At 70.2% G+C, this 57289-nt stretch carries 48 protein-coding genes and 1 pseudogene (1 of these 49 cut by a window edge); 26 read left to right on the forward strand and 23 right to left on the reverse strand.

Translation table 11 applies throughout. From position 1 onward, the window contains the following. Positions 1 to 76 precede the first annotated feature (76 nt). Together ACFT7S_RS21525 and ACFT7S_RS21530 are read left to right on the forward strand one after the other, a co-directional pair. A complete protein-coding gene (locus ACFT7S_RS21525; RefSeq protein WP_382734279.1) occupies positions 77 to 1048 on the forward strand; it encodes a helix-turn-helix transcriptional regulator in 972 nt (323 codons plus the stop codon). Between the two features lie 62 nt (positions 1049 to 1110). Further along, positions 1111 to 1632 (forward strand): DUF4240 domain-containing protein, encoded by a 522-nt coding sequence (locus tag ACFT7S_RS21530; RefSeq protein WP_382734534.1) that lies wholly within the window; start codon positions 1111 to 1113, stop codon positions 1630 to 1632. A gap of 26 nt (positions 1633 to 1658) precedes the next feature. Here ACFT7S_RS21530 and ACFT7S_RS21535 read toward each other — a convergent pair whose 3' ends face one another. After that, the gene (locus ACFT7S_RS21535; RefSeq protein ID WP_382734282.1) at positions 1659 to 2429 is read right to left on the reverse strand and encodes an SDR family NAD(P)-dependent oxidoreductase; all 771 of its coding nucleotides are present in this window, start codon (positions 2427 to 2429) and stop codon (positions 1659 to 1661) included. A 140-nt stretch (positions 2430 to 2569) separates the two neighbouring features. Between ACFT7S_RS21535 and ACFT7S_RS21540 the strand changes: the two genes are divergently transcribed. Next, positions 2570 to 3199, forward strand: coding sequence for a TetR family transcriptional regulator (locus ACFT7S_RS21540; RefSeq protein WP_382734284.1), 630 nt, complete (start codon positions 2570 to 2572; stop codon positions 3197 to 3199). On the opposite strand, the gene ACFT7S_RS21545 is transcribed toward ACFT7S_RS21540, so the two are convergent. Next, the gene (locus ACFT7S_RS21545; RefSeq protein WP_382734287.1) at positions 3189 to 3707 is read right to left on the reverse strand and encodes a GNAT family N-acetyltransferase; all 519 of its coding nucleotides are present in this window, start codon (positions 3705 to 3707) and stop codon (positions 3189 to 3191) included. The two genes, ACFT7S_RS21540 and ACFT7S_RS21545, sit on opposite strands and share 11 nt — an antisense overlap. Before the next feature lie 118 nt (positions 3708 to 3825). Here ACFT7S_RS21545 and ACFT7S_RS21550 point away from each other — a divergent pair, with 118 nt between their 5' ends. From ACFT7S_RS21550 to ACFT7S_RS21565, 4 genes are all read left to right on the forward strand, one after another. After that, positions 3826 to 4725: a TIGR01777 family oxidoreductase gene (locus ACFT7S_RS21550; protein WP_382734289.1), complete on the forward strand. Its 900-nt coding sequence runs from the start codon at positions 3826 to 3828 to the stop codon at positions 4723 to 4725. A gap of 152 nt (positions 4726 to 4877) precedes the next feature. Then, positions 4878 to 6185 (forward strand): NAD(P)/FAD-dependent oxidoreductase, encoded by a 1308-nt coding sequence (locus tag ACFT7S_RS21555; protein ID WP_382734292.1) that lies wholly within the window; start codon positions 4878 to 4880, stop codon positions 6183 to 6185. Between the two features lie 183 nt (positions 6186 to 6368). Continuing rightward, positions 6369 to 8543, forward strand: coding sequence for a family 20 glycosylhydrolase (locus ACFT7S_RS21560; RefSeq protein ID WP_382734294.1), 2175 nt, complete (start codon positions 6369 to 6371; stop codon positions 8541 to 8543). Then, positions 8540 to 10789: an alpha-L-fucosidase gene (locus ACFT7S_RS21565; protein WP_382734296.1), complete on the forward strand. Its 2250-nt coding sequence runs from the start codon at positions 8540 to 8542 to the stop codon at positions 10787 to 10789. Before ACFT7S_RS21560 ends, ACFT7S_RS21565 begins: the two co-directional genes overlap by 4 nt. Positions 10790 to 10818: 29 nt before the next feature. On the opposite strand, the gene ACFT7S_RS21570 is transcribed toward ACFT7S_RS21565, so the two are convergent. Next, positions 10819 to 12555 carry a regulator gene (locus ACFT7S_RS21570; protein ID WP_382734299.1) on the reverse strand — a complete coding sequence of 579 codons (1737 nt, stop codon included), beginning with the start codon at positions 12553 to 12555 and terminating at the stop codon, positions 10819 to 10821. Between the two features lie 269 nt (positions 12556 to 12824). On the opposite strand from ACFT7S_RS21570, the gene lipB reads away from it, so the two are divergent. The 4 genes from lipB (at position 12825) to ACFT7S_RS21590 (ending at position 15951) form a co-directional block, all read left to right on the forward strand. After that, the gene (lipB, locus tag ACFT7S_RS21575; RefSeq protein WP_382734302.1) at positions 12825 to 13652 is read left to right on the forward strand and encodes a lipoyl(octanoyl) transferase LipB; all 828 of its coding nucleotides are present in this window, start codon (positions 12825 to 12827) and stop codon (positions 13650 to 13652) included. A gap of 118 nt (positions 13653 to 13770) precedes the next feature. Continuing rightward, positions 13771 to 14751, forward strand: coding sequence for a lipoyl synthase (gene lipA, locus ACFT7S_RS21580; RefSeq protein ID WP_382734305.1), 981 nt, complete (start codon positions 13771 to 13773; stop codon positions 14749 to 14751). A 272-nt stretch (positions 14752 to 15023) separates the two neighbouring features. Further along, positions 15024 to 15224: a hypothetical protein gene (locus ACFT7S_RS21585; RefSeq protein ID WP_362843091.1), complete on the forward strand. Its 201-nt coding sequence runs from the start codon at positions 15024 to 15026 to the stop codon at positions 15222 to 15224. A 19-nt stretch (positions 15225 to 15243) separates the two neighbouring features. Beyond that, positions 15244 to 15951, forward strand: a complete 708-nt coding sequence (locus ACFT7S_RS21590; RefSeq protein WP_382734308.1) for a DUF4191 domain-containing protein — start codon at positions 15244 to 15246, stop codon at positions 15949 to 15951. Positions 15952 to 16058: 107 nt separating this feature from the next. Here ACFT7S_RS21590 and ACFT7S_RS21595 read toward each other — a convergent pair whose 3' ends face one another. Further along, positions 16059 to 16526 carry an RDD family protein gene (locus ACFT7S_RS21595; protein ID WP_382734311.1) on the reverse strand — a complete coding sequence of 156 codons (468 nt, stop codon included), beginning with the start codon at positions 16524 to 16526 and terminating at the stop codon, positions 16059 to 16061. 222 nt (positions 16527 to 16748) lie between these two features. Here ACFT7S_RS21595 and glnA point away from each other — a divergent pair, with 222 nt between their 5' ends. Then, positions 16749 to 18158, forward strand: coding sequence for a type I glutamate--ammonia ligase (glnA, locus tag ACFT7S_RS21600; protein ID WP_382734313.1), 1410 nt, complete (start codon positions 16749 to 16751; stop codon positions 18156 to 18158). Positions 18159 to 18359: 201 nt separating this feature from the next. After that, complete coding sequence (locus ACFT7S_RS21605) at positions 18360 to 18545, forward strand: hypothetical protein (RefSeq protein ID WP_382734315.1); 186 nt, start codon at positions 18360 to 18362, stop codon at positions 18543 to 18545. Positions 18546 to 18703: 158 nt separating this feature from the next. Here ACFT7S_RS21605 and ACFT7S_RS21610 read toward each other — a convergent pair whose 3' ends face one another. The 4 genes from ACFT7S_RS21610 to ACFT7S_RS21625 form a co-directional block, all read right to left on the reverse strand. After that, the gene (locus tag ACFT7S_RS21610) at positions 18704 to 20512 is read right to left on the reverse strand and encodes a choline/carnitine O-acyltransferase (protein WP_382734317.1); all 1809 of its coding nucleotides are present in this window, start codon (positions 20510 to 20512) and stop codon (positions 18704 to 18706) included. A gap of 40 nt (positions 20513 to 20552) precedes the next feature. Continuing rightward, on the reverse strand, positions 20553 to 21353 hold the full coding sequence (locus ACFT7S_RS21615) for a class I SAM-dependent methyltransferase (RefSeq protein WP_382734319.1): 801 nt from the start codon (positions 21351 to 21353) through the stop codon (positions 20553 to 20555). 59 nt (positions 21354 to 21412) lie between these two features. Continuing rightward, complete coding sequence (locus tag ACFT7S_RS21620) at positions 21413 to 22276, reverse strand: arpA protein (RefSeq protein WP_382734322.1); 864 nt, start codon at positions 22274 to 22276, stop codon at positions 21413 to 21415. A gap of 287 nt (positions 22277 to 22563) precedes the next feature. Continuing rightward, positions 22564 to 22845, reverse strand: coding sequence for a hypothetical protein (locus tag ACFT7S_RS21625; RefSeq protein WP_382734325.1), 282 nt, complete (start codon positions 22843 to 22845; stop codon positions 22564 to 22566). 119 nt (positions 22846 to 22964) lie between these two features. Here ACFT7S_RS21625 and ACFT7S_RS21630 point away from each other — a divergent pair, with 119 nt between their 5' ends. Beyond that, a complete protein-coding gene (locus tag ACFT7S_RS21630; RefSeq protein ID WP_382734328.1) occupies positions 22965 to 23324 on the forward strand; it encodes an arsenate reductase family protein in 360 nt (119 codons plus the stop codon). Positions 23325 to 23415: 91 nt separating this feature from the next. On the opposite strand, the gene ACFT7S_RS21635 is transcribed toward ACFT7S_RS21630, so the two are convergent. Continuing rightward, a complete protein-coding gene (locus ACFT7S_RS21635) occupies positions 23416 to 23913 on the reverse strand; it encodes a carboxymuconolactone decarboxylase family protein (protein WP_382734331.1) in 498 nt (165 codons plus the stop codon). 47 nt (positions 23914 to 23960) lie between these two features. Between ACFT7S_RS21635 and ACFT7S_RS21640 the strand changes: the two genes are divergently transcribed. Further along, positions 23961 to 25364 (forward strand): PLP-dependent aminotransferase family protein, encoded by a 1404-nt coding sequence (locus tag ACFT7S_RS21640; protein ID WP_382734334.1) that lies wholly within the window; start codon positions 23961 to 23963, stop codon positions 25362 to 25364. Between the two features lie 146 nt (positions 25365 to 25510). Beyond that, positions 25511 to 26206, forward strand: coding sequence for a hypothetical protein (locus ACFT7S_RS21645; RefSeq protein ID WP_382734336.1), 696 nt, complete (start codon positions 25511 to 25513; stop codon positions 26204 to 26206). Positions 26207 to 26274: 68 nt separating this feature from the next. Here ACFT7S_RS21645 and ACFT7S_RS21650 read toward each other — a convergent pair whose 3' ends face one another. Then, positions 26275 to 27204 (reverse strand): Gfo/Idh/MocA family protein, encoded by a 930-nt coding sequence (locus tag ACFT7S_RS21650; RefSeq protein WP_382734339.1) that lies wholly within the window; start codon positions 27202 to 27204, stop codon positions 26275 to 26277. 275 nt (positions 27205 to 27479) lie between these two features. On the opposite strand from ACFT7S_RS21650, the gene ACFT7S_RS21655 reads away from it, so the two are divergent. The 4 genes from ACFT7S_RS21655 (at position 27480) to ACFT7S_RS21670 (ending at position 32167) form a co-directional block, all read left to right on the forward strand. Next, positions 27480 to 28955, forward strand: coding sequence for a hypothetical protein (locus tag ACFT7S_RS21655; RefSeq protein ID WP_382734341.1), 1476 nt, complete (start codon positions 27480 to 27482; stop codon positions 28953 to 28955). Continuing rightward, entirely contained in the window at positions 28952 to 30070 is a 1119-nt protein-coding gene (locus tag ACFT7S_RS21660) for a hypothetical protein (protein ID WP_382734343.1), read from the forward strand. Before ACFT7S_RS21655 ends, ACFT7S_RS21660 begins: the two co-directional genes overlap by 4 nt. A gap of 142 nt (positions 30071 to 30212) precedes the next feature. Then, positions 30213 to 31247 (forward strand): glutamine synthetase, encoded by a 1035-nt coding sequence (gene glnII / locus ACFT7S_RS21665; protein ID WP_382734345.1) that lies wholly within the window; start codon positions 30213 to 30215, stop codon positions 31245 to 31247. A 347-nt stretch (positions 31248 to 31594) separates the two neighbouring features. After that, positions 31595 to 32167 (forward strand): winged helix-turn-helix domain-containing protein, encoded by a 573-nt coding sequence (locus ACFT7S_RS21670; RefSeq protein ID WP_382734347.1) that lies wholly within the window; start codon positions 31595 to 31597, stop codon positions 32165 to 32167. 58 nt (positions 32168 to 32225) lie between these two features. On the opposite strand, the gene ACFT7S_RS21675 is transcribed toward ACFT7S_RS21670, so the two are convergent. From ACFT7S_RS21675 to ACFT7S_RS21685, 3 genes and pseudogenes are all read right to left on the reverse strand, one after another. Next, the gene (locus ACFT7S_RS21675) at positions 32226 to 33641 is read right to left on the reverse strand and encodes a PepSY-associated TM helix domain-containing protein (protein ID WP_382734348.1); all 1416 of its coding nucleotides are present in this window, start codon (positions 33639 to 33641) and stop codon (positions 32226 to 32228) included. Positions 33642 to 33686: 45 nt separating this feature from the next. Continuing rightward, a complete protein-coding gene (locus ACFT7S_RS21680; RefSeq protein WP_382734350.1) occupies positions 33687 to 34328 on the reverse strand; it encodes a hypothetical protein in 642 nt (213 codons plus the stop codon). A 158-nt stretch (positions 34329 to 34486) separates the two neighbouring features. Continuing rightward, positions 34487 to 34967: pseudogene (locus tag ACFT7S_RS21685) on the reverse strand (MarR family winged helix-turn-helix transcriptional regulator). Between the two features lie 61 nt (positions 34968 to 35028). On the opposite strand from ACFT7S_RS21685, the gene ACFT7S_RS21690 reads away from it, so the two are divergent. After that, complete coding sequence (locus ACFT7S_RS21690) at positions 35029 to 35589, forward strand: carboxymuconolactone decarboxylase family protein (RefSeq protein WP_382734352.1); 561 nt, start codon at positions 35029 to 35031, stop codon at positions 35587 to 35589. A gap of 121 nt (positions 35590 to 35710) precedes the next feature. Further along, the gene (locus ACFT7S_RS21695) at positions 35711 to 37234 is read left to right on the forward strand and encodes a DUF1996 domain-containing protein (protein ID WP_382734354.1); all 1524 of its coding nucleotides are present in this window, start codon (positions 35711 to 35713) and stop codon (positions 37232 to 37234) included. A 32-nt stretch (positions 37235 to 37266) separates the two neighbouring features. On the opposite strand, the gene ACFT7S_RS21700 is transcribed toward ACFT7S_RS21695, so the two are convergent. Continuing rightward, positions 37267 to 37746 (reverse strand): hypothetical protein, encoded by a 480-nt coding sequence (locus ACFT7S_RS21700; RefSeq protein ID WP_382734356.1) that lies wholly within the window; start codon positions 37744 to 37746, stop codon positions 37267 to 37269. A 52-nt stretch (positions 37747 to 37798) separates the two neighbouring features. After that, the gene (locus ACFT7S_RS21705; protein ID WP_382734358.1) at positions 37799 to 38545 is read right to left on the reverse strand and encodes a class I SAM-dependent methyltransferase; all 747 of its coding nucleotides are present in this window, start codon (positions 38543 to 38545) and stop codon (positions 37799 to 37801) included. 121 nt (positions 38546 to 38666) lie between these two features. Between ACFT7S_RS21705 and ACFT7S_RS21710 the strand changes: the two genes are divergently transcribed. From ACFT7S_RS21710 to ACFT7S_RS21725, 4 genes are all read left to right on the forward strand, one after another. Beyond that, entirely contained in the window at positions 38667 to 40628 is a 1962-nt protein-coding gene (locus ACFT7S_RS21710) for a hypothetical protein (protein ID WP_382734360.1), read from the forward strand. A 76-nt stretch (positions 40629 to 40704) separates the two neighbouring features. Next, entirely contained in the window at positions 40705 to 41610 is a 906-nt protein-coding gene (locus ACFT7S_RS21715) for a metal-dependent hydrolase (protein ID WP_382734361.1), read from the forward strand. Positions 41611 to 41613: 3 nt separating this feature from the next. After that, positions 41614 to 42699, forward strand: a complete 1086-nt coding sequence (locus ACFT7S_RS21720) for a PDR/VanB family oxidoreductase (RefSeq protein ID WP_382734363.1) — start codon at positions 41614 to 41616, stop codon at positions 42697 to 42699. Between the two features lie 35 nt (positions 42700 to 42734). Continuing rightward, a complete protein-coding gene (locus ACFT7S_RS21725; protein ID WP_382734365.1) occupies positions 42735 to 43457 on the forward strand; it encodes a TetR/AcrR family transcriptional regulator in 723 nt (240 codons plus the stop codon). Positions 43458 to 43470: 13 nt separating this feature from the next. Here ACFT7S_RS21725 and ACFT7S_RS21730 read toward each other — a convergent pair whose 3' ends face one another. The 8 genes from ACFT7S_RS21730 to ACFT7S_RS21765 all read right to left on the reverse strand — a co-directional run. Continuing rightward, positions 43471 to 43821: a 5-carboxymethyl-2-hydroxymuconate Delta-isomerase gene (locus tag ACFT7S_RS21730; RefSeq protein WP_382734367.1), complete on the reverse strand. Its 351-nt coding sequence runs from the start codon at positions 43819 to 43821 to the stop codon at positions 43471 to 43473. 137 nt (positions 43822 to 43958) lie between these two features. Beyond that, the gene (gene pulA, locus ACFT7S_RS21735; RefSeq protein ID WP_382734536.1) at positions 43959 to 49217 is read right to left on the reverse strand and encodes a pullulanase-type alpha-1,6-glucosidase; all 5259 of its coding nucleotides are present in this window, start codon (positions 49215 to 49217) and stop codon (positions 43959 to 43961) included. 438 nt (positions 49218 to 49655) lie between these two features. Further along, positions 49656 to 51374 (reverse strand): carbohydrate-binding module family 20 domain-containing protein, encoded by a 1719-nt coding sequence (locus ACFT7S_RS21740; protein WP_382734369.1) that lies wholly within the window; start codon positions 51372 to 51374, stop codon positions 49656 to 49658. Between the two features lie 421 nt (positions 51375 to 51795). Beyond that, positions 51796 to 52854, reverse strand: coding sequence for a LacI family DNA-binding transcriptional regulator (locus tag ACFT7S_RS21745; protein WP_382734371.1), 1059 nt, complete (start codon positions 52852 to 52854; stop codon positions 51796 to 51798). Then, on the reverse strand, positions 52839 to 54515 hold the full coding sequence (locus ACFT7S_RS21750) for a glycoside hydrolase family 13 protein (RefSeq protein WP_382734373.1): 1677 nt from the start codon (positions 54513 to 54515) through the stop codon (positions 52839 to 52841). Before ACFT7S_RS21750 ends, ACFT7S_RS21745 begins: the two co-directional genes overlap by 16 nt. Positions 54516 to 54620: 105 nt before the next feature. Beyond that, on the reverse strand, positions 54621 to 55499 hold the full coding sequence (locus ACFT7S_RS21755) for a sugar ABC transporter permease (protein WP_382734375.1): 879 nt from the start codon (positions 55497 to 55499) through the stop codon (positions 54621 to 54623). Then, the gene (locus tag ACFT7S_RS21760) at positions 55496 to 56515 is read right to left on the reverse strand and encodes a carbohydrate ABC transporter permease (protein ID WP_382734377.1); all 1020 of its coding nucleotides are present in this window, start codon (positions 56513 to 56515) and stop codon (positions 55496 to 55498) included. The genes ACFT7S_RS21755 and ACFT7S_RS21760 overlap by 4 nt, the downstream gene beginning before the upstream one ends. A gap of 21 nt (positions 56516 to 56536) precedes the next feature. Next, positions 56537 to 57289, reverse strand: the 3' portion of a protein-coding gene (locus tag ACFT7S_RS21765; protein ID WP_382734379.1) for an extracellular solute-binding protein. 519 nt of this gene lie beyond the right edge of the window; 753 of the gene's 1272 nt are visible here — the last part of the coding sequence; the start codon falls outside the window, past its right edge; the stop codon is at positions 56537 to 56539.

The raw sequence follows: 57289 nt of genomic DNA on the forward strand, positions 1-57289 counted from the left end.
GTGTATAAGAGACAGTGATTTTCGAGCCCGCCCGGCGATTGAGGGCATCGTTCACACCCGCCCTCACAATGGCCCCATGCGCGCTGCCCGTCTCATCAAAATGGTGCTGCTCCTTCAGGCCCGGCCCTCCATGACCGCCGCACAACTGGCCCAGGAGCTGGAGGTGTCGGAGCGGACCGTTACCCGGGATGCCCAGGCGCTGTCCGAGGCGGGGGTGCCCGTGTACGCGGAGCGGGGGCGGGCCGGCGGGTACCGGCTGGTCGGGGGGTACCGCACCCGGCTCACCGGGCTCGCCCGCCACGAGGCCGAGGCGCTCTTCCTCTCCGGACTGCCGTCCGCCCTGCGTGAGATGGGGCTCGACGACGCCGCGTCCGCCGCCCGGCTCAAGGTGTCGGCGGCCCTGCTCCCTTCGCTGCGGGACGCCTCCGCCACCGCCGCTCAGCGCTTTCATCTGGACGCCCCCGGCTGGTACCAGGAGCCCGTGACGCCCGAACTGCTGCCCGCCGTCGCGGAAGCCGTCTGGGACGACCGGGTCGTCAGGGCGCGCTACCGCAGTGCCGGCGCGGAGGACGAGGCCGAGCGGGAGCTGGCCCCGTACGGACTCGTCCTGAAGGGCGGGATCTGGTACCTCTGCGCCCGGGCGGAGGACAGCTTCCGGGTGTACCGGATCGACCGTTTCTCGGCCGTCGCCGTGGCCGACGAGCGCTTCGTACGGGACGAGGGCTTCGATCTGCCGAGCTTCTGGGACGAGCGCGCGGCACAGTTTGCGCGGTCGATCCTCCGTACCGAGGTGACCGTACGGGTCTCGGCGGCGGGCGCCCGGCGCCTGGCGTACACCGGCGACCGCGCGGCGGCCCAGGAGGCGCTGGAGCGGGCCGATCCGCCCGGCGCCGACGGCTGGCGCACTGTCACCCTGCCCGTGGAGTCCCTCGACATCGCGTACGGACAGTTGCTGGCCCTGGGACCCGAGCTGGAAGTCCTCGAACCGGCCGCCTTCCGCACACGGTTCACCGATGCGGCCGAACGGCTGCGCGATCTATATCGCTGAAGGGCTTCATTTCGGTGTCTCCGCGTGCGTCGCCCGCCCTCAAGGCCGATGCTTGAGCCGTGATGGACGAGACGGAGTTCTGGGAGATCATCGACAGCACCCGCGAGGCCGCCGACGGCGACCCCGAGGACCATGCCGATCTGCTCGTCGAACGGCTGGTGCAGCTCGACCCCGACTCCGTGCTGGACTTCGCCCGACATTTCGAGGTCCGCTACAACCGCGCGTACCGCTGGGATCTGTGGGGCGCCGCCGCCGTACTGCTCGGCGGGGCGAGCGACGACGCCTTCGACTACTTCCGCTGCTGGCTGATCGGCCAGGGCCGGGAGGTCTTCGAGGGCGCGGTGCACGATCCGGACAGCCTCGCCGAACTCCTCGACGACTTCGACGAGGAGTTCGACGGGGACGGTGAGGATCTGGGCTACGCCGCCGACGAGGCGTACGAACAGCTCACCGGCGTCGTCGCGCCGGACCTCGGTGTTCCGCCCCAGCCCAGCGAGCCGGAGGGCGTGCCCTTCAGCCTGGAGGACGACTCCCAGCTGGCCGCGCGCTTCCCCTCGCTCTGGGACCGCTTCGGCCCGTCCTGAGACCCGAGGGGCCCGCGCAGTGGGCCTCAGAAGTGGGTGCCGCCGTCGATACGGATCTCCGTGCCGGTGATGAAGGCGCCGTCCTCGGAACCGAGCATCGCGACCACGCCGGCCACCGTGTCCGGGCTGGCGAAGCCCTCGCCGAGCGCGGGGGCGAGCTTCATGAAGAGCGAGAGGTCGGCGTCGGCGGGCAGGCCCGGGCCGTTGCCGCTCGTCATGTCGGAGGAGATCGAGCCGGGCGCGACGGCGACCACCCGCAGCCCCTGCTTGCTGTACTCGCTCGCCAGTGCGTGGGTCATCGACTGGATGCCGCCCTTGCTGGCCGCGTACGCCGCCATGTAGGGGTGCGCGAAGCTCGCCGAGGTGGACGAGAAGTTCACGACGACCGGCTTGTCACCGGCCAGGAGTGCCGGGATCGCCTCGCGGATCATCAGGAACGTGCCGGTGAGGTTGACCGCGATGATCTTGTTGAAGAGATCGAGCGTCGTCTTGTGCGTGTGCTCGGAGCGCAGGATTCCGGCCGCGTTGACCAGGACGTCGAGCCCGCCGAGCGTGGCCACGGCGGAGGCGACGCCCTCGCGGACCGCCGTCTCGTCCGAGATGTCGAGGACGGTGGTGGTGAGACGGTCCTCGGTCCCGTTGGCGACAGCCGTTGCGTACGTGGCCTTGAGGCCTGCCTCGTTGACGTCGGCGGCGACGACCCGGCCGCCTTCGGCGAGGACGCGGTGGACGGTGGCCTGTCCGATGCCGGAGCCACCGCCGGTGATGAGTATGCGGCGGCCTTCATAGCGGTTCATGGTGTTCTCCCGGTCCTGAGTCCCCCGTCGAGTCTGCTGAGCAGTGTCCACAGTACGACCAGGTGGCACGTTTTGCCACTACGGCATTTCATGCACATCGATTCCGTGCACAGCTGGGGGCGCGCGGTAATCTGCTGGGGATGAGTGCTCAGCAGCAGTCCCTCACCGAACGCCGCAAGGCCGCGACCCAGCTGGACATCGCCCGCGCGGCCGCTGCGCTCTTCGCCGAGCGCGGGCCCGATGGCACCACGGCCGAGGAGATCGCGCACCGGGCGGGCGTCGCGCTGCGCACGTTCTACCGGTACTTCCGCTCCAAGCAGGACGCGGTGGGGCCACTGCTGTCCGGCGGCGCGGAGCGCTGGCGCGCCCTCCTGGAGGCCGCCGAGCCCGGGGCGCCGCTTCTCGGCGTACTGGAACAGGCCGTGACCGACGCGCTCGCCGCCCCCGACGAGCAGGCCACCGAACAGCTCGTCCGGACACGCGGACTGCTGCGCGCGGCGGAGAGCGACCCGGCCCTGCGCGCCGTCTGGTACCGGGTCAACCAGGATTCCGAGGAGCGGCTGCTGCCGGTCCTGACCAGGCTGGCCGGACCGGACGCGGACGCGCTGGAGGTACGGCTCGCCGCCGCGGCCGCCACGGACGCGGTGCGGGTGGCCCTGGAGTCCTGGGCGAAGACCGAGGCACCGGCCGCCGGACCCGGGTCCCCCGCCGAGCTCGCCGTACGCTGCCTGCACGAACTCATGGGCGGCATGCGGATGTTCAGGCCGTGAGCGAGCGGCCCATCAGCACGTCGTCGACGTAACGTCCGTGCAGGAAGAACTCGCCGGGCAGCACTCCCTCGACGGCGAAGCCCTCCGCCGCGTACAGCGCGCGGGCGGGGGTGTTGTGCCCGAGGACGCGCAGCGTGATGCGGTTCGCACCCTGGCGCCGCGCCTCGGCGAACGAGGCGCGCAGCAGGGTCCGCGCGAGGCCGCGCCCCCGCGCCCAGTCGGCCACGGCGAGGCCCTGTATCTGGCGCACGTGCGCGTTGCAGGCGAGCGGGGTGGGCGGAACCAGCCGGATGTATCCGGCGATGACGGCCTCGCCGGCGGCGTTCTCGGCCTCCGCCACGAGGAAGTCCTCTGGCCGGTGCCCCTCGTCGAAGAAGGGCGGGTACGGAGGCCGGGGTTGCGGCTGCACCGCGTGGAGCGTCGACCAGGTGGCCCGGTCGAGTTCTCCCAGGGCCTCGTTGTCGGCGAGGACGGCGGGACGGACGGGGCGGGCACGCAGTTCGGGCATGCGTTCCACTGTGACACGCCCCGCCCCGTCCGGTCAGCGCCTTTTTCACGGCTCCGGAGGCCCGTCGGGCGACCGGAAGGCGGCATCCCACCGGGCGCGGCTGAGGCAGGATGGAGCCATGCCGCACTCCCGTATCGCTGTCACCGGTTCGACCGGACTCATCGGAGCGGCGCTGGTGCGTTCGCTTCTCGCCGACGGGCACGAGGTGGTCCGTCTGGTGCGCCGGCCGGCCGCAGCGGGCGACGAGGTGGAGTGGGACCCCAAGCGCCAGTTCGTCGATGTGGCCGGGCTGGTGGGCTGCGACGCCGTCGTCCACCTGGCCGGTGCCGGAGTCGGTGACCGCCGCTGGACGGAGGCGTACAAGCGCGAGATCCGGGAGAGCCGGGTGCTGGGCACGGCGGCGATCGCCGAGGCCGTCGCCTCCCTCGACACCCCGCCGAAGGTGCTGCTGTCCGGGTCGGCCATCGGCTACTACGGCGATACCGGGGACCGTGCGGTCGACGAGAGCGCTCAGCCCGGCGACGGCTTCCTGCCGTCCGTCTGCGTGGAGTGGGAGGAGGCCACGGCCGCCGCGCAGGAGGCGGGCGTACGGACCGTGTTCGCGCGCACCGGCCTGGTCGTCGCACGGGAGGGCGGGGCCTGGGGGCGGCTGTTCCCGCTGTTCAAGGCGGGTCTCGGCGGGCAGCTGGGCAACGGGCGCCAGTACTGGAGCTTCATCGCGCTGCACGACCACATCGCGGCCCTGCGGCACATCATCGACACGTCGACACTGTCGGGCCCGGTCAATCTGACCGGACCGAACCCGGTCACCAACCGCGAAGTGACGGCCGCGATGGGGCGGGTGCTGCACCGCCCGACGCTGTTCACCGCCCCGGCGCCCGCGCTGCGGATCGCGCTGGGCGGCTTCGCGGCGGATGTACTGGGCAGCCAGCGGGTGCTGCCCGGCCAACTGCTCGACTCGGGCTTCCCGTTCGCGTTCCCAGGGATCGACGCGGCGATCCGGGCGGCCCTGCGCTGACGGCGGTGTGCGACCCCGTGCCCCGGTGCCCGGTGCGCGCGCTGCTGTGCCTGTATCAGCCATCCTTCTAGCCTCGATCCGAACTCGGGCATTCCGGGGGCCTGTTGGGGGCAAGAGCCTCCCACCAGTCGCACCGACTCGGGGAGGGGTACGTGATCGGCACGGCACATCACTCAGACGTGATCATCATCGGGGCCGGGACAGCCGGCCTGTCGGCGGCCCATCAGCTCAACCGTGCGGGAGTGAGCGTCAGCGTCCTGGAGGCCGCCCCCTGTGTCGGCGGCCGGATGGTCACGCACGACGTGGACGGATTCCGGCTCGACCACCTCGGCCCACTGCTCAGCTCCGCCTGCCCGGAGCGGAGTCTCATCCCCGCTCTCGAAGGGCTGGTACTGAGGGACTTCGCCCCCGGGCTACTGGTCCACAGCGGGGGCCGCCAGTACCGCACCGGCACCATACGGAGCGCAAGGGGCGCACTCAGAGCAGTGCGCTCCCGATCGAGCGCCCCCCGCGCGCCGCTGGGCGGGGCGATCGACCAGGCCCGCCTGGGCGCGGCACTGGGACGACTGGCCGCCACACCCGTCTCCCGCCTCCTGGCCCGGCCGGAACGGACCGCCCTCGCCGCCCTGTCGGCGCGCGGCCTCCCGTCCCGTACCGTCAACGGATTCCTGCGCCCCCTGCTCTCCGCACTGCTCAGCGACCCCGCACTCACCACATCGAGCCGCGTCGCCGATCTCGCCCTGCGCAGCTATGCGCGCGGCGGGCTGTGCGTACCGGCGGGCGGTTCCGCGACCCTGCCCGAACTCCTGGCGGCCACACTGCCGCCCGGCACCGTACGGACCGGTGTCCATGTCACCACCGCGGGCATCACCTCGGTGCGCACCAAGGAGCACGGCGAACTGCGCTGCCGTTCCCTGCTGCTGGCGACCGGGGCCGGCGCCGCCGCCGAACTGCTGCCCGGGCTGCGGATACCGTCCTTCCACCCGGTGACGGTGCTGCACCACACGGCCCCCGCTCCCCCGCCCACCGGCACCTCACTGCTGCTGGACGCCGACCGCTCGGGCCCCGTCGCGCATACCGCCGTCATGAGCGAGGTCGATCCCTCACGCGCCCCGCACGGCCGGACGCTGATCACGTCGACGGTGCTCGGTACACCTCCACCGGATCTCGACCGCACGGTCCGAAGGCACCTCGGGGCGCTGTACGGCACATCCACGGACGACTGGGAGCTGCTGGCCGCCCATCACGATCCGGAGGCGGTCCCCGCGATGCCCGCCCCGCACGATCCGCACCGCCCGGTCCGGATGCTCGCCGGGCTGTACGTGTGCGGCGACCACCGCGATACGAGCACGGTCCAGGGAGCCCTGCACTCGGGCCGCCGCGCCGCCTCCGCGATCCTCGCCGACCTGGGCGTACAGGAGGGATACGGGGCCGAGGCACCGCTCACCACGGCCGCCTGACAGCACCGCAGGCTCCGTTACGAAAGTCCTCACGCCTGAGAACACATCCGACCTCTCTCTTGTCATGGCGTGTACATACACCATACGGTCCTCCCGATTGCCGCTAATCGGGAGGCCGTTGTGTGTAGAGCTGGACCCGTACTGTCCGTAATTCTCTCCCTAGTCATCGGAGCAATAGCTCCCATGGCTGTAGCGAGCGAGCCTGCTGATCCCACGCCCGCTCCCGGCTCCTCTCCGCCCCCGGTCGTGCCCCGCCCCACCGACTGGTCGGACCTCGGAGGGCTGACGACGCTCACCCCGCGGACCCGCATCCTGGTCGCTCCGGGCTCCCTCGGCCGGACGGCGCTGCCCTCCGGCCGCCAGGAACTCCCGGGTCCCGCACGGCAGAACGTCCAGGACCTCGCCCGGCAGCTGCGTACCGAGCTCGCCGGCCTGAACGGAATCACCCCCGACATCAGCGGCGACGTGTCGGGCGCGAGGGACGGCGACATCGTCCTCGGGCTCACCGACGGCCCCGCCCCGGCACCCTTCGGCGCCGAGGGCTACCGGCTCGACAGCGCGGGGCCCGTACGCATCGAGGCCGCCTCCACCCACGGCCTGTTCTACGGCACGCGCACCGTGCTCCAGCTGCTGCGCGCCACCGACCCCGGCCACCGCTCCCTGCCGCGCGCCCGCTCCCTCGACCGGCCCGCCCAGCAGCTCCGGATGGTCCATCTCGACGCGGGCCGCAAGTACTGGCAGATCCCGCATCTGAAGAATCTGATCCGCAGGATGGGCGACCAGAAGCTGAACACGCTCTTCCTGCACCTGTCCGAGTCCGAGGGCTTCCGCCTCGACAGCCCGAAGTTCCCCGGCCTCGCCGACCCCGAACACAGCTACAGCCGCGCCGACATCGAGCGCCTCAAGAGCTTCGCCGCCCGCCATCACGTCCAGCTGATGCCCGGCATCGAGGTCCCCGGGCACGCGACCGTGATCAGCGAGACGTTCGGTATCGGCTTCGGTGCGGGGACGAATCCGTGCACCGGCGCCCACACCCACTCGCATCTCACCGCCGACTGGATAGTCGACATGACCAGCGAGAAGGCGGTAGCGAAGACCAAGGAGATCGTGGACGAGTTCGCGGGCTGGTTCGACGCGCCGCTGTTCTCCATCGGCGGGGAGGAGGTGCCGGGGCAGCTCGCCGACTGTCCGCGCGTCCAGGAGTTCCTGGCCGCCGACCCCGAGGTGTCCACGCTCGGCGATCTCCTCAACCGGTACATCAACACCCTGGACGACGTGCTGACTTCGCACGGCAAGCGGACCGCCGTATACAACGGCTCCGAGCATCTGGCCGCACCCCAGCAGAAGGCGCACGGCCCGATCGTCTTCATCACCTGGGAGGGAACCGGCGCCGAACCCGCCGTCCCCGGGCACGACGAGATCGCCATCGGCCCCTTCTACGACACCCCGAACAACTACCACCACCTGTACCCGAACGAGCCCTGGATGTACGACGACTGGGCACCGAGCACCGCACCCGACATGCTCGGCTCCTCCCTGGTGAACTGGGCGGACTACAACTTCTGGGCCGAGGACGGCTACTTCGAGCAGCACATGGCCGTGGCCCGCGCGATCATGGCCGACCGCTCCTGGAACGCCACCCCCACCCCCGGCACGGTCTCCGGCTTCCGCGCCCTCGTCGACCGCATCGGCGACCCGCCCGGAATCACCCCCGCCCCGGTGGCCCCACGGGTGGACGACGGCCGCCCCAGCCACCACTGGACCTTCGACACCGCCCCGTACCCGAGCGGCTGGACCTGGGCGGGCAGCCCCGGCAACACACTCTTCGCCGAGGACACCGCGGGCGCGCTGCCGGGCACCTCCTACATCATCAATAACCCGACGCCCGTGGCCGACGGAGTGAACGGCCAGGCCTGGCGCTTCGATTCCGACCGGGACGGCGTGGGCTTCGGCGGTCTGGACGTCGCCGAGCCGTGGACGGTGTCCGTCCAGGTCCGTTCCACCGCCCGCACCGCCGATCAGGTGCTGCTCAGCTCCAAGGCGGGCGCGCTCAAACTCCAGCAGTACGGCACCGGCAAGGTCGGCCTCACCCGGTACGGCGCCACCGACCTGAGCTTCGACTACACCCTGCCGCTGAACCAGTGGGTGCAGCTGACCTGGGTGACGGAGCCCGGTCGCACCACCCTCTACGCCGACGGGGAGCGCGTCGGCACCGTCGACGCGTCCGTCGCGCTTCCGCTGCGCTCGGTCGGCACCGAGAAGGCCGGCCTGCGCGGAGACCTCGACGACCTCCTCACCTGGGACGAAGCACTCGCTCCCGACCAGGTCAGGGCCCTCTCAGGAAAGGAATCGCAGTGACCCGCACACACCGCGGACCCATCAGACGTACGGGAGTCGCCGCCACCGCGCTGGCCGCCTTCGCCGGCCTGCTGGGAGCCGCCCCCGCACCGGGGACGGACCCCGGCGCGTTGGACTACGAGCCCACCGTCGAATCCCTCAACAGCCATCCCACCCCGCAGTGGTTCAACGACGACAAGTTCGGCATCTTCATCCACTGGGGCGCCTATTCGGTGCCCGCCTGGGGCCCCCGCGGCAGCTACGCCGAGTGGTACTGGGCGTATATGAACTCGCCCGGCAACGCCACGAACACGTACCACCGGGACACCTTCGGCGAGGACGCGGACTACGACGACTTCATCGGCCGGTGGAAGGCCGAGAAGTACGACCCCGATGCCTGGGTGAAGCTCTTCAAGGACGCGGGCGCCAAGTACTTCGTGCTGACCTCCAAGCACCACGAGGGCGTCGCGCTGTACGACTCGAAGGTCAGCGGCCGTGACACCGTCGATCTCGGGCCGAAGCGCGATCTGGCGGGTGACCTCTTCAAGGCCGCCCGCAAGGACGGCGGGCTCAGGGCGGGCTTCTACTACTCGCTGTACGAGTGGAACAACCCCTCCTACACCGGGCAGCCGGTGCGCAATCCCTACACCGGAGCCCCTGTCCCGTACACCGGCGCTCCGGTGGTCGACGACTACGTGGACGACTACATGGTTCCGCAGATGCGTGAACTGGTCGATCAGTACGACCCGGACATGCTCTGGTGCGACGGCCAGTGGGAGAAGCCCGCCTCGTACTGGAAGACCGCACCCGTCATCGCCGACTACTACAACCAGGCGAAGAACCGGGAGAACCCCAAGGAAGTCGCGGTCGCCAACCGCTGCAAGATCGAGTCCGGGAACCTGGACAGCAGGGAACTCGACTTCCAGACACCCGAGTACACGGTCAAGCCGGACATCGATCCGAACAAGTGGGAGGCGAGCCGCGGCATCGCACACTCCTACGGCTACAACCAGAACGAGCCGGAGGAGGACCACCTCACCTCCGACCAGCTCATCGACTCGCTGAGCGACATCGTCAGCAAGAACGGCAATCTGCTGCTCGACGTCGGCCCGCGCGCCGACGGCACGATCCCCGAGATCCAGCAGCAGCGGCTCCTCGACATCGGCGCCTGGCTGAAGATCAACGGGGAGGCGGTCTACGGCACGACGTACTGGCACCACGCGGAGGAGCCGTCCGGCGACGACAAGGTCCGATACACGGTCAAGGACGGCTCCCTGTACGCGACCGCCCTCGAATGGCCGGGCGCGGAGCTGATCCTCGGCTCGGACACCCCGGTCGCGGACAACACCCGGATCACCCTCCTGGGCTCCGACGGAAAGCCGCTGCCGTGGCGCAAGGACGACCGGGGCCGGGTCGTCGTCAAGACCCCCGCGCAGGGCGCCGGGGCCACGAGCAGCAAGCACGCGTACGTCTTCAAGGTCGCCACACCGGGCGTCGACAGCCTGGCCCGTACGAGGACCGAGCTGCCCGACGAGCTCAACCCCGGTGTGACGGGTGACGGCACCCTGACGGTGACCAACACGTCCAGGAAGCCGGCGCCGGAGACCCGTATCGGGCTCTCGGGCCCCGAGGGCTGGACGGTCACCCCCGCGTCGGCCCGGGTGGCACCGCTCGCCGCGGGCGCGGACGCGAAGGTCCCGTTCCGGGTCACCCCGCCCGCTTCGACGCCGCCCGGCACCTACACGCTGGACATCGGGCTGCGCCACGACGGGATGAGGACCACGACCCGGGTAACGGTGAAGGTGGCGCCGGAGAACCTCGCCCGGGGCAAGGCCGCGACGCAGCTGTCCACCGCCTGGGACGCCCCTGCCGCGCGTGCCGTCGACGGGAACACGGACGGCAACTGGGGTGCGGGCTCGGTGACGCATACCGCCGAGCCGTCGAACCAGGCGTGGTGGCAGGTCGATCTGGGTTCATCGGCGGCGCTGGACCAGGTCGAGGTGTGGAATCGCACCGACTGCTGCGGCGACCGTCTCAAGGACTACTGGGTCCTGACCTCGGACACCCCGATCACCGCGGACGGGCTGGACGAGGCCCGCACCGCACCAGGAGTCACCGCCGTGCACATGACCGGCCAGGCGGGGCGGCCCACCGCGGTGGAGCTGCCGCCCGGCACCACGGGCCGCTACGTCCGGGTGCAGCTGGCGTCCGCCACCGACCCGCTGTCCCTGGCGGAGGTCGAGGTGCGGGGCGTCCGCACAGGGTGAGTCGCCGGTAGGCCACTGGCGGGGCCGGGTCAGCCGAGAGCGGCGACCCGGTCCCGGTAGTGGCGTACGGCTGCCGCGTCACGGTACGGCTCTAGGCGCCGCTCGAAGCCACGTACGTACTCGGTGGCCCGTACCGACCTCATCTCCGATGCCTGCTGGGCCGCCTCGGCGCCCAGGGAGCACGCCTGGTCGAGCTCCCCGAGCCCGAGCCGCGCGGAGGCGAGCACCACCTGGCAGAACAGCCGGCTGCGGGCGTACGCCGGAGCGCGCAGTTGGAGCGAGCGTTCCGCGTGCTGGGCGGCGGCCTTGTACTGCTGAAGGTCGCCGTGGCAGTGCCCGAACTCGTCGGCGAGCTGGGCCTCGTCGAAGTGGCGGGCCCAGTGCGGGGTCTCGTCCCCGGTCCTGGCGGTCTCCAGTGCGCGTTCCGCCCTGGCGAGCGCGGCGGTGCAGGTCCTGGCCTCACCGAGCACACCGTGTCCGCGTGCCTCGACCGCGTGCAGTATGGCCTGCACGACGGGCGACGCCGACGATCCGATGCCCTGCTGGGCCACGCGCGCCAGCTGGACGGCTTCCCTGCCGTGGCCGAGATAGACCGCCTGACGGCTCATGGTCATCAGGACGTAGCTGCCGTAACCCCGGTCCCCCGCGGCCTGCGCGAGCCTCAGCGCCTGTACGAAGTACCGCTGGGCGAGGCCGTGGGCGGCGATGTCGTACGAGGTCCAGCCCGCCAGTCTGGTCAGGTCGGCGGCTGCGGAGAACAGCCGTCGGCCGGTGGCCTCGCCGTAGCTCCCGCGGAGCATGGGTTCCGCCTCGTGCTCCAGATAGCGGACGAGGGCCTGGCGGGCGTGGCCGCCGCCGTAGGCGTTGTCGAGGGTGCGGAAGAGCTCGCCGACGGAGCGCAGGGCGGCGACGTCGCCGCTGCTGACCCGCTGGCCGGGACCCCGGTCGGTCTGCCGCTGGCGCGGCAGGGGCGAGAGGGCGGGGGACGAGGGCGCCGGGTGCGCGGGCGGGCGGGTGGCGCCGGGGCCACGGGCGCCGTTCCGGCCGGCCTGCCCGTGCACCGCGGTGGCGGTGTGCAGCGCTTGGGAGCTGGGCACTCCGCGGGGTCCGCCCGCGACGGTCACCGCTCCTGCGCCTCCGGCTCCTCCTGCTCCTCCGGGACCGACGGAGCCGCTCGCCCCGGGCGAACCAACCACCCCCGAAGCCCCTGCCACCCCATGAGCCCTGCTGCTCACCGGCGCCCCGCCACCCACGACCGCACCGGGCACCCCCGATGCACCACGCGACGCGGCAGCCGTCGTCGGTGGCTCGTTGCTGCCCACCCACTCGTCCGCCCGCCCGATCAGCCAGTCCCGGCTGGGGACGACCAGCCCGGCCGGAGTGAACGCGATCTTCCGTAACTCCGCGTGGCTTCCCGAATCCTTGCGCCACAGCGCGCTGACGATGTCGACCGCCTCGGCGGGCGTCGCAGCGAACTCCAGACCGGCGTAGACGGGAGCGCAGGCGTCGAGCCCCAGATCCTGGGCGGAGAGCCGACGCCCCAGCCGTTGGGTGAAAACCTCGGCGATCAGCGCGGGAGTCGTGCCCCGCGGCTGCTGGCCGCGCAGCCAGCGGGTCACTGAGGTCTTGTCGTACCGCAGATCGAGGCCGTGCTCCAGACCGAGTTGATCAACCCGGCGGGCCAGACCCGCATGGGAGAACCCGGCTTCGGCGATGAGCGAGGCGAGCCGGCGGTTGGGGGTGCGCTGCGGAGGTCGTTCCGACATCAGCTGTAGGGTCTCCTGCCTTCGGGGCCGGGCGGGCAGCCCTTATCGAACGGCGCGAATTTAGCGGCCCCGGCCGCACCCCCCGGCAGCCTTCGCCCCACATTCATCCGATCGTGTGAGGATTGTCGGCGGCGCTGACGGAAACGACCTGCCGGACCGCCCCCACGAGGGCGGTCGTACAGTGGCTGGGGGCGCACACCAGTGCATGGTGACGTGGTTCCGGGGACACCCCCCGGACTCCCGCCACCGCGAGTAGGGAGGCACCTGAAGTGAGTGAGCTGCGGTTTGTCCGTCTGGGCTTCGGCGAGGATTCCGTCGAGTACCAGGAGGCTTGGCAGAAGCAGCGCGATGTGCACGCCGCTCGCTTCGAGGACACGGTCCCCGACACGTGTCTGCTCCTTGAGCACCCGCCCGTCTACACGGCGGGCCGGCGAACGGCGGAGAACGAGCGCCCCCTCGACGGCACCCCGGTCATCGACGTCGACCGCGGCGGCAAGATCACCTGGCACGGCCCGGGGCAGCTCGTCGGCTACCCCATCCAGAAGCTTCCGCGCCCGGTCGATGTCGTCGCGCATGTCCGTCGCCTCGAGGACGCGCTGATCCGTACAGCCGCCGAGTTCGGTGTGGAGACCTCCCGGGTCGAGGGCCGCAGCGGCGTCTGGGTCCTGGGTGACCCGGTCGAGGAGCGGGCGGCCCTCGGCGGGCTCTCCCTCGACTTCGATCCGCGCCTTCAGGACGAGGAGTTCGACCCGCGGATGAACGGCCCGGAGTACGCGCCGTCCAACGCGGGCCAGCGACGCGAGGACCGCAAGCTCGCCGCGATCGGCATCCGGGTCGCCAAGGGTGTGACCATGCACGGCTTCGCGCTCAACGTGAATCCGGACAACACCTGGTTCGACCGGATCGTGCCGTGCGGCATCCGGGACGCGGGCGTCACCTCACTCGCGTACGAACTGGGTCGCGACCTGACGATCGCGGAGGTCCTCCCGGTCGTCGAGAAGCACCTCAAGGACGTCCTGGAGAACGCGGCACTCGCACCCCGGGACGTCGCACCGCCGAAGGCCGCCGCCCCCGCCGCGGCCCCGGCCCCCGCCTAGCGAGTGGGGAATAGGCCCCGTCGGCCCCAGGTTGGCCAGACGTAAAGCCGTTCTAACTACGGGCGTACCCTGGTGTTCGCCGAAGATTCGAATGCAGCGAAAGCAAAGGGGAGCCGGAGTGTCCGCTGTCGCACCCGACGGGCGCAAGATGCTGCGCCTGGAGGTCCGGAACAGCCAGACCCCCATCGAGCGCAAGCCCGAGTGGATCAAAACGCGGGCGAAGATGGGCCCCGAATACACGCAGATGCAGAAACTCGTGAAGAGCGAGGGCCTGCACACCGTGTGCCAGGAGGCCGGCTGTCCGAACATCTACGAATGCTGGGAAGACCGCGAGGCCACGTTCCTCATCGGTGGCGACCAGTGCACCCGACGCTGTGACTTCTGCCAGATCGACACGGGCAAGCCCGCCGCCCTCGATCTCGACGAGCCGCGGCGTGTCGGCGAGTCCGTCGTCACGATGGACCTGAACTACGCCACGATCACCGGCGTCGCGCGCGACGACCTGGAGGACGGCGGAGCGTGGCTGTACGCGGAGACCGTCCGCCAGATCCACGGCCTGACCGCGGAGCGGGAAGCGGGCGCCACCAAGGTGGAGCTACTGATCCCCGACTTCAACGCGGAGCCCGCACAGCTCGCCGAGGTCTTCTCCTCGCGCCCCGAGGTGCTGGCGCACAACGTCGAGACGGTTCCGCGGATCTTCAAGCGGATTCGCCCCGGATTCCGCTACGAGCGCTCCCTGGAGGTCATCACGCGGGCCCGCGAGGCCGGTCTGGTGACGAAGTCCAATCTGATCCTCGGCATGGGCGAAACCCGCGAGGAAGTCAGTGAGGCGCTCAAGGATCTGCACGACGCAGGTTGCGAGCTCATCACGATTACGCAGTACCTGCGGCCGTCCGTACGGCACCACCCGGTCGAGCGCTGGGTGAAGCCGCACGAGTTCGTGGAGCTGAAGGACGAGGCCGAAGCGATCGGTTACTCCGGCGTGATGTCGGGTCCGCTCGTCCGTTCCTCGTACCGTGCCGGACGTCTCTTCCAGCAGGCGATCGAGCGGCGTCAGGCGCTGGCGGCGGCGCCCGCAGCAGCCGCACCGGCCGTGTGAAACCGAGCACAAGAAGCTACTGAGCGGTAAAGCCAATTCGACGCGGCCCCTACGCTCCCCGCAGGTCGGGGACGCGTATGGGCCGCGTCGGCGTGCGCGGCGCCGAATTCCAGGCTTCATTGGTGTTTGACCGACCGGTCACGCGCTGGTAACACCAAGCAGTGACCCTGGGTACATACGCAGCAGCAGTTCCGTCGGCCGCTGCGGGGTCAGCACTTCCCGTACTCAGTCCGCGCCCAGTCAGCGCATCCGCTCCGAGAGGGAACTCCACCATGCAGGCCGTGCCGGTACGCGCCAACGCCATCCCGTCCGTCACCAGCGCCCTCCGTGCCGTCGAGTCGCTGCTGCTGAGCAGCGGCCAGCGCACCGCCCGTCGCAACGCCTGGACGGCGGTCCTGGAGGACCGCCGCAGGGCGAAGGACCGGGTCGAGGTCCAGCATGTACTGGAGGCCGTGGCCGACCATCGTTCTTAGGCCACGTAAACTCGGGTACATGGCGAGGAAGGCAAACACGGAAGGCGCGGACAGCGCCGAGAACGCGGGGCGACTCAAGCAGATCGCCCTGACCTACAAGATGACCAGGCGGAGCGACCCCAAGATCGGTCTCGTCGTCGCGGGTGTGGGAATCGTCACCTTCGGTGTCCTCCTCGCGATCGGTTTCTTGATCGACCACCCCATCTACGCGGGCATCCTGGGCTTCGTCCTGGCGCTCCTCGCGATGGCGATCATCTTCGGACGGCGCGCCGAGAAGGCGGCCTTCGGGCAGATGGAGGGGCAGCCTGGCGCTGCAGCGGCCGTACTGGACCGGGTGGGCCGTGGCTGGACCACGACTCCCGCGGTCGCGATGAACCGCAGCCAGGACGTCGTCCACCGGGCCGTGGGCAAGGCGGGCATCGTGCTGGTCGCCGAGGGCAACCCGAACCGGGTGAAGAGCCTGCTGGCGGCCGAGAAGAAGCGGATGGCGCGCATCGTGTTGGACGTGCCGGTGCACGACATCATCGTCGGTGACGGCGAGGGTCAGGTGCCGCTGAAGAAGGTACGCACCAAGATGCTGAAGCTCCCTCGCGTCCTGACCGGCCCGCAGGTCACCGCGGCCAACGACCGGCTGCGGGCGATGGGCGACCTGATGAGCAACATGCCGCTGCCGAAGGGTCCGATGCCGAAGGGCATGCGGATGCCGCGCGGCGGAAAGATGCGCTGACCCCACCCCGTACAGCTCGTACGCCATACGTCGTACCTCGTACAAGTAGGGGCGGTTCCGGACCCGACAGGCCCGGAACCGCCCCTGCTTTCTTATTTCTATCCGCCCTAGATCCGGACCTGTACGGCGCCGGCCAGCCGGTCGTGGAGGCCGCGGCCGTCGCGGTCCCAGACCAGCGGCGGAATGACCAGGAGGAGCAGCACGCTCCTGAGGATCACGCGCCAGGCGCCGAGCCGCTCGCCGTTCCCCGCGAGGACCCGGAGGCCCAGGATGCGCTTGCCGGGCGTACTGCCGATGGTTCCGACGGTCAGCACACTCAGCACGAGGAAGACGCCGAGCGCCCAGTTTCCGGCCGCCTGCTGGTCACCGCGAGCGAGCAGCCCGTATGCGATCACCATGCACAGCGCCCAGTCGATGAAGATCGCCCCGAAGCGCCGGCCCAGCGGGGCCACGGAACCCGGTCCGTGCTCGGGCAGCCCGAGCCGCTTTCCCCGGTAGCCGAAGTCGACGCCCATGTCCTCGGCGGCCGCGCGCGGCCCCGACAGCCACGATCCGATTACTTGCCTGTTGTCCACCCGACCACGGTACTGCGCCCGCGTTCGGACCCGGCCGGGCGGGGCACGGAACACGTCGCTGAGGTGCCGCGTCCAGTTCGCCCGGTTAACTTGGGCGAAACAAATGGGTCATGCTTGAGAAATCCCGTCTGCCTATGGTCGGGTCCAGCGTGTGCCACCGCACTGGCCGCACGACAGAGCTGCAACCCCGCCCTTCTCCGGGTCGGGAGTAGGAGGAGTTGGATGTTCCAGAACGCCGACGACGTGAAGAAGTACATCGCCGACGAAGACGTCAAGTTCATCGACGTCCGGTTCTGCGACCTGCCCGGTGTGATGCAGCACTTCACCATCCCGGCGGCAGTCTTCGACCCGAACGAGGAGCTCGCGTTCGACGGCTCGTCGATCCGCGGTTTCCAGGCCATCCACGAGTCCGACATGGCGCTCCGCGCGGACCTGTCGACGGCGCGTGTTGACCCGTTCCGCAAGGACAAGACGGTCAACATCAACTTCTTCATCCACGACCCGATCACGGGCGAGCAGTACAGCCGCGACCCGCGCAACGTCGCCAAGAAGGCCGAGGCCTACCTCGCGTCGACCGGCTTCGCGGACACCGCGTACTTCGGCCCCGAGGCCGAGTTCTACGTGTTCGACAACGTCCGCTTCCAGACCTCGGCGAACGAGTCCTTCTACCACATCGACTCCGAGGCGGGCGCCTGGAACACCGGGTCGGAGGAGAACAACCGCGGCTACAAGGTCCGCTACAAGGGCGGTTACTTCCCGACCCCGCCGGTCGACCACTTCGCCGACCTGCGTGCCGAGATCTCCCTGGAGCTGGACAAGAACGGCCTCCAGGTCGAGCGCCAGCACCACGAGGTCGGCACCGCCGGCCAGGCGGAGATCAACTACAAGTTCAACACGCTGCTCGCCGCGGCCGACGACCTGATGCTCTTCAAGTACATCGTGAAGAACGTCGCCTGGCGCAACGGCAAGACCGCGACCTTCATGCCGAAGCCGATCTTTGGCGACAACGGCTCGGGCATGCACGTCCACCAGTCGCTGTGGCAGAACGGCATCCCGCTCTTCTACGACGAGCAGGGTTACGCCGGCCTCTCGGACATGGCGCGCTACTACATCGGCGGCATCCTCAAGCACGCCCCGTCCCTCCTCGCCTTCACGAACCCGACGGTGAACTCGTACCACCGCCTGGTCCCCGGCTTCGAGGCCCCGGTCAACATGGTCTACTCGCAGCGCAACCGCTCTGCCGCGATGCGTATCCCGATCACCGGCTCGAACCCGAAGGCCAAGCGCGTCGAGTTCCGCGCCCCGGACCCGTCGTCCAACCCGTACCTGGCCTTCTCGGCGCTGCTGATGGCCGGCCTGGACGGCGTGAAGAACAAGATCGAGCCGCCGGAGCCGATCGACAAGGACCTCTACGAGCTGGCTCCCGAGGAGCACGCGGGCGTCCAGCAGGTCCCGACCTCGCTCCCGGCGGTCCTGGACGCGCTCGAGGCGGACCACGACTACCTCCTCGCGGGCGGCGTCTTCACGTCCGACCTGATCGAGACGTGGATCGACTTCAAGCGCGTGAACGAGATCGCCCCGATCCAGCTCCGCCCGCACCCGCACGAGTTCGAGCTGTACTTCGACATCTAAGAAGCCGGGTCGGGTGACCTGGGCGGTAGCCTGCAAACAGTCTTTGACCTGCGAAAACTCTTCCCAGTAGTTCTCGCTGCTTCAGTTTGCATTCCGCTCCCTTGTGCACCGAGTGTGCACGCCCCGTCCGATTCACTGACTTGATGTCAGAAACGCCAGCGAGGGCCGCTACCCCGTAGTCGGGGTAGCGGCCCTCGCTGCTTGTTCAGGCTCCGTGTGCGGCCGCAGCTCTCCTCGTCGGCCGCAACAGCCGCCCGCATCAAGATCGCCACCTGGATCGCCGACTTCTACAACACCCGTCGGCTGCACAGCGTGTGCGACCACAAGAGCCCGATCGACTACGAACGCGAGTACCGAGCCGGCCTCACCATGAGGCTGGTTGCATAGGAAGGACTCCACAGTTCGAGGGGATTGACACCTCACCGAGCGACGGTCGTGGGCGGCGAAACGCACAGGCCGGTCGTCATGGCGGTGAAGGCCCGCCGGAGCGGGCAGGCGGGGAGCTGAGCCGTACCGGCCGCTCGCCGCCTGCCCGCTGTGCGGTGTCAGCCCGCCAGCAGCTCGCGCAGTTCCGCGACCGCCTCTCGGAGGCGGTCCGCGAAGGCGTGCATCTGGGCCGCCACCGGCAGCGGGGTGCTCAGGTAGAGGTTGAAACGGTCGGGCAGCAGGACATAGGCGACGCCGATGCACTTGCTGCTCGTGGAGCCGAAGCCGAAGTACTGGATGCTCTCCGACGGCGCCGAGCTTGTACTCAGGTAGTCGTCCCGCATCGTGAGCCAGCCCGGTGAGCGGTACAGGGCGGGCTGTTCGGTGATCCCGAGTTCGTCGCCGCGGCGGCGCTGGATGAGCTCCAGCTCCCACAGGTGCTGCTCGGGGGCGCCTCCGGCCTGGCATTCCTTCGCACGGGCCACATGGGCGCCCGCGGCTGCACGGAATGCCGCGCGGCGGGTGTCGTGGTCGGCCTCGGGGTCGTCCATCGCGGCGACGAAGGCCGGCATCTCGGGGGTGACGACCCGCATCGCCTCGGTACGCCCGTGCCGGAACTGGCGGGTCGCGATCGACTCGTACGTGGCGCCGAGGTGCCCCTTGGCGCGCTGGTGGGCCAGTTGGTAGGCGGCCTGGACGAACGCGTCCGGGGACACTCCGAGCGCCTTGGCCGCGGTGCTGCCGAAGTCGTCGAAGGAGACCGTGCTGGTGGCGGTGGCGGCACCGTACGCGGCGAACGCTTCTGCAGCCGTACGCACTTGGGTCCGCAGGGTGTCGTCCAGCTCGAACGCGAGGGGCTGCGGTACAGGTTGGCCCTGCGCGCAGGCGCCGGACAGGCGGGCGTGCTCCTCGGGCGGGGTGCTGAGCAGCGCGTCGGTGAAGCTGAGGATGGTCGTCCCGTCGAGCTCGCAGTGCTCCACGTTGATGCCGGCCCGGCCGTCGGTGTAGACGACAAAGGAGACGGCCTTGTCGAACCAGCGGTTGCCCCGGTCTCCGTACAGCAGTTCGTCGCAGGTGGCCTTGGTGTCCTCGGGTGCGAAATCCTCCAGGCAGACGCAGAACAACGCGGTCTCGATGTCGTCCAGCGTCTCCGCGTTGCGGGGGTGGGCGAGGAGGGTGTCCCGGGCAGCCGCCCACTCCGCGCGCGCCATGCTGGTGAGGTGGCCCGCCCGGTCCGCCTCGTCCGTGTGCACGTCGGCCTTGGTCACGGCGCGCAACCCGGCTTCGATCTCGTCGAGGCTGTGCGGGGCGCCGTCCTCACCGAGTACGTCCAGCCGGAACATGCTGCCCCGGAAGAACACCACGATGTGCCTGGCCGTGGAGGGGCCGGGTGCGCTGTCGCTGTACGGGGCGCGGACGGTGTCCAGCGGGACGCCGGGGATACGGGTCGTGGAGAACAGATACTTGTTCTGCACCATCGACTGGGGCACTCCGCGCTGCTCCACCGGCGCGATGAGGCCCTCGTCCAGTTGCCGCTTGTAGTTGAGCGCCCCGGCGACCAGACCGGCCGCCCGGTCCAGCTGCCCCTGGCCGGTGTCCTGGAACAGGAAGAAGAAGTTGGCGTTGAGTGCGATCCGGTCCCGGCGGCCGAGGTAGCGGTACGGCCAGAAGGTGTCGAGCCAGCTGTGCACACCCTCCGTGCCGTCGTACTCCTCCAGCGCCGCGTGCAGGACCCGGCCGGGTCCGTCGGGCCGCAGGAAGGCGGCGACCTCGGCCTCGGTCGCCGCCCGCTCCTCGGCGGTCAGGAGCGGTGCGCTCCAGGCGAGGAACCTTTCGCAGCTCTCCTCGAGCGTGGGCAGCGGCACGCGCGGCAGGTCGCCCTCCCGGGCGAAGGTGGCGCTGACCGCAACTTCCTGGCTGACGTTCAATTCGGCTCTGCTTTCGGTTGGTGGGAAGGGTGGCGGGATTTCAGTTCGGGCGGGAGAGGTAGAGCTGTGCGTACATCCAGCCTTCCTCCTCCAGGCCCCGCGCATCCACTCCGGCCGCCGCCATGCTGTCCAGCACGCGTGTCTGTTCCTGCGGGTCGGCGAACTTCCGCTGCTTGAAGACGTCGTCGACCCGGACGGTGCGGTATCCGAGCCCGGCCAGGGCGTCCTCGACCGGGTCGAAGGGGAACATCCGCAGGACGAAGTGCGCCATCCAGGGGCGCCGTTCGCCCTGGGCCCGTACGACACGGGTGAGGGTCCGCTCGGTGACGTAGCCGATGCAGCCGGTCGAGATCACGATGTCCGTCCCGGCGAGCCGGGCGTGCTGCTCCGCTGTGGGGTCGTTCGCCTCCAGGTCGGCGTGGACCGCTTCGTCGAGGAAACCGGCCTCGCGCGCGTAGGCCAGTGCGCTGGTGGACGCGTCCAGCCCGGTGAAGCGGAGACCGTGCGCGGGTCTGCGGGAGCGGGAGAGGTCACGGTCGCGGGCCAGGAGCTCCTCGCGGGATATCCGGGCGGCATCGCCGTAGCGCGCGTACAGCTCGTCCATCGTCGCGTCGTACTTCAGCAGGGCGGCGTTGATCCCGTAGGAGCAGCCGATGTCCAGGACGGTCGGGACGGCCACCTCCTCGGACTCCCGGTACTCCTTGATGAGCTTCTCGAAGTACGGCTTGGCCTGTTGCGGAACGCAGTAGCCGAGGGGGCGGAGCACCTGGAAGTACGTGCGCGGGTCGGGCGCGGTGTAGATGTGGTCGAGCGAGACTTTTCCGTTCGCGTCGAAACGCAAGGGGCTTACTCCTCCGTGGATCGCGGGGCGGGGCAGGAAGGGTCTGCGCGGGCCGCCCGCTAGTCCAGCAGCTTGTCGCCCCGCACGGCCCGGCCTTCGGCGGCCTGGTGTGCGGGCAGGACGCGGCCGAAGAGCTGACGGGTGCGGGCCACGCTCCCGATGACGCCGGGGCGCTCGCTGTAGGCGAAGATCGCGGAGTGGCGTGCCACGTCGCCCTGTACGGGGCTGACGCGGTGCAGTGAGTAGCGGCCCTTGAAGAGCTGCAGGTCGCCCGGGCGCAGGGGCAGCCGGTCGCCCCGGGTGGTGCCGTCCAGGACGTCGCGGACGGCGTCGAAGTGCTCGTCCTCGGCGGATCTGATGTTCGGGCAGTACTCGAAGTCACCGCCCGACTGCGCCTGCTGGGTCAGCATGCTCACCGTGTACTCGTTGGTGTCGAAGTGCCATGGGTGCTCCATACCCGGCCGTACGACGTTGAGAACGAGCCCGGAGAGCGGGTCGGCGAGCTCATGCAGCTGCGGCAGTCCGAAGCAGTCGGCGACGAAGCGCCGGAACACCTCGTGCGCGTAGAGCCGGCTGATGAGGGCGCCCCCGGGGATGTGGTCGCGCGCGACGAACGCGTTGCCCCGCTGAAAGGTGCGCCGGCCTGGGTGGTTCTCGGGCAGGTCCGCGTCCACGGCGATGTTGTAGACGTTGACGGTCTCGACGTCGAAGTACGCCTGAGGTGCGATGGCTGCGCACTCCTGGCGCAGGACCTCGTGGAGCGTCGGGCGGATGAAGTCCGGCAGTACGGTGCAGCCGACCGTGGCCAGTTCGTGCCGGGCCCTGTCGATCACCGCCTGTCCCTCGACGCTCCCTGGGTCCGACAGGGGGTAGTGGTCCGTGTCGACCACCTGGTCGAGCGTGATGGCTTGCAGCGTGCTCAATTCAACCCTCTCCACGCGCACGTCGATAACTCAACTGACGAGTAACAGAGTTGAAGTTCCCACAGCAGCGCCACATTGTCTGTGACACGTCATACTTCTCGCTCGTCGGCCGAGATCGACCACCGGGCGGGGCGGGGCGGGCAGGTGGCACAATCCCCAGCCCCAGGGCCGGGACAGAAACGGGAGACCGTGAACGGGTCACCAGGGCGCAACTCGCGCCCTGGTGGCCCGTTACGGACCATTTCGGTGGAAGCGCCGGCACAGGTGTCAGGTGCGGGACGCGGTCGTCAGCGGCCGTAGCGGATCAGGGTGCGGACCATTCTGCAGGTGGTGTCGGACGGCGGGTGGATGCCGAGGCGCTCGGCCATGGTGCGTATACGGATGTTGGTGGCGCTCGACGGCTGGTAAACGCCCGTGTCGAGCAGGGCGATCGCCAGGCGCATGGCCTTCAGGCGGCGGTTGTGGGAGACGTACCACTCGCGGGGGCGCCCCGCGGGGAGTCGCTTCCTCTGCAGGGGCTTGGTGAGCTGGTTGTGGAGCGGCTTGGTCGTGACTGCGGCAACGGCCATCGGCAACCTCCTGGCACGGTGGTGGAACCCTCACGAACTACCTCCATTTTACTGCCCCCCACTGACAATCGCCCCTGGCCAGACGCGCTTTCGCGACTCCCTCGCGTACCCTGGGCCCCATGGAGATCTGGATCAATCCGGCCTGTTCCAAGTGCCGTAGCGCAGTGGATCTACTCGATGCGGAGGGTGCCGAATACACCGTCCGCCGCTACCTGGAGGATGTGCCGTCGCCCGACGAGATCCGGGCCGTGCTCGAACGGCTCGGGCTTGAGCCGTGGGACATCACACGGACTCAGGAAGCGGACGCGAAGGAGCTCGGGCTCAAGGAGTGGCCGAAGGACGCCGCTTCCCGCGAGCGGTGGATCGAGGCGCTCGCCGCGCATCCCAAGCTGATCCAGCGGCCGATCATCACCGCGGACGACGGGACGGCCGTCGTGGGACGTACGGACGAGGCGGTACGGGACGTGCTGGGGCGTTGAGGCGTCGGCCGGTGTGAGGGGGTGCCGGGCCGGCGGCCGGACTGAGCGGTGCCGGGCCGGCGGCCGGACTGAGCGGGGCCGGGCCGGCGGGTCAGCGTTCGTCGGCGCCGGCGCGCTTGCCCGTGGCCAGGGCGATCCGGTTCCAGGTGTTGATGGTGAAGATCAGGGCGAGCAGCTGGGCCAGCTCCGATTCGTCGAAGTGCGCCGCGGCCCGCCCGTACACCTCGTCGGAGATTCCGCCGTCCGCGACCCGGGTGACCGCGTCGGTCAGGCCGAGGGCCGCCTGCTCCTTCTCCGTGAAGAAGTGCGTCGCCTCCTGCCATACGGCGACCATGTGCAGCCGCTCCTCGCTCTCGCCCGCCTTCCTGGCGTCCGTGGTGTGCATGTGGAGGCAGTACGCGCAGTGGTTGAGGTGCGAGGAACGGATCTGCACCAGCTCGACCAGCGTGGGGTCGAGCCCTTCACGCGCCGCCGCGTCCAGGCCGATCACGGCCCGGAACGCCTTCGGGGCGGCCTTGGCGAAGTTGAGCCGGACGGTGGTGCCGGTGGTGGTGGACGGGGCGTCGGCCTTGATCTCTGTCGTCGTCATGGGTACGAATCTACGAGAACGGGCGACCGGTTACGGGGTGCATTCAGATGGTGGATTCATGGGTCAATTCAGCGGAGGTCCTCGGCAGCGATCTGCCGCTGGAACTGTCCGGTGCGGGTAATCGGCGGGCCGCCCTCATGCGGGCGCTGCGCGAGGCGGTCCGGGGCGGGCGGCTCGCCCCGGGCACCCGGCTCCCGCCGTACCGTTCGCTCGCCGCCGATCTGGGGTTGGCCCGCAACACCGTCGCGGACGCCTACGCGGAACTCGTCGCCGAGGGCTGGCTGACCGCCCGCCAGGGCTCGGGCACCCGGGTCGCCGAGCGGGCGGCGCCCGTCACCCCCGTACACCGGCAGCGGACCCCGCCCCGGTCCGCCCGCCCGGTCCACGACCTGGTCCAGGGGAAGCCGGACCCCTCCGTCTTTCCCCGGACCGCGTGGCTGGCCTCGGCCCGGCGGGCGCTCACCGAGGCGCCCAACGACGCCTTCGGGCCCGGCGATCCGCACGGGCGGCCGGAGCTGCGGCGGGCCCTGGCCGGCTATCTGGCCCGGGTGCGCGGCGTCCGGACGGCGCCGGAGCGCATCGTGCTCTGCTCGGGCGCCGCGCACGGGCTGCGCCTGCTGGCGGACGTGCTGGGCGGGCCGTGGGCGGTGGAGGCGTACGGGCTGCCGTTCCACCGCGCGCTGCTCACCGGTCAGGGGGTCGGCACCCGGCCGCTGACCGTGGACGAACACGGCGCACGGGTCGACGAGTTGAGGGGTACGGACCGGGCGGTGCTGCTCACCGCCGCACACCAGTTCCCGACCGGCGGGCCGTTGCATCCTGAGCGGCGCGCCGCCGTGGTCGACTGGGCGCGGGCGGCCGGTGGTGTGGTCGTGGAGGACGACTACGACGGCGAGTTCCGTTACGACCGGCAGCCCGTCGGTGCCGTGCAGGGGCTCGACCCCGAGCATGTGGTGCTGCTGGGATCGGTGAGCAAGAGCCTCTCCCCCGCCCTGCGGATCGGCTGGCTGGTGCTGCCGGAACGGCTGGTGGAGGACGTCGTGGCGGCCAAGGGGGAACGCGAGCAGTGGTCGAGCGCCACGGAGCAGCTGACGCTCGCGGACTTCGTCGAGTCGGGGTCGTACGACCGCCACGTGCGGCGGATGCGGCAGCGCCACCGGCGCCGGCGCGATCAGCTCGTGGCGGCGCTGGCCGAGCGGGCGCCGCACGTCCGGGTCTCCGGGATCGCGGCGGGCCTGCACGCGGTCCTGGAACTGCCGCCGGGGACGGAGCACTCGGTGGTGCGGGCGGCGGCGTGGCAGGGGCTGGCGGTCGAGGGGCTCTCCGGCCATCTGCACCCTGCCGCCACCGACTCCGGGCAAGACGGGCTGGTCGTGGGGTACGCGACACCGGCCGAGCGCGCCTATCCGGAGGCACTGGACGCCCTGTGCCGGGCGTTGCCGCCGGAGTGAACCAGGTCAGAACGGACGCCTCCGGTTACGGAAGTTATGGGTGAGGCCGTTGAAACGAAGGGGGCTGTTACTCGTACGTAGGGGCACACACGCACCCCGTCCGGCCGGAGCGCCTCCCGTGTTCCGGCCGGGGACAGGAGCCCCACGTGTCACGCAGGAAAACCCTCAGCCGCAAGAAGAAACTCGCCCTCTCGGCCGGGGCGGTCGCGCTCGCCGGCGCGGCGGCAGCCGTACTGGCCGGGACCAGCCAGGCATCGCAGTCCCCACCGGCGGACGGCTCGTCCGTCGTCTGTACCGGGCTGGCCACCGCGCTGAGCAACAACGAGCAGTTCATCGCCGCGCAACGGGCGGCCCCGGACGCCCAGTCGGCTGCGCGGATCGCCAACCGGGAAGCCGTCGTCGACGAGATCGGGCGCCAGCAGGCCGCCTCCGGCTGCGCCGCCGAGGAGGGCAGCTCGGACGCCGCCGCGCCACCGGCGGAGGACCCGGCCGCCGGAGGGGGCGGGACGGATGCCGGGGACACCGGCGGTCAGGCCGCCGGTGCCGGTGAAGGTGAGGGCGCGGGTGAAGGCGCAGGTGAGAGTGCAGGTGAAGGTGAAGTCGTCTGCGCCGGATCCACCGTGACGCTCTCCGGTGAGGGCGGTGCGCCGGCCGCTTCGAGCGGCGAGTTCCCCGTGGGTACGGAGCTCAAGGTCACCAACCTCGACAACGACAAGTCGACAACAGTGAAGGTCTCTTCGGTCTCCGGCAGCTGCGCCCTGCTGAACAACGCGGCGTTCGAGCAGGTACGCGAGCCGGGCAAATTCCTGATCCGCAACGCCCGCATCGAGCGCGTGGGCTGACCGGAACGGGCTGTACCGTCACCGCCCGGCGGACCCGCCGATGGCCGACCGGGCGGTGACGGTACGCCTCACGCTGCGGGCACCGGCCCCAGACCCGCCTCGGCCCGCGCCAGCAGCTCCGTGAGCCGAAGCCCGAACCGTACGTCGCAGGGGTGCGCCACTCCCGTACGTACCGAATCGATCAGCGCGTCCACTGCCGCCCGGAACGAGCCCACCGCGTCGCCCCAGTTCGGCAGGGTGACCACGCCCCGCTCGCCCCTCAGCTCGATCTCCATGCCCACCGCTGCCACGGGCGCGCCCAGCCCGAGCGTCACCGTGCTCGAAGCCCCGGAGGTGTGGCGGAGCACCAGGTGGGTGGTGCCGGCGGGGCCGCGGGCCGCTGTCACCTCCGTCACCTCGCCCAGCACCGGGATCAGGACCGAGAGCACGTGCGGGCCGACGTCCCACAGTCCACCCTTCTCCCGGCGCCAGGGGGAAGCGGCGTACTCATTGTTCGCCTCCGGCGCGTACAGCGCGCCGAGCCACTGTGCACGTGCGGTGAACCAGCCGTCCAGCGCGGCCTGTTCGGTGATCCACTGCGCCGTCTCGGTGGCGAACCGCAAGGTGCAGAAGACCACGGACGCGACCCCGGCCCGCTCCGCCGCCTCCGCGATCTCCCGTGCGCCCGCCACGGTGGTCGCGATCGGCTTGTCCATCAGCAGGTGGCAGCCGGCGGCTGCGGCACGGGCGGCCAGCGGAGCCTGGATGTCCGGTGGCAGGGCGAACGCCACGGCATCGCTCGTAGCGAGGAGCTCGTCGATGCCCGCTTCGTCGGTGTACGCCGCGACGCCATGGGCAGCAGCGAGCGCCTCCGCCGCCTCGGGCCGACGGCCCCAGACACCGCTCAGCTGGACGCCGGGGTGGGCGGCGAGGGCGGGGGCCTGGGTGTTACGGGCCCAGGGGCCCGTACCCAGCAGGCCGATCCGCATCCGTGCGTTCGGAGCAGCAGGTGTCGTCATACGAGCCAGTGTGCCCGGTGGGTGTGCGGGGTCGGCATACCCGGTCCGTGTGCCCGGTGGGTGTGCGGGGTCGGCATACCCGGTCCGTGTGCCCGGTCCGCAAATACGGTGGCGGGGCGTCGTCGTCCGCGGTTACGTTGCTCGGGCCGGCCGCGGGACTCCGGCTGCGACTTCCGGGACTTGCCTTCTAAGCAGTGATTTCGCTGATCGCGCCTCCATTCCCCGGCCGGCTTCCGCGTTCCCGAACGGCGACGCGGAACATCACGGGGGAATCCATGACGACCGATACCGAGTCCCACGCAGACATCGTCGCCGCCGAGGACGTGCTCCTCTTCGTCAATGCGGCGATCACCGCGACCGGACAGCGCGAGTTCCATTCGGAGGCGTACGAGCAGCGGCTGTCGCTGGACTTCCTCCATGAGTACGTACGCGTCAACTACCGCCGGGTGTACGCCGCTTCGCTCGCGCTCGACATCAACGACCACAACGCCGTGCGCATCGTGCAGGGTCTGCTGGAGTCGGCCGCCGAGGCGACCGCCGACGAGAAGCGCACCGAGGGCCGGCTGATCGCGGCACGGCTGGCGGTGCTGCCGCCGCAGCGTGTCTACCGTCTGTTCCGTGCGCTGCGCGAGGCCCGGGTCAACAACCGGCGGACCCGCGCGATCATGCGGGACTGGCTGGCGGCCCGGCCGGATCTGGCGCATGACGCGGTGAAGTACCGCCGCGGTCTGAAGACCACCGCCCGCCATATCCATCTGCGCCGCGTGGACGAGCCCGAGGCCCTGCGTGAGCTGGGCGAGTTCCTCTTCCGGCCAGGGCGGCTGCAGCGCTACCGCCATCAGCTGCTCGACGCCTGGCGCCGCGCGCACTACGAGCAGGGCGCCGTCGACGAGCTGCCGTTCACCGTCGCGGAGGGCTTCGCCGCGGCCCACGGGATGAAGCGCGAGGCGTTCGTGGAGCGGATGACGCACCGGATGACGCGGCTGGAACGGCTGCGCACCCAGGGGCAGCGGAGCACCGGCAAGGAGCCGCGGCTGCCCACGGACGTCGATCTGACCGTGATGCCTCTGACCCGGCTCGCCCTGTACGTCCTGTCGTTGGGCTTCGAGCAGCGGTCGGCCCACCGCGCGGAGCTGATCCGTGCGCTGCGGGCCGCCGCCCGCCGCACGGCGGGGCCGCACGCCGGGAGCTGGGGCCGGGTCGGCGCCGTGCTGGACGACAGCTACTCGTCGTCCGGGTCGGGCGAGAAGCGGCGCCGCCCGCTCGCCGTGGCACTGGCCTGCCACTTCCTGCTGGAGGCGCTGGCCGCGCCCGGTGCGTTCGCCCCGCTGTGGACATCGGGCGCCACCGATCCCCTTCTCGTACGCCCATGGGGCCCGACCCCGCTCGGCACCCGCATCCTGGACGCGCTGGAGCACGCACCGGAACGTCTGGTCATCGTGTCGGACGGCTGGGACAACGCGCCGCCCGGACTTGCGGGGGAGGTGCTGCGGGTGTGGCGGAACCGGCTCGATCCCGGCCGGCGCACGGCGGTGGTCCATGTGAACCCCGTATACGACGCGGACGGTTTCGATGTGCGCCGGCTGACGCCGAGCGTCCCGACGGCAGGTATCCGGGACGCCGAGGATCTGCCGGCCCTGGTGGAACTCGCGCAGTTCGCGGAGGGACGTACCGGGGCGGCGGCGCTGTACATCTACCTGGACCGGCAGGTCGCGCGTTTCGTGGGCGATCAGGAGGAGGAAACCTCGTGAACAGGCTCGAACTGACCGGGCTCACCACCCGGCCCTCCCAGGTGTGGGGCGGTGTCCGCCTGGTCCCTCTGGTGCGCGAGGAGCCGGTCGAGGGGCTGCGACTGCACCGGGAGATCTACGAGGGGCACGGGGGAAGCCTCGTCGAGGTCGGTCCCCGGACCGCCTACACCTCGTACGTTCCGCACGGTTTCGTGGCCGACTGGTCGGGCGAGGGGATGCAGTCGGCGGCGTACGGTACGCAGTTCGGTGACGGCACCCCGCCGAGGACGGTCCGGCTGCCGCGGAACCGGCACCACCGGATGGCCAAGCGGCAGCCCGGCGACCGGCTGCGCTTCCTGCCGCTGCACCTCGCCCTGGAGGGCTATCTCGCCCTGCACTTCGGCGGTCCGTCCGTCGCCTGGGAGGAGTGGTCGCGCCAGGCACTGCGCGACGGGCTCTCGCCGCGTTCCGAGGACACCTACATGGGGTGGTCGGTGCGTGGGCTGGGCGACGCCCTGCGGGTCTTCGAGATCCACCCCGGCCAGTGCGGGGTGATGCTGTACGTGTCGGACGCGCTCGCCGCCGCCTTCGTCCTGCCGCACCCCGAGGACTACCGCCTGCTGCACGGCTCGCTGATGCAGGACCTGTACGGGGAGCTGGTGCACCAGTACGCGATGTACGGCGCCCCGGTGGCGGAGTTCGGGGCGCGGATCCGTGACAACGCGGGGCTGCGGACGCTCGCCGATCTGCGGGCGGCGGCGCGCGCCCAGGAGCGGGAGTGGAGTGAGGCGCACGACACATTGTTCGCGCGTGAGCTGCTGGACACCTCGTACGCGTTCGCCCGCGTGTACCGGATGGGGGACTTCACCCTGTGGCGGTTCCTGCCGCCGTTCCTGCGCAACCGGGACGGTCAGCACATCGGTGAGACGATCACCGACCACAAGGGGCGGGTCGCCTATCTGAAGACGTTCCGGCTGTCCGAGGCCCAGGTCAGGCGGGGGTATCTGCTGCACAGACTGTCCGACACGGACTGGTCGCTCCCGCGGGCGGCCGCGGCGCTGGGCACGAGCCAGGAGGAGCTGGTGCGACGGATTCACGCCGCCGGATTCGCCTCCCTGCTCACGGCTCGCGCATGACCGGGCCGCCGGCCCGCACCGCGTCTCCGGTATACGGAGGAAACCTAGGTAACACGGGGTTCACATTCGGGCAACGGCCGGGAAATCGCGTCTTGCGAAGCTGCGCAGCAGAGACCGCAGCACCCCTCGAAGGATGGCTTCCGTGACGTTCAAGGCTGAGTACATCTGGATCGACGGCACCGAGCCGACCGCCAAGCTTCGCTCCAAGACGAAGATCATGGCCGGCTCGCCCTCCACGGATGTGGCGGACCTGCCCATCTGGGGCTTCGACGGTTCGAGCACCAACCAGGCCGAGGGCCACGCCTCCGACCGGGTGCTGAAGCCGGTCTTCACGTGTCCGGACCCGATCCGCGGCGGTGACGACGTCCTCGTCCTGTGCGAGGTCTTCAACATCGACATGACGCCGCACGAGTCCAACACCCGTGCCTCGCTGCGTCCGGTCGCCGAGCAGTTCGCGGGCCAGGAGCCCATCTTCGGCATCGAGCAGGAGTACACCTTCTTCGACGGGCACCGCCCGCTCGGCTTCCCCGAGGCCGGCTTCCCGGCCGCGCAGGGCGGTTACTACTGCGGAGTCGGCGCCGACGAGATCTTCGGCCGCGACATCGTCGAGAAGCACCTCGACAACTGCCTGAAGGCGGGCCTGGCCATCTCCGGCATCAACGCCGAGGTCATGCCCGGCCAGTGGGAGTTCCAGGTCGGACCGGTCTCCCCGCTGGAGGTCTCCGACCAGCTGTGGATCGCCCGCTGGCTGCTGTACCGCACCGCCGAGGACTTCAATGTCTCCGCGACCCTGGACCCGAAGCCGGTCAAGGGTGACTGGAACGGTGCCGGTGCGCACACCAACTTCTCCACGAAGGCGATGCGCGAGGGTTACGACGCGATCATCACCGCGTGCGAGTCGCTGGGCGAGGGATCGAAGCCGATGGACCACGTCAAGAACTACGGCGCAGGCATCGACGACCGTCTGACGGGTCTGCACGAGACCGCCCCGTGGAACGAGTACAGCTACGGCGTCTCCAACCGCGGCGCCTCGGTCCGTATCCCGTGGCAGGTAGAGCAGGACCAGAAGGGCTACATCGAGGACCGTCGCCCCAACGCCAACGTCGACCCGTACGTCGTCACGCGGCTGATCGTCGACACCTGCTGCGCCGCGCTGGAGAAGGCCGACCAGGTCTGATCCCGCTCTTCGTCCGTACGCGGGGGCGCTCACCGGATTCCGGTGGGCGCCCCCGCGTCGTTCGTCGGGGGCCGCCGGCCGAAGAGACCGTACCGACGGGTGAGAGGGCCCTGCTGCGCTGCCGCGATGTCTGCTTCAATGGGGGCATGGCCAGCTTCCAGCACACCTCGTCGGGTCGCAGCGACCTCGAGCCGTTCTGGCCCTCTCGTCAGCATCATGACTTCGACCGGGTGTGTTGCCGCGCGTGGAACGCGCAGGCCCTCTAAAGCCGCTCACCCCGGTCTTCGGCCCGCGCGCACGACGTACGTCCGTCCTCGACGACTCCTCGCGCGAAAGAGCTGACCCTCATGGCGAACACTCGTACCTTCTCCGCCGCTTCCGCCGCCACCGCGGCGTCAGCGGCGCCCGCTGCGGCCACCTCCACCGCCCGCCCCTTCTCTCCCCACCGCCACCGGCTGCGTTCCGTCGACCCCGATGAGGTCGTCCAGCTCTCCGACGTGGCGGGCCTGCTACCGCCGGGAGCCACCTGGCTGCCCGCGCCGCAGCACACCGTGCCCGCGCTGCCGGGGCAGCCTCCGATGATCGGCTACCTCGTCCTCGTACCGGCCGACCAGCAGCCGGTCGTGGAGGACCCGGGCAGTGGGCCCGTGCGTATCGACTCCAACCGGCGCACCGCCGCGGTGGACGGCGTTCCGCTGGACCTCACCTATCTGGAGTTCGAACTCCTCGCCCATCTGGTGGCGCACCCCCACCGGGTCCACACCCGCGATCAGCTGGTGACGACGGTCTGGGGATACGGGCACGTGGGCGACGGGCGCACCGTCGACGTCCATGTCGCCCGGCTGCGGCGCAAGTTGGGCGCCGAGCACCGCGGCGCGATCCAGACGATCCGGCGCGTGGGCTACAAGTACGCTCCCTGAGTCCGGTACGTCCCGCACACGGGAGCCCTGCCCGGGTGGGCAGAGGCTCCCGTCGTTGTTACGCCGTTGCCTTCGCCTTCGTCACCTGGCCCAGCACCACGTCGATCACCAGGAACGCCAGCAGGCTGACTCCCAGCATGGGTACGAACCAGCCCACCAGCGCCGTAGCCGCCACGATCGGCAGCAGCACCGGCAGTGGGACCTTGCGCCATGCTCCGCGCGGCATGGGCCGCCCCGCGCTCAGCCCTCGTTCCTTCGTCGGCCTGCGCAGCCACCACATGCGGTAGCCCCAGACGATGAGGAGGACGAGGGAGAGCGCCAGGGCTGCCAGCGCCAACTGGTTGGCCAGGCCGAGGAGGACGCCGGTGTGGGCGTCGATTCCGAAGCGGGTCAGCTTGGCGAGCAACGGGTGGTCGGCGAAGCGCAGTTCGTCGATGACCTTGCCGTCGGCCGGGTCGACGGCGACCGAGTCGAGGTGGACCGGGAACTGCGTGTCGGTCTCCTTGACGACATAGCCGCTGCCCTCGGTCGGCAGGATGACCGAGAGCTTTCCGTCGATCCCGGCCACGCGCGCGGAGGCGAGCACCCGGTCGATACCGGTCATGCCTGGCATCGACGTGCCCTCGTGGGAGCCGTCGTGTTCCGCGTGCTCGCCGCCGCCGCTCGGCGCACCTTCGTCGATGGCGGCGGAGACGACCGGGGTGGCGCCGCCCAGCTGGTCCTGGACGGCGCCTATGTTCTCGCCCGCGTACTTGGACCAGGTGAGCCCTGTGGCGGAGAGCAGGACGAGTCCTGTGACCGCCCAAAGACCGAGCGAGCCGTGCCAGGAGAGGGTGCGGCGGCGGGACTTGGGGCCACGCTCGGGGACGATCAGCGCCCGCTTCCCCGTGCGCTTGCGCCCGATCCACAGGAACAGCCCGCCGAGGGCCACCACCCAGAGCCAGCTGGCGGCCAGCTCGCTGTAGTTGCGGCCGAGGTCTCCGAGGTGGAGGTCCCGGTGGAGTTCGTCGAGCCAGGTGCGCAGCGGGAGGGCGCCCGAGCTGCCGTAACTGGCCAGCTCTCCCCGTACCTCTGCCGTATACGGATTGACGAAGACGGCGAGGGACTTGCCCTCCTCGACTTCGGGGCTGGTCATCAGTACACGGGTGGTGGCGCCGTCCTCGTACGACGGCCAGACGGCCGTCACCGTGCCCTCGGGATGGGCCTTCTTCGCGGCTTCGACCTGAGTGGAGACCGGGACGGCGCTATCGCCCACCGGGACCTCCAGCTCATGGCTGTAGAGGATCTTCTCCGCCTGGAAGGACAGCGCGTAAAGCATGCCGCTGGTCGCGGCGACGAGGAGGAGCGGGGCTATCAGCAGGCCCGCGTAGAAGTGCATACGCAGGACGAGGGGGCGCAGGGCGCTCCAGGTGGATCTGGATTCGGGCGGCCGGGTTGCCGGGTCTTCGGTCTGTACCGGGTCGTCAATGGCCATGATGGTCCTCGGGAGTCGGCGTGACATGGGGAAATGGACCCCAGGTCAGATGGCTGCTCCGGGGGTCGTGGCGCGGGTCGGGGAGAACACCGGCGGACCGCGCCGCGAGAGGGAGTGCGCGAGTACGACGCCGTGGGAGAGCGAGTTACGGGCACGCGTCCGCGCCCCTGATGGGAGCTGCGGGGCGTCCGGCAGCCGAACCGCGGTGAGAAGGAGGCGCAGCGGGGTGAAGGCGAGAGCGTCCACCGTGCGCGCGAGTGCGAAGAACGCGGCCTCGCCCCGGGCCAGCCAGAGCGCGCAGACGACGGCGGCGAGGAGATGGGCGGCGAGCATTCCGCCGTCGCCGTGTCCCCCGGATCCTGCCATCGACATTTCCGCTTCCATGCCGCCGACGCCGCTGTGCGGCATGGACGGCCTGGACGGCATCGTCTGCGGCTGTGTGCCCGCGAAGATCATGTGCAGGGCGGTCTGTACGGCGATCAGTCCGCCGCCGATGGCTACCGCTCCGCGCCGCCGACCGCCCCCGAGCCAGCCGATCGCGCCGGTCGTCGCGAAGGCCGCGAGCAACGCTCCGGCGGGAATGTCATGCCCCGACATGTACGAATGACCCACCGCTGCCAATACGACGCAGACCGCCGCGAAAAGTGCGGCCCGCAGGGTGCGCATCGGCGACCGGGCATCCGTCATGGTCCGCACATGGTGCCACCAGTTCACCTCCCGGCGGAATGGGGGAACGGTGTACCCCCTGCCGCAGTCGGACGACGACAATCGCCGGGTTCTGGCGGTGCTCGCGTATCTGGACCGGGAGTAGGGGCCGGGGCCGTGCCGGCCGGGCGCCCAGCCGCTCAGCCCGTGAACCACCCCGCCGCGTCGAGACGGAACGCACTCGCGGGCACCATCGCGCGCAGACCGGTCTCCATCTCGGCCACGCGTTCGGCGCCGAGCGCCCCGACCCACTCCGCCCGGATGCGGTCGAATCCCTGGGCGGACCTGACGAGCACGTCGATGCCGCGCGGGGTGAGCCGGACGAGCTTGCGGCGGCCGTCCTCCGGATCGTCGACGCGCTCCACGTAACCGAGCGCCTCCAGCTTCTCGACGGTTTTCCCGGCGGCCTGCTTGGACACCCCCAGCCGCCGCCCGATCTCGCTGGCGCTCGCACCGTCCCGCCCGACCGCCTGGAGCGCGAAGCCGTAGGCGGGACGCACGTCCCGGTGGCCGTGCGCGGCCAGCTCGCGGTGCAGCTCGTCGATGATCGACCGGAACCCCGCGAACAGCAGCAGTGGCAGCTCGAAACCCGCACCTCCCTCCGGCTCAGCCATTGCGCATCTCGACAACCTGGTTTACCTTTTCGTCAATCACGTTGTCGAGTTTACCGCGAGAGGTACCCATGCCAGCCATCACCTCGTCCGCGTTCCCCGAGCACACCCTCGAAACCGCCCCCGCCGCCGCCCGCCGCACCATGGAGGCCGTGGCGAAGAGGTCCGGCTATCTGCCCTCCGCCGTCGCGCGGCTCGCCACGTCGCCCCAGCTGCTCGACGGCTTTCTGAAGATCAGCGCAATCTTCGAATCGACCACACTGGATCCACTCTCCCGCGAGGTGGTGATCATGACGATGGCCACCCGCAACGACTGCCACATCTGCGTGGCGATGCACACGGCGAAACTCACCGCACTCGGCGCGGACGGGGAGCTGATCGCCGCACTGCGCGACGACCGTACGCCGACGCTTCCCGACGAACGGCTGGAGGCGGTCAGGCAGTTCACGCTGGACGTTCTCGCGACATCGGGCGCGGTCGACGATGCATCCCTCCAGAGCTTCCAGGCGCACGGCTACACCCCGCAGAACGCGCTGGAGGTGGTGCTCGGCATCGGCGCGTACACGATGTCGACGCTCGCGAACCGGCTGACCGGGGCGCCCGTCGATGCTCAAATGGCGGCGTTCGTCTGAGAGTTGAGCATTCCGGTCGTTTTGCGAAGGGAGATTCCCATGAATTCCACGACCGTCTGAACGGGGTGCGCGCCCCGCCCGTATGGAACGTCACGCTTCTCCCTCGAAGCAGAGGAGTTTCATGGGACGCACATCGCGCAAGAAACGCAGCTCACTGGCCAACCGGGCGATCGCCGCCTCGGCCGCACTGATTCTGGGCGGAGGTGGACTGGTCGCAGTCAATGTCTACGCGAGCGCGGGAGAAGGATGGTCCGGCTCGCCTCCGGAACAGACCCGCAATGAGGGTCCTCAGATGTCCACCATCGACTGTCCCGATGTGGGAAACGAACTTCCCGAAGTGCCCGAACAGGCACGCGGGGAGGTCGACCGCGAACTGGCGGCGATGGATACGCAGATCACCGACGCGTATCAGCAATTCGCCGACCGGAAGGACGAGATCGCCCAGGACCCGGATCTCGCCGAAAACGCGGTGCTCGGCCCGCTGAGAGACAAGCGGGTGGCGAGCCTCGACCGTATCGGGATCGCCATCGAGCGCAGCGCTGACCGGCCGGAGGGACTGGAAGGGCTGGCCCCGTGCAGCCTGCGCGCGGACGACGACGACGGGGCCGGCGACGGGGCCGGCGAGGAGGAGCAAGGCCAGGACCCTGGCCAGGACGAGAACCCGGACCCTGGCGAGGACGAGAATCCGGACCCTGGCCAGGACGAGAATCCGGACCCTGGCCAGGACGAGAATCCGGACCCGGACCCTGCCCAGGAGGGCAACGGCCCCGAGGCCTCCGACTTCGTCGATATCCAGTCGGTCCAGCCCAACGTCGAACGCCCCCGCCAGCTACGCGGCGCCTCACGCGGCACGTTCACGACCGACTGCGGGCGCAACGAGAACGGGAAATTCAACCCGGACAACGTCATCGTCGCGCCCGGAGTGAGTAATGGCGCTCACCATATGCACGATTACGTGGGCAACCAGGCCAACGACGCATTCGCGAGCGACGACGATCTGGCCAGGGGTGCGACGACCTGTCGCAATCAGGGCGACAAGTCCACGTACTACTGGCCGGTGCTGCGTCTCCAGAACGGCCAGGACGAGAACGACGTGGCCGCCGACGGCGGAGGAAAGGACCAGAACGTCGGGGAGATCCAGACCCCGTCCCAGGTCACCCTGAAATTCGTCGGGTCCTCCACCGGGAAGGTGACGGCCATGCCGAGATTCCTGCGGATCATCACCGGGGACGCGAAGGCGTTCACCAATGGCGACGCGAACGCCAACGCCTCCTGGAGCTGCACCGGATTCGAGGACCGTCAGCTGAAGGACAAGTATCCGATCTGTCCGGAAGGCAGCCAGGTGGTGCGCTCGTTCGCGTTCCAGAGCTGCTGGGACGGCCGGAACACCGACAGCGCGAATCACCGCACGCATGTGGCCTTCGCGCAGGACGACGGCAGGTGCCCGGACGGATTCAGGGCCATTCCGCAGCTCGTGCAGCGCATTGTGTACGACGTCCCGCCGGGCCCCGGCTTCGCCGTCGACTCGTTTCCCGAGCAGCTGCACAAACCCGTCACGGATCACGGTGACTTCATCAACGTCTTCGGCGGGAACGCGATGAACAGGGTGGTGAGCTGCATCAACGACGGACGCAATTGCCGCTGACCCGGTCGGCGGCACTCCCTGGACCTGCGCGGTCAGCTCCCGTGGTGACCGGAGTGCCCTTCCTCGCTCCCCCCACTGCCACTACTCCCCGAGTGGTGCGGCGAGGCGGTCTCCACCGTCCCCCCGAGCCGGCCGCGCAGCGCCGCGACCACCTTCGGGTCGCCCACCGCCACCCACCTCCGGCCGACCAGATACGAGCCGCCGTAGTCGTTGGCCTCGTCGATCCACTCCCGCTGGCCGCGATCGGTGGCGAAGGTGGCCAGCACATAACGCCCGTCAGCGGTCCTGCAGTTGGCCTGCCGGATCTCTTCCGCATCGGTCTGCAGATTGGGCTCGCAGCGCGCCTTGGCGGCCAGCTGCTCCAGCGTCCCGGTCGCGGTGGGCGGCACCTCGCGTTCACCGTCGCCGTCGGCCGCTCCCCCGCCGCACCCGGCCAGCAGCACCAGCCCGACGCACACGACGACGGCAGCCCGACATCCCTTTTCCCGGCGCCGTTCCAGCTGTGTCACCATCCGCCCATCGTGCCCCGCGAGCCCCTCCCGGCGCGGCGGAACGACGAATTCTTCACGGGCGTGCGACAGCCAGACTGACCACATAGGTCTCCTCGACCGCGCCGTCCGGGAAGGTGCCGGCCAGCCGCTCGCGCTCCCCGGCGAAGAAGCCGCGCGCCACTTCCCTGTCCATCACCAGGAAGTCGGAGTAGCTGCCGAGGTTGGCGAGATGGACGTCGAGCGGCACCCGACGGCTCCAGGACACCTGGCGTGTGGTCCAGGCGAGTGCGGGCGGCAGGTGACGGAAGCGGGCCCGGAAATCCAACGAGGTCTCGACGGCGCCGAAGAACCGTCGCAGCCGGGCGTCCTGGTCGGCGATCCACGGCACCCTCGGGTCCGAGTCGTTCCACCAGAGGGCGAGCGCACCGCCGGGGCGCAGCACCCGACGGGCCTCCGGGACCGACAGCTCCGGGTCGGTCCAGTGCCATGCCTGCGCGTAGGTGAGGAGGTCGAGGGAGCCGGACCCCAGCGGGAGGTGGTTGCCGTCGCCCCGGACAAGAGGGACGCCGGGGAGGGTGCGGCGGAACTGCGCCGCCATGCCGTCGCCGGGCTCGACGGCCGTCACCCGGGCCCCGCGCGCATCCAGCAGCGCGGTGCCGAGGCCGGTGCCCGCACCGATGTCCGCGACCCGCGCACCGGCCAGGCCGAACCCGGCCAGTTCCTCGACGGCATCCAGGAGGGCCGGTGGGTACGAGGGGCGGTTCGCGGCGTAGTCGGCGGCGGCCCCGTCGAAGGATCGTGCACGCGAGGTGGTCGTCATGACTTCATCATGGCGAGTCCTGGCAGGCCACGCGGGCGAAAGGACGGACGCGGGCAGCGCGCCTCCCCGCCCGCCCCGCATGCCGGAGTGACCATCGCATCATTCGCTCGTTCAGCTGAACATGCCTCCGCGTCGAGCAGTGCCGTCGTCCGTCGAGCGCCGCATGTGCGGGTCGGTCGATCCGGAGCAGGCGGATGCCGCGCTGGTCGAGCACTACACCCGGCTGACGCGGATCGGGTATCTCGTGCTGCCGTCCTCGCTCGGGTGCAGTCGGCGGGTGCTGGCGGCGCACCGGCTCGTCCAGCGGTCCCTGCCCCGGTCGCGTGGGGCGGATGCGGTGGCCGGGCTGCCGTTGCCTCGCAGGCCCGGAGGGGTGGCCGGGGTGGACCCTGGTTATGCGGATCTGCGGGTACGGGTGGTGCGTTCGGCGCTGGAGGCCGGAGGGTCGTTGCGGCGCCGGGGCCTGTCCCGGTGGGTGCGGGTGCCGTCGTTCCTGCCGCACGTGTGGGGGCTGCGGCTCTTTCCCCGCTCCGGTGGTGCGGACGAACTCGCGCTGGAGCAGGCGCTGTCCGCGGTCTCGGGGCCGTGCCGGGCCGCCCATGTGCTGCGTGGGCTTGAAGGGCTCACGGATGCGGAGGTGAGCCGGGTGCTCGCCGACGCCGGGGTGCGGGACCCGGCTGCGGCGCTGGTGGAGGCGGATGCCGTGACGGCGCCGCACGCGTTGCTGGCGTCTCCGGAGTTCGACCCGTGTTCGCTGCAGGCCCGGCCCACCGATCTGCTGCTTCGGCGCCGGCGTGCGAGGGCCGCGCTGGCCGGGTTCGGGGCGCTGGTCGCGTTCGGGGCGCTGCTGGTGATGCCGGGGGGCGGCTGGGGGGCGGACAGGACCGCCGCGCCGGCGTACGCCCGTAACCCGGCAGCCCAACGGGCCCTGGAACCGGCAGCGTTACGCCGGGTGGCGCCGACGTTCTGGCAGCGCTCCGCACGTACCGACTTCACGGTCTGGCCCGCCCGCGGCACCCTCACCCGGGATACCGAGCTGCTGCGCCGGGCTCTTGCCGTCTGGGCGCGGCCCCGTCCGGACGACCGGTCGACCGCGACACCCAGGACGCCCACGGGCCCTCCGATGGGGCCCCCTCAACTGCTGTACGCGGGAGTGATCGACGAGGCCGCTGTGGTGCTGTTCCACGACGGGCTGCGCATCGTGCGGTACGCCGAGTCCCGCCGTTCGGGTGCCCGCCGGGGCGCCGTCCTCGACTTCGCCCGGGTCGACGGCGCGGACCCCGCGGGCTCGAACGCGCTGATCGTGGGACGCGCGCACGGCCGGGTCCGCTACTTGACGGCGCCCTGGGTGCGCGAGGTGGCCGTACGGGATCTGCTCGCACCGCACGCGGCGCCGCGTGCCCTGCCCCGCGGCGCAGACGGGGTGACCGCCGCACTGGCCGGGCTCGGGGACATCTCCGGGGACTGCCGCTCCTGGGAGGCCCTGGAGGTGCGGGACGCGGAGGCGGTCCGGCTGCTGACCGATCTCGGTGAACTGACCCCGGTCCGGCTGACATCCGGGACCCCGTCCGCCGCGCACGACGTGTCGGGACGGGCCGAGCGGGAGAGCTGGGCGCGGACCGCGTGCCTGCTGTCCGCCGTGCGGGCCGGCGGCGTCCGGTCGGTGAACTCCTGGCTGTTCGCGCGACAGCCGCTGCCCGAGGGCGGCGGTCCCGCGCGGTGGTTCTGCGTCCGGGCGGAGACCTGGCGGGGTACGGGGAGCAGGGTGCTGGCCGAGTTCCAGGCTCCGGCGGAGCCGTCCGGCGGGGCCGTCGCCCCGGGGGCGGTCGCGGCGCGTGCCGAGGACTCGCCGGCCTGCGGCCCGCGCGATCCGCGGGTACTGGCCGGTGTGCTCTGGAAGTCGGCGGGCGGACGGTGGTACGTACTGGCGGCGGGCTCCGGGCAGTTCGCCTCGCTGACCACCTCCGGGGGCGTGGTGGGCAGGTCCCCGGGGCGTCTGCTGGCGGTGCGGGCCCGCGCGGGCGACAGGGCCGAGCTCCACGGACTGCTGGCGGACGGCCGTAGGGTCGGCGCCCTGCGCTGAGGGTGGACCGGCATGTCGCGCAGGAATTCTCTGCACGCCCCTGTCCCCTCCGCTTACCCGTCAGTACATTGACAGCATGTCTAACACGCAGCCAGCGGCGGTCGCGTCGGAGCGGACCACGCTCAAAGCCCGCAAGGTCTCCTTCGACTGGGAGAAGACGCCCCTGCACTGGGTGCCGGGCGACCCGTTCACCGCGCACACCATCAACGTGCTCCACCTGCTTCTGCCGGCCGGGGAGCGCTGGTTCATCCACGTGTACCGCCAGGTGCTGCCGTACATCCACGACGAGAAGCTGCGCCAGGACGTCATCGGGTTCATCGGCCAGGAGGCCGTGCACTCCCAGGCCCACGACGACGTACTGCCGCACCTGAAGAAGCTCGGCCTCGATCCGACCCCGTACACCGCGCAGATCGACTGGTTCTTCGAGAAGCTGCTCGGCGACAAGACGCTGCCGCCCGGCCGGGCCCGTAAGTGGTGGCTGATGGAGCGGGTCGCGACCATCGCGGCGATCGAGCACTACACCGCCTTCCTCGGCGACTGGATACTCAACGCCGATGCGCTCGACCGCCGGGGCGCCGACCCCACGATGCTGGATCTGCTCCGCTGGCACGGCGCCGAGGAGGTCGAGCACCGCTCCGTCGCCTTCGACGTGTTCATGCATGTCGACGGTGGCTACCGGCGGCGGGTGCGCACCTGGGCGATCGCGTTCACCGCGCTCGTCTTCCTCTGGCAGCGCGGCACCCGCTTCCTGATGGAGAACGACCCGAGCCTGCTCGCCGGCAAGGCGTCCTTCAGGGAACTCCGGGCGAGCGGCAGGAAGGGCACTCTGCCCAGCCCCGGCGCCATCGCGCGCACCGTCCCCACCTATCTGAGCCGTACGTACCACCCCTCGCAGGAGGGCAGTACGGCCCAGGCCGTCGACTACCTCGCCCACTCGCCCGCGGCCCTGGCGGCCGAGGCCCGGATGCCGGGAAAGAACTGACACATGCCCCTTCCCCGTCTGCGCACCCTCGTCCTGGTCGCCGGAGCCGCCGTGCTCGCCCGGCGTGCGATGCGCCGCCGCATCGAGGCGTCACCGCTGTGGCCCATGCCCGCCCTGGAGGAGCCGGTCTCGGGCCACTCCGAGCGGCGTTCCACCACCACCCGGCCGTTGCTGATCACCGAGCGGGACGTGGTCGCCGACGGTGTCGTGCGGCTCCGGCTGGCGGGCGACGACCTGCCCGCCTGGCGGCCCGGCGCCCATCTGGACCTGGTGCTGCCATCCGGGCTGGTCCGGCAGTACTCGCTCTGCGGGGACCCGGCCGACCCGGACGCGTACACCATCGCCCCGCGCCTCGGCGAGGACGGCAGGGGCGGTTCGCGCGAGGTCCACACGCAGCTGCACGAGGGCACAGAGGTGCGCGTCCGCGGGCCGCGCAACCGTTTCCCGCTCGTGGAGGCCCCCGCCTACGTGTTCGTGGCGGGCGGTATCGGCATCACTCCGATCCTGCCGATGCTGCGGGCCGTCGCGGCATCGGGCGCCGACTGGCGGCTGCTGTACGGGGGCCGTACGCGCGCCTCCATGCCCTTCATCGACGAGATCGAGAAGCTCGGCGTGGACGGCGGGCGGGTCACCGTGGTACCGGAGGACGAGGCCGGGCGTCCGGACGCCGCCGCGGTGCTTGCCGGTGCGACGCCCGGTACGGCGGTCTACGTCTGCGGTCCCGGACCCCTGATGGACGCTGTCGCCGCCGCGCTCCCCGAGGGCTGCTCCCTCCATCTCGAACGCTTCACCGCCGCCGGCGCGACCCCGGCATCGGACTCGGAATCCACGGCCTTCGAGGTCGAACTGCGCCGCTCCGGAAGCACCGTTCGGGTCGCGGCCGGCCAGTCGGTGCTGGCGGCCGTGCGCGAGGAGCTCCCGTACGTCTCGTACTCCTGCGAACAGGGTTTCTGCGGCACCTGCCAACAGCGGGTCCTGGAGGGCGAGATCGACCACCGGGACGAGCTGCTGACGGACGCGGAGCGCGAGGACTCCATGCTCCTGTGCGTCTCGCGCTGCCGCGGTGAACGGCTGGTCCTGGACCTCTGACACCTCCAGCGGCGCGCCGCGGATAGGCTGGTGGCATGACGACCGGGGTGCGGCGCAGGATGGGCGTCGAAGAACGCAGGCAGCAGTTGATCGGCGTCGCGCTGGAGTTGTTCAGCCACCGCTCCCCCGACGATGTGTCGATCGACGAGATCGCGGCTGCCGCGGGGATCTCGCGGCCGCTCGTCTACCACTACTTCCCGGGGAAGCAGAGCCTGTACGAGGCGGCGCTCGGGCGGGCCGCCGATGAGCTGGCGGGCCGGTTCCTGGAGCCGCTCGAAGGGCCTCTGGGCGCCCGGCTGCTGCGGGTGATGGGCCGGTTCTTCGACTTCGTCGAGGAGCACGGCCCCGGCTTCTCCGCGTTGATGCGCGGCGGCCCCTCGGTCGGCTCCTCGAAGGCGAACGCCATGATCGACGGGGTGCGGCAAGCCGCGTACGAGCAGATCATCAGCCATCTCGGCGTCCAGGACCCGTCCGCCCGGCTGGAGTTGGTCGTACGCTCCTGGGTCTCGCTCGCCGAGTCGACGGCCCTGATCTGGCTCGACGGGCGGCGCATCCCGCGCTCCGAGCTGGAAATGCAGCTGGTGCACGATTTCGCCGCGCTGGCCGCGGTGAGCGCCGCCTACAACCAGGAGATGGCCGGCGTCGTGCTGCGGGTCCTCTCCCAGGAGCCGGTGGACGGCCCCTTCGGGGATCTGCTGACCCGCCTGTCGACGCTGGCGCCGTCCGTGCTGACGGTGCCCCCGCAGCGCAGGCCGTGACACGGCTCCGGATTCAGTTCTTCCGGTAGGACAGGTCGAGTTCACGGGTCTCGGCCGAGGCGTGGACCACCAGGTCGTCGGCGGTCTTCAGATACCCGGCCAGCAGCTCCAGGACGGACTCGGTCAGCCGCGCCTTGGTCTCCGATGTGCGGCCGGACAGCAGACCGATCGAGATGTGCACGATCGCGTCACCGTCGGGGGCATCCCCCACGAAGGACTCCTCCACCCGGCGGAACCTCGTCTTGCAGTTGGGGATCTTCGTGGTGACGGTCTCGGCGACCAGCGGGTGCAGGGCGAGGGCGAAGCCGCGTCGATCGAAGGTGTCGTCGAGCTCGGCGGAATAGTCGACGGTGATCTGCGGCATCAAGTGCTCCTGTGTACGGGTCCGGCCGGTTGTCGGACCTCAGCCTTACGGTGATCCGTAGGACAGCACAAGCCCGGTCGCGGTCCGATCCCCCTGGAGGGACCGGACCGCGACCGGGCTGGGTGGAACTGTGCTCGTCAGCGCACGGAGAAGACGGCGACCGTGCGTCCGGGGACGGTGAAGGTGCCGGTTTCCTTGTCGTACGCGGACTTCTTGACCGTGGCGTCGGCGCCCGCCGCCTGGACGGGGTGCAGGGCGTACGTCGTGCCTGCCCCGTCCGGGAGGCGCTGGCTCTCGGTGCCGGGGGTGGCGTTGATGACGACGACCAGCTTGCCGAGGCGCATCGTGATCACACCGGGTGTCTCGTCCGTCCCCGAGAGCGGGAACGACAGCGTGGACTGGACATGCTCGGTGGTGGGAAGAGAGAACTCCTTCTCGGTGGTGCGGATGGTGAGCAGGTCCCGGTACGCGGCGGAGGCGCCGTCGATCTGCGGGCACCCGGGGGTGAGCGTGGCGGAGGTCAGCAGCGGCTTCGCGTAGGACCACTTGCTCTTGTTGTCGGCGGCGGGCGGAAGCCCGCGGCCGAACCCGTTGCCGTCGCGGCAGTCCCAGTGCAGCGCGTTGAACCAGTCACCGCTGTCGTAGGAGTTGCGGTCCAGGGACTTCGAGCGCAGCAGGTCGGTGCCCGCCTGCGAGAGCGAGGGCCCCTGCGACAACGTGGACGCCGCCATGGCCAGGACCTGCATACGCGCCCGGTCGGCCGCCGGGGTTCCCGCCGGGAGCTTGAAGGCGAGCGCGTCGTAGAGCGTCTCGTTGTCGTGGGCGTCGGAGTAGGCGAGGGCGTCGCCAGGAGCCGCCGCGTATCCGGCGGGCGCCCCGTTGTAGTCGACGGCCGACCCCTTGACCGTACGGCCGCTGCTGTCGGTGAAGCTGTAGTCGGCGAGGTTGCCGGTCAGCCCGACCTTGATCAGGTCCTGGTAGTGCAGCAGGCGGGCCTTCTGCTCGGCCGCGGTGCCGTTGGCCTTCGAGGTGTTCGGGTCGGTGTAGAGCCCGCTCGCGAAGCCCTGGACACCGGGGTCCTCGTCGAAGGGGCCGCCGCCGCGCACCGCGTCGCGGGCCCGGTCGGAGAAGGTGGCGATGCCGGTGCCGGCCATGTGCTTCTGCGTGGCCTGGACGAAGCGGGCGTCGTCGGCGATCTCACCGAAGTTCCAGCCCTCCCCGTACAGGATGATCTTCTTGCCGTCGACGCCGTCCTTGGCGACGGTCAGCTCGTCGAGGGCCTTGCGGACCGCGAGGATGTTGGCTTTCGGGTGGTGTCCCATCAGGTCGAAGCGGAAGCCGTCGACCTTGTACTCCTTGGCCCAGGTGACGACCGAGTCGACGACGAGCTTGCCCATCATGGTGTTCTCGGTCGCGGTGTTGGCGCAGCAGGTCGAGGTGGCGACCGTGCCGTCCTCCAGCAGTCGCTGGTAGTAGCCGGGCACGATGCGGTCGAGAATCGACTTGTCGTCCTGGCCGGAGGCGACGGTGTGGTTGTACACGACGTCCATGACCGTGCGCAGTCCGGCGCCGTTCAGTCCCTGCACCATCCGGCGGAACTCGACGGTGCGCTTCGTGCCGTCCGGGTCGGAGGCGTAGGAGCCTTCGGGGACCGTGTAGTGCAGCGGGTCGTAACCCCAGTTGAAGGCGTCCTTCCCGGCGGCCTTCGCCACGCAGTCCTGCTGCTCCTCGGAGTCGGGGGCGTAGACGGACAGGTCGCAGGCGGGCTTCTGCTGGTCCGCCTTCTTCTCGGGGATGGTCCCGATGTCGAACGCGGGCAGCAGGTGGACGTAGCCGGTGCCGGAGTCGGCGAGCCGCGCCAGGTGCTTCATGCCGTCCGAGCGGGTGTCGGTGAAGGCCAGGTACTCGCCGGGGTGCTTCGACGTGCCGTCCGCGATCGAGAAGTCGCGGATGTGCAGCTCCTGGATCTGGGCGTCGCGCAGCGGTACGGCAGTGGGCTTCTCCAGCCCGGACCAGCCGCGCGGGGCCAGCGCCGGGTCGGCCAGGTCGATGACGAGGCTGCGGGCGGAGTCCGCGGTCAGTGCGGTGGAGTACGGGTCGGTGACCTTGTTGGTGACGGTCTTCTGGACGGTGGGCGCCCAGACGTTCACGACGTACCGGTAGGGCTTGCCGTACCAGCTCTTCTTCCCCGTGACGGACCAGACGCCGGTGGAGGCGTCGCGCCGCATCGGGACGGTCGTGCCGTCCAGTTCGAGCGAGACCGTACGGGCGGTGGGCGCCCAGACGGACAGGGTGGGCGTCCCGTGCCGGAAGACCGGGCCGAGCGAGGCGCTGCTCGCCCTCTTCCCGTACAGGTCGTCCAGCACACCGGCGGTCTGTACCCCGGTGGCGGCGAGCAGGGCGCCGTTCGCGGCGCGCTGGGTGGCGATCAGCTGGCCGCGCAGGGATGCGCGGACCCTGTCCCGGTCGCGTACGTCGACGGTGAACGCCGGATAGTCCTTGAGGTGCGGGTACTTCGTCTTCTGCGCTTCGGTGAGCGTCGAGGCGTTGAGCCGCAGCCACTGCCCCTCGTCGGAGAGTGCTCCGTCGACGACGGAGATCCCGCCGTCCTTCGCGTACACGAGCTGCTGGCTGGTGGCGTCGGTGGACTTCACCTTCCAGACGACGGTGTCGCTGTCGATCCACTGGGCCGCGGCCTCGGTGAGGTCCGGGGCGGGTGCGCCGCCTGCCTGCGGCAGGAGGTATCCGGGCTTTCCGCCGAGCATCCAGACCTCGTGCCCGTTCGACGCGATGTCCAGGGACTGGTCGCTCGGGAGGTCCTTCTCGTCGCCCTTGTGGAGGATGTAGCTGAGCGAGGTGGCGCCTTCGGTGAGCGGGACCTCGAAGGTGACGCCGTAGGCGTCCTTCTTCACCGGCTGAAGGGGCTTGGCCCAGTCGGTGGGGTTCTTGGCCCCGGTCCAGGTGTGCAGCCCCCAGCCGTCGTAATTGCCGTCGGGCCGGTGGTAGTTGAGGACGGCCTTCGTGGTGTCCTGCGGCGGCTGGGCGCCGTCGGGCGCCTCGGTGGCCTGGTCGTCCTTGCCCTGCTCGATCCAGACCTGACCGGTCCTGGCGAGGTCGACACTGCGCTGCGGGCCGTCGGCGGTGCCGTCCTTCTCGACGGTGTACGGGACGGTGGAGGCGCCTTCGTCGACCGCGACCCAGGCGAACGCCCCGTAGGCGTCGCGCCCGATGAAGTCGGCGGTCTTCTCCCCGGACTTCAGCTGCCAGCCGTCGTAGTCGCCGTCCGCGCGCTTGTAGTGGACGACGGCGTAGTCGCGCTCCACGGCGACGGGCTTCTCGGCCGGCGGGGCCTGGCCCGCGGTGGTCGAGGCGAGCGCACTGGCGGTACGTCCCGCACGGTCCACGACAACGGCCTTGTACCGCAGGGCGGTTCCGGCCTCGACCGAGCGGTCCAGGTACTGGGTCACCTTGTACGGCGCATGGTCGGCCGTGCCGAGCGTGCGCCACTTTCCGTTGCCGGTCTGGGCGGCGAAGACGACGCGGTCGAGCTGTCCGCCGTCGACGTCGGCGGTGAGCTCGACGGTGCCGGTGGCTCCGGCGGCGGGCGCCTTCAGAGTGATGGCCGGTGCTGTGGCGGGGGTGCCCAGCGGCCGGTCGGCCCGCAGCACGATGCTGCCGAGCGCCGGCACGGTGACGCTGATCTTCCTGTCGCCTCCGCTGCGCACGGTGCCTGAACCCCCGTACAGCGAACGGAAGTTCATGCCCGCCGACTCGGTGGTCAGCTCGACGGTCCTTGCCTCGGTGGCGTTGTTGGTGGCGACGACGTACTCGTACGGGCGCTTGGTATCCGTACGGGAGAAGGCGTGGACGGACCCTTCCGCGTACCGCTCGGTCTGGGTGCCGTCGCGCAGCGCCGGGTGCTCCTTTGTGAGCTTGGACAGGGCGGCGATGGAGCGGTAGACGGGGTGCCGGGTGTCGTACGCGTCGGAGGCGTGCGTACGTTCCGTGCCGAGCTGGTCGTCGTCGAGGTAGTCGGCGGTCTTCGAGGCGAAGAGGGTCTGCCGGGCGTCCTTGTCGCCGCCCGCTCCGGTGAAGCCCTGCTCGTCGCCGTAGTAGATCACCGGGTTGCCGCGGCCGAGGAACATCAGCTCGTTGGCGAGGCGGGCCCTGTTGACCAGTTCGGCGTCGTCCGCGTCCGGGTTGTCCTGCTTGAGGAAGGTGCCGATGCGGCCCATGTCGTGGTTGCCGAGGAACGTGACCTGCTCGTAGGCGTTGGCCTTGTCCGTGGTGTAGCGGTAGTCGTCACCGTAGACGGCGGCGAGCTTCGAGGCCGGGGCGCCCTGAGAGGCGTACTGGCGTGCGGCTTCCTGGAACGGGAAGTCGAGCGTGGAGTCCAGCCGTCCACGCGTGACGTAGGGCGAGGTGATCGCGGTGTCGGCGGAGTAGACCTCGCCGAACATGAAGAAGTCGTCCCGGCCGCGCTCGGCCGCGTACGCGTCGAGGGCGGTCGCCCACTCGGTCCAGAAGTCCAGGTCGACGTGTTTGACGGTGTCGATACGGAAACCGTCGATATCGAAGTCGCGGACCCACTTCTGGTAGATCTTCGCCATGCCGGAGACGACCTCGGGACGCTCGGTCCACAGGTCGTCGAGCCCGGAGAAGTCGCCGTACTCGGTGGACTCGCCCGCATAGGTCGAGTCACCGCGGTTGTGGTACATCGTGGGGTCGTTGAGCCAGGCGGGCACCTTGGTGCCGGTGCTCTTCGGGGTGTACGGGAAGGAGTCCTCGTCGACCTTCGCCATGCCCGCGGCGTCGTCGAACGGGCGGCCGTCCTCGTCGAGATACGGGAAGGCGCCCTTGGGCTTGTAGCCGTAGGTCTTCTCGGCGTAGTCGACGGTGTCGGCGGTGTGGTTGGTGATGACGTCGAAGAAGACCTTCATGCCCTTGCCGTGGGCCTTGTCGATCAGCTTCGACAGGTCGGCGTTGGTCCCGAAGTGCGGGTCGACCTGGGTGAAGTCGGTGATCCAGTAACCGTGGTAGCCGGCCGATGCGTCCTTGCCGGTGCCCTGGACGGGGCGGTTCTTGAAGATCGGGGCGAGCCAGATGGCAGTGGTGCCGAGGCCCTTGATGTAGTCGAGCCTGTTCGTGAGGCCCTTCAGGTCGCCGCCCTGGTAGAAGCCCTTGTCGGTGGGGTCGTACCCGGTCTCCAGCCGCGAGCCGGTGAGCCCGCCGCGGTCGTTGGAGGTGTCGCCGTTGGCGAACCGGTCGGGCATCACGAAGTAGAACTGCTCGCGGGTCAGGTCGTGCCGGGCCGGTTCGGCGGCCAGCTTCGCGTCCGACGGCGGGCCGGGCGGCTTCGGCGCGGCGGACACCGATGCCGCCGGCACGACGGGCATGAGCGCCACGCACAGGGCGGCGACGGCTCCCCGTCTGAGGGTGGTACGGGACACGGGAAGGGTCTCCTTGGGTGTTCGGGGGACTCGAAGTGGACGGTCAGGTCTGGGCACCCGGGGGGGTCGGGGGCGCACCAGGGTGTCTCCTCGGACCACGCAGACTCCCCTGCACCGGAGGGGAGCCGTGCTCTTACTGCGTGGCCCTGCGGGGACCCCCTTCAGCACCCCCGGCCCAGGCCGCAGCAGCACCGAGGGGGTCCGGCTCCGGCGACCCGCGGAGAGCGTTCACCACGGGCCCGGGTGCGCCCGGCAAACCACCCACCGGGCAGCAACCACCAACGCCCCCTGGCTCACGGTCGCCACGATCGGGGTGCCTTGAGGAGACCCCCGCTGCGCACCCGGACCCCGGGTGCGCAAACGGGGGCGGCTTCCCCGTGCGGGTTAAGCGCGCCAGACGTCGTTCGTCAGCGTGGCCTTGCCCGTGGTGGGTACCGTCGCCGTGCGGTTGGCGCCGCTCTCCCAGGTCACGGTGCCGCTCGCGTCCTTGCGGAGGTACTTGTACTCGAACGACGTCCCTGCCGGCAGGCTCACATCGAGCTTCCAGACCGGGTACGCCGCCGGGTCGAGCTTCAGCGCGTTGGCCGGGTCCCAGTTGCCCAGGGCCGCCTGGTTGCCGGTGACGTAGATGTTCTGGCCGGTCTGCGTGGTGGCGTTGACGCCGAAGGAGGCGCCGGAGGTGCCCGTTCCGGGGTCCGTGACGCCGCCGGTGCACGTACGGGCGTTGATGTGCAGCGCGACCGCCGTGTTCGCGCCGAGCGTGGCCGTGAACTGGCCGGAGCCGTTCACCGTGACGCCCGTGCCGGACTGGACGTCGCAGTAGTCACCGGCGGGCAGTGAGGTCTGGAACGTGCGGGTCAGCGAGGAGCCCTCGTGGTTGATGGCGACGTACGCCTTGGCGCCCCGGCCGAACGCGATCTGGTCGCCGCCGTTGTCCCACCAGTTGGAGACCGTCTCGCCGCGGGCCGCGTTGCGGAAGCCCACCATGGAGGAGATCTCCCGCCAGGAGTGCTGGCACTTCCAGCCGTCGGCGTAACAGGCGTTCACCGTGCCGCCGTTGGGCGGACCGGCGTCCTTGTCGGACCACTCGTAGCCGGAGTGGACGTCCGGGGAGCCGTACGGGTAGGCCAGCATGAAGACGCTCGCCAGTGTGTAGTTGGCGCCGTCCTTGTAGTTCAGGGTGTCGCCGCCCCGCTCCGTGTCGTGGTTGTCCACGAAGACGGCCGACTTGCCGGACTCCATGAAGCCCCAGCCCTCACCGAAGTTCTTGAGATAGGCGAGGTTCTCGTTGTTGAAGACCTGCTTGAGGCTGCGGGCGTAACGGAACTCCTGGACGTCACCGCTGCCGAGGTACTCCGATGGCGAGACGGCCTCGCCCGCGCCGTAGATCGCCTCGTGCTTCCAGTACACGCCCGTGTTGCTCAGCCGGGACTTGATATTGGCGAGGTCGGCGGCGGGAATGTGCTTGGCCGCGTCGATCCGGAAGCCGTCGACTCCGAGGGAGAGGAGGTCGTTGAGGTACGTGGCGATCCGGCCGCGTACGTAGTCCTCACCGGTGTCCAGGTCGGCCAGGCCGACCAGTTCGCAGTTCTGGACGTTGGCGCGGTCGCCGTAGTTGCTGATCTGCGACTGGCAGTCGTTCAGGTCGCTGACGGAGTAGACGCCCGGGTAGTCGTACTTGGTGTACGAGCTGCCTCCGGTGCCGGTGCCCGAGCCCGCCGACATGTGGTTGATGACCGTGTCGGCGATGACCTTGACGCCCGCGCCGTGGCAGGTGCTGACCATGGCGGAGAAGGCCGCGCGGTCGCCGAGTCTGCCGGCGATCTTGTAGCTGACCGGCTGGTACGAGGTCCACCACTGGCTGCCCTGGATGTGTTCCTGGGGCGGCGAGACCTGGACGAAGCCGTAGCCCGCCGGGCCGAGGGTGTCCGTGCACGCCTTGGCTATGGAGTCGAACTTCCACTCGAACATCACGGCGGTGACGTCCTTGTCGCCCGGGCCTGCGGCCTGGGCGGTTCCTGCCGTTCCGAGGCCGGTGGGGACGGCGATGACGGCGGCGCCTGCCACAAGGGCGAGTGCGGCAGACAGAGATCTGCGTGCCATGTCTTTCCTCCTGCTGTGGGGGAAACGCGGGGTGACGGGGCAGCCTCACGTGACAACGCGCCGTGCCCTCAAGGCTCATGAAGGTTCTTGCTGCAAGAATGCAAACCTTGCCGCGGAGCAGACCGTACGAGCCCGTTCCGCCCCGGTCAACCCTTTGGACACTCCCCGCTTACATCCACGAAATCGTGCATCTTTCTGCCTGCAAGCTCTTTCGCAAAATATTGCGGCCCTGTTAAGTTCAACCCGACTCCGGTCCGGTCGGCCGGGGGTCCCGGTCGCCTCGGCAGCCGGGCCCCACGCGCCCGGCCGGCCGGGCCGGTCACGACAGAGAGAGGCACCAGGAGTCGCTCAACTCCCCGCCGGCCCATCCTGGGCCGACTCCGGTGCCTCTCCTGTGCGTTGCCGCTCGCCACGCCTCCGGTCAGACCGTACGGACCGCCGCGGTGGACCCCCGTACGACCAGCTCCGGCTGGAACACGTACTCCGTGCGCTGCACCGGGCTTCCGCCGATCTCCTCCAGCAGGGCCCCCACCGCCGCCGCCGCCATGGCCTGAACAGGCTGGCGCACGGTCGTCAGCGGCGGGTCGGTGAACGCAATCAGCTGCGAGTCGTCGAAGCCGACGACCGAGACATCGCGCGGCACATCGAGCCCCCTCCCCCGGGCGGCACGCACCACACCGAGGGCCATCAGGTCGCTGCCGCAGACGATGCCGGTGCAACCCTTGTCGAGCAGGGCACCCGCCGCCACCTGGCCGCCCTCCACGCCGAACAGCGTGGGGCAGACGAGGAGTTCGGCCTCGGCGGGGGACAGCCCGAGCAGCGAGACGGCCGACTCGATGAAGCCGTCCCGCTTGCGGCGGGACGGCACATAGCGCTGCGGTCCGATCGCCAGACCGATCCTGCGGTGGCCGAGCGCGGCGAGATGCCCGACCGCCATCCGTACGGCGGCGGCGTCGTCCGGCGAGACGAACGGGGCGCTGATCCGTTCGTTGTAGCCGTTGATCAGGACGAACGGCACGCCGCGGTCGGTGAGTGCGGCGTACCGCGCCGGGTCGGCCGACAGGTCGGCGTGCAGCCCGGAGAGGAAGACGATGCCGCCGACGCCGCGTTCGACGAGCTGCTCGACGAGCTCGTCCTCCGTGGCGCCGCCGGGCAGCTGGGTGCAGAGCACCGGGGTGTAGCCGTGGCCGGCCAGGACCTGTTCGACGGACTGCGCGAACGCCGGGAAGATCGGGTTGGTGAGTTCAGGAGTCACCAGTCCGATCAGCCCGGCGCTGCGTCGGCGCAGCCGTACGGGACGTTCGTAGCCGAGGATGTCGAGCGCCGCGAGCACCCGCTGACGCGTGGTGTCCGCGACGCCCGGCTTCCCGTTGAGCACCCGGCTGACGGTCGCCTCGCTGACCGCTGCCTGTCCGGCGATGTCGGAGAGCCGCAGCGCCCCGCCGGTCCGGGGTGCGGGGACGGTCACACCGTCCACCACACCGTGGTCTCGGCGGGCAGCTCGAACTCGGCGCCGTCGACGGTCACGGGCGCGCTGGCCAGCAGCACACTGCCGCGGACCGGCATCCGTACCGGGCGGGCGGTGGTGTTGACGGTGCAGACGAAGCCGGGGCGACCGAAGACGAGGACGCCTTCGGGGGCGTCCAGCCACTCCACGCCGGTCCCGGCGCCGAGCCCCGGGTGGGCGCGGCGGGCGGCGATCGCGGCCCGGTACAGCTCCAGCGTGGAACCCTCGACGCCGGTCTGCGCCTCGACGGAGAGCTCGCCCCAGCCGGTGGGCTGCGGAAGCCAGCTGCCGCCCTCGCCGAAGCCGTACGAGCTGCCGTCACGGGTCCACGGGATCGGCACCCGGCAGCCGTCACGGAAGCCGTCCTGGCCCTCGGCGCGGAAGAACGACGGGTCCTGGCGTGCCTCGTCGGGCAGGTCGGTGACGTCGGGCAGGCCGAGCTCCTCGCCCTGGTAGACGTAGGCGGAGCCGGGAAGCGCCAGCATCAGCAGGGTCGCGGCCCGGGCGCGGCGCAGGCCCATCTCGCGGTCGCCCGCGGTACGGATCTGGGTGCCGAGGCCCGGCGGGTTGGCGAAGCGGGTGGCGTGACGGGTCACGTCGTGGTTGGAGAGCACCCAGGTGGTGGGGGCCCCGACGGGACGCATCGCGTCGAGCGAGGTGTCGATGACCTTGCGCAGCTCGGCGGCCTCGAAGGCGGTGCCGAGGTACTGGAAGTTGAACGCCTGGTGCATCTCGTCGCTGCGCACGTAGTTGGCGGTGCGCTCGACGGTGGGCGTCCATGCCTCGGCGACGGCGATCCGCTCGCCGGGGTACTCGTCGAGGATGACGCGCCAGCTGCGGTAGATCTCGTGCACACCGTCCTGGTCGAAGAACGGCATGACGTCGTTGCCGAGCAGCTTGACCTGGTCGTGGGCGCCGAGGTCGGGCAGGCCCTCGGCCTTGACGAGGCCGTGGGCGACGTCGACGCGGAATCCGTCGACGCCCATGTCGAGCCAGAAGCGCAGGATCGAGCGGAACTCGTCGGCGACGGCCGGGTGTTCCCAGTTGAAGTCGGGCTGCTCCGGGGCGAACAGGTGGAGGTACCAGTCGCCGGGTGTGCCATCCGGGTCGGTGGTCCGGGTCCAGGCGGGGCCACCGAAGATGGACTCCCAGTCGTTGGGCGGGAGTTCGCCGTTCTTGCCCTTGCCGGCGCGGAAGTGGTAGCGCTCGCGCAGGGCCGATCCGGGGCCTTCGGCGAGGGCGCGCTTGAACCACTCGTGCTGGTCGGACGAGTGGTTGGGCACCAGGTCGACGATGATGCGCAGATCCAGCCCATGGGCCTCGCGGATCAGGGCGTCGGCGTCCAGCAGCGTCCCGAACATCGGGTCGATGGCCCGGTAGTCGGCGACGTCGTAGCCGGCGTCGGCCTGCGGCGAGGCGTAGAAGGGGCTGAGCCAGACCGCGTCGACGCCGAGGCTCTTGAGGTACGGGAGACGGGCGGTGACGCCTGCGAGATCGCCCATGCCGTCGCCGTTGCCGTCGGCGAAACTCCGTGGATAGACCTGGTAGATCACCGCGTCCTGCCACCAGCCGGTGCGGTGGCCCGGGGCGCCGTCGGACGTGCCGGTGGAGGGGGCAGCGAGGTGCTGGGTCATGTCGTCCCTGGGGTGTCTGGGTGGGGAGCGGCGCCGTGACCGGGTCGGGGCCCCGGCGCCGCTGTGACTGGTGCGATCGGTCGTACGGTCGTGCGTGCGGGTGGGTCAGCCCTTGACGGCTCCGGCGGACATGCCGGTCACCAGGTGACGCTGCGCGAAGAGGAAGACGAGTGCCGCCGGTATCGCGATGAGTACGGACGCGGCGGTCATCGGGCCCCACTGGGCGCCGTACTGGTTGACGAACTTCTGCAGTCCGCCGGCGAGCGTGAGGTTCTCGTCACCGACCATGAAGGCGGAGGCGTACGCCACTTCGCCCCAGGCGGTGATGAAGGAGTAGAACGCGGTGACGGCGAGTCCGGGCTTGGCGAGCGGCAGGATGAGCCGCCAGAACGTGCCGAACGGGGTGAGGCCGTCGACCTGGCCCGACTCGTCGATCTCACGCGGGATGGTGTCGAAGAAGCCCTTCATCATCCAGGCGCAGAACGGCACCGAGATGGTGAGGTAGGTCAGGACGAGTCCGGCGGGCTGATTGAGCAGGCCGATGCTCGACATGATGTTGTAGATCGGCACGATGAGGACCGCGACCGGGAACATCTGGGTGATCAGCAGCGTCCACATCAGCCCGCGCTTTCCGGGGAAGCGGAAGCGGCTGACCGCGTAGCCCGTGGTCGCGGAGACGAACACACCGATGACGGTGGAGAGCCCCGCGATGATCACGGAGTTGCCGAACCAGCTCAGGAACTCGGTGTCCTTGATCAGGTTCGTGTAGTTGACGAACGTCGTCTCCCGGAAGAAGTCCGTCGTCGTCGCGTACTTGGCGGGCTTCAGCGAGGTCAGCAGGACCCAGAGCACCGGGAACACCGCGATGACGGACGCGATGATCAGGGTGAGGTGCAGGCTCACGGAGGCGAGCGGGGAGCGGTCGCCGCGCTGCCGCGGCTTGCGGACGGCGTGCCGGCCGGAGGATTCCGTAACGGTGGTCACCAGTTGTCTCCCTGCGTGCGGAGCACTCGCCGGTAGACGACGGCGAAGAGCATCAGGAGTACGAGGATCAGCACGCCCCAGGTGGAGGACTGCGCGAAGTCGCGCGGGCTGATCTCGAAGGAGAATTTGTAGGCCTGGGTGACCAGGATCTGGGTGGCTTCGCCGGGTCCGCCGCGGGTCAGCAGGAAGATGACCGGGAACATGTTGAAGGTCCAGATGGTGGAGAGCAGGATCACCGTGGTCGAGACCGGGCGCAGTCCGGGAAGCGTGATGTGGCGGAACCGCTGCCAGGCGGTGGCGCCGTCCATCTCCGCGGCCTCGTACTGCTCGGAGGGTATGGACTGCAGCCCACCGAGCAGGGCGACCATCATGAACGGGATGCCGAGCCAGACGTTGACGGCGATGACGGAGAACTTGGCCCAGGTGGGGTCGTTGAGCCACGGCACGCCGTCGATGCCGGCGCCGCCGAGGATCTTGTTGAGCAGTCCGCGGTCCTCGTTGTAGAGGAAGCGCCAGGCGAAGACGGAGACGAAGCCGGGGATGGCCCAGGGCAGGATGAGTGCCATCCGGTAGGCGGAGCGCCCGGCGAAACGGCGGTTGAGCATGTTGGCGAGGACCATGCCGAGGGAGAACGTGATGCCCACGCAGGAGACCGTCCACACCAGCGTCCAGCCGAGCGTGCCGAGGAACTGGGTACCCGTCAGTGCGTCGACGTAGTTGTCCACACCCACGAACTTGTAGGTGGCGGGCATTTCGTTGACGCCGATGGACCGGGCGACGTTGCGCTCATTGGCGTCCGTCAGCGACAGGTAGATGCCGCGGACCAGCGGATAGCCGATGATCACGCCGATCACGAGGACGACGGGGGCGACCATCGTCCAGGCGTACCAGTGGATCGACAGAGCCCGCCGGAGCCTGCTCGGCGGCGGCGGGGGGTTACCAGTACCGCGGCTCCGGCCGCGGGCGACATCGTCGCCCGCGGCCTTCGCCACCGACTGGCTGGTGTGGACAGCCATCAGCCGGCCTGCCTTCCTGGGTTACTTCCAGCCCTTGAGGAGCTTGCGGTAGGAGTCACCGGTGGCCGCTGCGGCCTTCTCCGGCGTGGTCTGGTCGGTGAGGACCTTGGTGTACTCGGTGACGAGCGGCGCGAAGAGGCTGCCTGTCTCCGGGATCCAGGGGCGCTCGACGGCGGTCTCGACGACCGGCTTGAAGAAGCCGACGATCTCGCTGTCCACGGCCTCCTGCTTGGCGTACACGGAGGTGCGGGTCGGCAGCAGGTTCAGCTCACCGGCGGTCTGCGCCTGGGTCTCCACGGACGTCATGTACTCGACGAAGGCGTAGGAGGCGTCGAGGTTCTTGGAGCCCGCGTAGACGGCGAGGTTGTGGCCGCCCTGCGGGGCGCCCTGACCGGCGGAGCCGGCCGGGACCGGGGCGATGCCCAGGTTGGTCTTGTCCTTGAACTCACTGCCGGCGAGCGTGTCGGCCACGGCCCACGGGCCGTTGATCATCATCGCGACCTTGCCGTCCTTGAACGACGACTGCATGTTCTCCCAGCCGTCGGTGGCGTCGGTCTTGGCAGCACCGGAGTCCACGAGGTCCTTGACGACCTTGAACGCCTTGACGCCCTCGGGCTTGTCGACGGTGATGGACTTGGTGGACGCTGCCACCAGGTCGCCGCCCTCGCCGTACAGGAAGGACAGGAACCAGTACGCGTCGTCGCCGCGCAGGTAGAGGCCGGTCTTGCCGGTCTTGTCCTTGATCTTCTTCGAGACGGTCTTCAGGTCGGCGAT

The sequence above is a fragment of the Streptomyces sp. NPDC057136 genome (assembly GCF_042670885.1).
In the GTDB taxonomy this organism is placed as follows: domain Bacteria; phylum Actinomycetota; class Actinomycetes; order Streptomycetales; family Streptomycetaceae; genus Streptomyces.

Coding starts and splice junctions, on each gene's coding strand:
- ACFT7S_RS21525 (WP_382734279.1), top strand. CDS start 77: ATGCGCGCTGCCCGTCTCATCAAAATGGTGCTGCTCCTTCAGGCCCGG.
- ACFT7S_RS21530 (WP_382734534.1), top strand. CDS start 1,111: ATGGACGAGACGGAGTTCTGGGAGATCATCGACAGCACCCGCGAGGCC.
- ACFT7S_RS21535 (WP_382734282.1), bottom strand. CDS start 2,429: ATGAACCGCTATGAAGGCCGCCGCATACTCATCACCGGCGGTGGCTCC.
- ACFT7S_RS21540 (WP_382734284.1), top strand. CDS start 2,570: ATGAGTGCTCAGCAGCAGTCCCTCACCGAACGCCGCAAGGCCGCGACC.
- ACFT7S_RS21545 (WP_382734287.1), bottom strand. CDS start 3,707: ATGCCCGAACTGCGTGCCCGCCCCGTCCGTCCCGCCGTCCTCGCCGAC.
- ACFT7S_RS21550 (WP_382734289.1), top strand. CDS start 3,826: ATGCCGCACTCCCGTATCGCTGTCACCGGTTCGACCGGACTCATCGGA.
- ACFT7S_RS21560 (WP_382734294.1), top strand. CDS start 6,369: ATGGCTGTAGCGAGCGAGCCTGCTGATCCCACGCCCGCTCCCGGCTCC.
- ACFT7S_RS21570 (WP_382734299.1), bottom strand. CDS start 12,555: ATGTCGGAACGACCTCCGCAGCGCACCCCCAACCGCCGGCTCGCCTCG.
- ACFT7S_RS21585 (WP_362843091.1), top strand. CDS start 15,024: ATGCAGGCCGTGCCGGTACGCGCCAACGCCATCCCGTCCGTCACCAGC.
- ACFT7S_RS21590 (WP_382734308.1), top strand. CDS start 15,244: ATGGCGAGGAAGGCAAACACGGAAGGCGCGGACAGCGCCGAGAACGCG.
- glnA (WP_382734313.1), top strand. CDS start 16,749: ATGTTCCAGAACGCCGACGACGTGAAGAAGTACATCGCCGACGAAGAC.
- ACFT7S_RS21625 (WP_382734325.1), bottom strand. CDS start 22,845: ATGGCCGTTGCCGCAGTCACGACCAAGCCGCTCCACAACCAGCTCACC.
- ACFT7S_RS21630 (WP_382734328.1), top strand. CDS start 22,965: ATGGAGATCTGGATCAATCCGGCCTGTTCCAAGTGCCGTAGCGCAGTG.
- ACFT7S_RS21635 (WP_382734331.1), bottom strand. CDS start 23,913: ATGACGACGACAGAGATCAAGGCCGACGCCCCGTCCACCACCACCGGC.
- ACFT7S_RS21640 (WP_382734334.1), top strand. CDS start 23,961: ATGGTGGATTCATGGGTCAATTCAGCGGAGGTCCTCGGCAGCGATCTG.
- ACFT7S_RS21650 (WP_382734339.1), bottom strand. CDS start 27,204: ATGACGACACCTGCTGCTCCGAACGCACGGATGCGGATCGGCCTGCTG.
- ACFT7S_RS21655 (WP_382734341.1), top strand. CDS start 27,480: ATGACGACCGATACCGAGTCCCACGCAGACATCGTCGCCGCCGAGGAC.
- ACFT7S_RS21670 (WP_382734347.1), top strand. CDS start 31,595: ATGGCGAACACTCGTACCTTCTCCGCCGCTTCCGCCGCCACCGCGGCG.
- ACFT7S_RS21675 (WP_382734348.1), bottom strand. CDS start 33,641: ATGGCCATTGACGACCCGGTACAGACCGAAGACCCGGCAACCCGGCCG.
- ACFT7S_RS21680 (WP_382734350.1), bottom strand. CDS start 34,328: ATGACGGATGCCCGGTCGCCGATGCGCACCCTGCGGGCCGCACTTTTC.
- ACFT7S_RS21690 (WP_382734352.1), top strand. CDS start 35,029: ATGCCAGCCATCACCTCGTCCGCGTTCCCCGAGCACACCCTCGAAACC.
- ACFT7S_RS21695 (WP_382734354.1), top strand. CDS start 35,711: ATGGGACGCACATCGCGCAAGAAACGCAGCTCACTGGCCAACCGGGCG.
- ACFT7S_RS21700 (WP_382734356.1), bottom strand. CDS start 37,746: ATGGTGACACAGCTGGAACGGCGCCGGGAAAAGGGATGTCGGGCTGCC.
- ACFT7S_RS21705 (WP_382734358.1), bottom strand. CDS start 38,545: ATGACGACCACCTCGCGTGCACGATCCTTCGACGGGGCCGCCGCCGAC.
- ACFT7S_RS21710 (WP_382734360.1), top strand. CDS start 38,667: ATGCCTCCGCGTCGAGCAGTGCCGTCGTCCGTCGAGCGCCGCATGTGC.
- ACFT7S_RS21715 (WP_382734361.1), top strand. CDS start 40,705: ATGTCTAACACGCAGCCAGCGGCGGTCGCGTCGGAGCGGACCACGCTC.
- ACFT7S_RS21720 (WP_382734363.1), top strand. CDS start 41,614: ATGCCCCTTCCCCGTCTGCGCACCCTCGTCCTGGTCGCCGGAGCCGCC.
- ACFT7S_RS21725 (WP_382734365.1), top strand. CDS start 42,735: ATGACGACCGGGGTGCGGCGCAGGATGGGCGTCGAAGAACGCAGGCAG.
- ACFT7S_RS21730 (WP_382734367.1), bottom strand. CDS start 43,821: ATGCCGCAGATCACCGTCGACTATTCCGCCGAGCTCGACGACACCTTC.
- pulA (WP_382734536.1), bottom strand. CDS start 49,217: ATGCCCGTCGTGCCGGCGGCATCGGTGTCCGCCGCGCCGAAGCCGCCC.
- ACFT7S_RS21740 (WP_382734369.1), bottom strand. CDS start 51,374: ATGGCACGCAGATCTCTGTCTGCCGCACTCGCCCTTGTGGCAGGCGCC.
- ACFT7S_RS21750 (WP_382734373.1), bottom strand. CDS start 54,515: ATGACCCAGCACCTCGCTGCCCCCTCCACCGGCACGTCCGACGGCGCC.
- ACFT7S_RS21760 (WP_382734377.1), bottom strand. CDS start 56,515: ATGGCTGTCCACACCAGCCAGTCGGTGGCGAAGGCCGCGGGCGACGAT.